The sequence below is a fragment of the Alloalcanivorax marinus genome, assembly GCF_016906305.1.
In the GTDB taxonomy this organism is placed as follows: Bacteria; Pseudomonadota; Gammaproteobacteria; order Pseudomonadales; family Alcanivoracaceae; genus Alloalcanivorax; species Alloalcanivorax marinus.
The window spans coordinates 1-56,091 of the sequence record NZ_JADDOL010000012.1; the positions used below are offsets into that span (position 1 = coordinate 1).

54 protein-coding genes and 3 tRNA genes (1 of these 57 only partly in view) are annotated in these 56,091 nt (G+C 66.5%); 47 read left to right on the plus strand and 10 right to left on the minus strand.

From position 1 onward, the window contains the following. Nucleotides 1–101: 101 nt before the first annotated feature. The gene (gene nadB, locus IM760_RS11290; protein ID WP_204429284.1) at nt 102–1,709 is read right to left on the minus strand and encodes an L-aspartate oxidase; all 1,608 of its coding nucleotides are present in this window, start codon (nt 1,707–1,709) and stop codon (nt 102–104) included. Between the two features lie 148 nt (nt 1,710–1,857). Here nadB and rpoE point away from each other — a divergent pair, with 148 nt between their 5' ends. The 10 genes from rpoE (at nt 1,858) to recO (ending at nt 11,025) form a co-directional block, all read left to right on the plus strand. Continuing rightward, a complete protein-coding gene (gene rpoE, locus IM760_RS11295) occupies nt 1,858–2,445 on the plus strand; it encodes an RNA polymerase sigma factor RpoE (RefSeq protein ID WP_204429285.1) in 588 nt (195 codons plus the stop codon). 4 nt (nt 2,446–2,449) lie between these two features. Continuing rightward, nucleotides 2,450–3,073, plus strand: a complete 624-nt coding sequence (locus IM760_RS11300; RefSeq protein WP_204429286.1) for a sigma-E factor negative regulatory protein — start codon at nt 2,450–2,452, stop codon at nt 3,071–3,073. Nucleotides 3,074–3,079: 6 nt separating this feature from the next. Then, nucleotides 3,080–4,039, plus strand: a complete 960-nt coding sequence (locus tag IM760_RS11305) for a MucB/RseB C-terminal domain-containing protein (protein ID WP_275579282.1) — start codon at nt 3,080–3,082, stop codon at nt 4,037–4,039. A 97-nt stretch (nt 4,040–4,136) separates the two neighbouring features. Next, nucleotides 4,137–5,648 carry a DegQ family serine endoprotease gene (locus IM760_RS11310; protein ID WP_204429295.1) on the plus strand — a complete coding sequence of 504 codons (1,512 nt, stop codon included), beginning with the start codon at nt 4,137–4,139 and terminating at the stop codon, nt 5,646–5,648. A gap of 157 nt (nt 5,649–5,805) precedes the next feature. Continuing rightward, complete coding sequence (gene lepA / locus IM760_RS11315) at nt 5,806–7,605, plus strand: translation elongation factor 4 (RefSeq protein WP_204429297.1); 1,800 nt, start codon at nt 5,806–5,808, stop codon at nt 7,603–7,605. After that, nucleotides 7,605–8,402: a signal peptidase I gene (lepB, locus tag IM760_RS11320; protein ID WP_204429299.1), complete on the plus strand. Its 798-nt coding sequence runs from the start codon at nt 7,605–7,607 to the stop codon at nt 8,400–8,402. Before lepA ends, lepB begins: the two co-directional genes overlap by 1 nt. Before the next feature lie 23 nt (nt 8,403–8,425). Further along, nucleotides 8,426–8,803: a DUF4845 domain-containing protein gene (locus tag IM760_RS11325; RefSeq protein WP_204429301.1), complete on the plus strand. Its 378-nt coding sequence runs from the start codon at nt 8,426–8,428 to the stop codon at nt 8,801–8,803. Then, entirely contained in the window at nt 8,800–9,483 is a 684-nt protein-coding gene (gene rnc, locus IM760_RS11330) for a ribonuclease III (RefSeq protein WP_204429526.1), read from the plus strand. The genes IM760_RS11325 and rnc overlap by 4 nt, the downstream gene beginning before the upstream one ends. Continuing rightward, nucleotides 9,480–10,379, plus strand: a complete 900-nt coding sequence (gene era / locus IM760_RS11335; protein WP_204429303.1) for a GTPase Era — start codon at nt 9,480–9,482, stop codon at nt 10,377–10,379. Before rnc ends, era begins: the two co-directional genes overlap by 4 nt. Continuing rightward, nucleotides 10,363–11,025: a DNA repair protein RecO gene (recO, locus tag IM760_RS11340; protein WP_204429310.1), complete on the plus strand. Its 663-nt coding sequence runs from the start codon at nt 10,363–10,365 to the stop codon at nt 11,023–11,025. The genes era and recO overlap by 17 nt, the downstream gene beginning before the upstream one ends. Before the next feature lie 4 nt (nt 11,026–11,029). On the opposite strand, the gene pdxJ is transcribed toward recO, so the two are convergent. Both pdxJ and IM760_RS11350 read right to left on the minus strand, forming a co-directional pair. Beyond that, complete coding sequence (pdxJ, locus tag IM760_RS11345; RefSeq protein WP_204429312.1) at nt 11,030–11,770, minus strand: pyridoxine 5'-phosphate synthase; 741 nt, start codon at nt 11,768–11,770, stop codon at nt 11,030–11,032. A gap of 77 nt (nt 11,771–11,847) precedes the next feature. Next, nucleotides 11,848–14,556, minus strand: coding sequence for a response regulator (locus IM760_RS11350; RefSeq protein WP_204429314.1), 2,709 nt, complete (start codon nt 14,554–14,556; stop codon nt 11,848–11,850). 95 nt (nt 14,557–14,651) lie between these two features. Between IM760_RS11350 and cysM the strand changes: the two genes are divergently transcribed. The 7 genes from cysM (at nt 14,652) to IM760_RS11385 (ending at nt 23,399) form a co-directional block, all read left to right on the plus strand. After that, nucleotides 14,652–15,560, plus strand: coding sequence for a cysteine synthase CysM (gene cysM / locus IM760_RS11355; RefSeq protein ID WP_204429315.1), 909 nt, complete (start codon nt 14,652–14,654; stop codon nt 15,558–15,560). After that, nucleotides 15,557–16,342, plus strand: a complete 786-nt coding sequence (locus IM760_RS11360) for a 3'-5' exonuclease (protein ID WP_204429317.1) — start codon at nt 15,557–15,559, stop codon at nt 16,340–16,342. The genes cysM and IM760_RS11360 overlap by 4 nt, the downstream gene beginning before the upstream one ends. 87 nt (nt 16,343–16,429) lie before the next feature. Next, complete coding sequence (rlmD, locus tag IM760_RS11365; protein WP_204429326.1) at nt 16,430–17,779, plus strand: 23S rRNA (uracil(1939)-C(5))-methyltransferase RlmD; 1,350 nt, start codon at nt 16,430–16,432, stop codon at nt 17,777–17,779. 24 nt (nt 17,780–17,803) lie between these two features. Continuing rightward, nucleotides 17,804–20,047 carry a GTP diphosphokinase gene (gene relA, locus IM760_RS11370; protein ID WP_204429328.1) on the plus strand — a complete coding sequence of 748 codons (2,244 nt, stop codon included), beginning with the start codon at nt 17,804–17,806 and terminating at the stop codon, nt 20,045–20,047. Between the two features lie 114 nt (nt 20,048–20,161). Next, a complete protein-coding gene (mazG, locus tag IM760_RS11375) occupies nt 20,162–20,962 on the plus strand; it encodes a nucleoside triphosphate pyrophosphohydrolase (protein WP_204429339.1) in 801 nt (266 codons plus the stop codon). A gap of 145 nt (nt 20,963–21,107) precedes the next feature. Continuing rightward, nucleotides 21,108–22,139, plus strand: a complete 1,032-nt coding sequence (locus IM760_RS11380; protein WP_204429341.1) for a porin — start codon at nt 21,108–21,110, stop codon at nt 22,137–22,139. 189 nt (nt 22,140–22,328) lie between these two features. Beyond that, nucleotides 22,329–23,399: a porin gene (locus tag IM760_RS11385; protein WP_204429342.1), complete on the plus strand. Its 1,071-nt coding sequence runs from the start codon at nt 22,329–22,331 to the stop codon at nt 23,397–23,399. Between the two features lie 94 nt (nt 23,400–23,493). On the opposite strand, the gene fabB is transcribed toward IM760_RS11385, so the two are convergent. Together fabB and fabA are read right to left on the minus strand one after the other, a co-directional pair. Further along, the gene (fabB, locus tag IM760_RS11390) at nt 23,494–24,705 is read right to left on the minus strand and encodes a beta-ketoacyl-ACP synthase I (protein WP_204429344.1); all 1,212 of its coding nucleotides are present in this window, start codon (nt 24,703–24,705) and stop codon (nt 23,494–23,496) included. Between the two features lie 47 nt (nt 24,706–24,752). After that, nucleotides 24,753–25,274 (minus strand): 3-hydroxyacyl-[acyl-carrier-protein] dehydratase FabA, encoded by a 522-nt coding sequence (gene fabA / locus IM760_RS11395; protein ID WP_204429527.1) that lies wholly within the window; start codon nt 25,272–25,274, stop codon nt 24,753–24,755. A 356-nt stretch (nt 25,275–25,630) separates the two neighbouring features. On the opposite strand from fabA, the gene IM760_RS11400 reads away from it, so the two are divergent. From IM760_RS11400 to IM760_RS11460, 13 genes are all read left to right on the plus strand, one after another. Next, nucleotides 25,631–27,592, plus strand: coding sequence for a heme lyase CcmF/NrfE family subunit (locus IM760_RS11400; protein ID WP_204429352.1), 1,962 nt, complete (start codon nt 25,631–25,633; stop codon nt 27,590–27,592). Then, on the plus strand, nt 27,585–28,139 hold the full coding sequence (locus IM760_RS11405) for a DsbE family thiol:disulfide interchange protein (protein WP_204429355.1): 555 nt from the start codon (nt 27,585–27,587) through the stop codon (nt 28,137–28,139). The genes IM760_RS11400 and IM760_RS11405 overlap by 8 nt, the downstream gene beginning before the upstream one ends. Then, entirely contained in the window at nt 28,136–28,567 is a 432-nt protein-coding gene (locus IM760_RS11410; protein ID WP_204429357.1) for a cytochrome c-type biogenesis protein, read from the plus strand. Before IM760_RS11405 ends, IM760_RS11410 begins: the two co-directional genes overlap by 4 nt. Continuing rightward, nucleotides 28,564–29,589 (plus strand): tetratricopeptide repeat protein, encoded by a 1,026-nt coding sequence (locus IM760_RS11415; RefSeq protein ID WP_228233283.1) that lies wholly within the window; start codon nt 28,564–28,566, stop codon nt 29,587–29,589. Before IM760_RS11410 ends, IM760_RS11415 begins: the two co-directional genes overlap by 4 nt. Before the next feature lie 98 nt (nt 29,590–29,687). After that, a complete protein-coding gene (adk, locus tag IM760_RS11420; protein ID WP_204429359.1) occupies nt 29,688–30,344 on the plus strand; it encodes an adenylate kinase in 657 nt (218 codons plus the stop codon). A gap of 195 nt (nt 30,345–30,539) precedes the next feature. Next, entirely contained in the window at nt 30,540–31,499 is a 960-nt protein-coding gene (gene hemH / locus IM760_RS11425; RefSeq protein ID WP_204429361.1) for a ferrochelatase, read from the plus strand. A 167-nt stretch (nt 31,500–31,666) separates the two neighbouring features. Next, nucleotides 31,667–32,569 carry a hypothetical protein gene (locus IM760_RS11430; protein WP_204429363.1) on the plus strand — a complete coding sequence of 301 codons (903 nt, stop codon included), beginning with the start codon at nt 31,667–31,669 and terminating at the stop codon, nt 32,567–32,569. 148 nt (nt 32,570–32,717) lie between these two features. Next, a complete protein-coding gene (locus tag IM760_RS11435) occupies nt 32,718–32,951 on the plus strand; it encodes a bacterioferritin-associated ferredoxin (RefSeq protein ID WP_204429365.1) in 234 nt (77 codons plus the stop codon). A 225-nt stretch (nt 32,952–33,176) separates the two neighbouring features. Then, a complete protein-coding gene (bfr, locus tag IM760_RS11440) occupies nt 33,177–33,656 on the plus strand; it encodes a bacterioferritin (protein WP_204429373.1) in 480 nt (159 codons plus the stop codon). A gap of 105 nt (nt 33,657–33,761) precedes the next feature. Then, nucleotides 33,762–33,838 (plus strand) — tRNA-Arg (locus IM760_RS11445). A gap of 496 nt (nt 33,839–34,334) precedes the next feature. Beyond that, the gene (locus tag IM760_RS11450; RefSeq protein WP_204429375.1) at nt 34,335–35,339 is read left to right on the plus strand and encodes a DUF5924 family protein; all 1,005 of its coding nucleotides are present in this window, start codon (nt 34,335–34,337) and stop codon (nt 35,337–35,339) included. A gap of 129 nt (nt 35,340–35,468) precedes the next feature. Then, nucleotides 35,469–36,284, plus strand: a complete 816-nt coding sequence (locus tag IM760_RS11455) for a cytochrome c oxidase assembly protein (protein WP_239549776.1) — start codon at nt 35,469–35,471, stop codon at nt 36,282–36,284. 1 nt (nt 36,285) lies between these two features. After that, nucleotides 36,286–36,879 carry an SCO family protein gene (locus IM760_RS11460; protein WP_204429378.1) on the plus strand — a complete coding sequence of 198 codons (594 nt, stop codon included), beginning with the start codon at nt 36,286–36,288 and terminating at the stop codon, nt 36,877–36,879. Between the two features lie 169 nt (nt 36,880–37,048). On the opposite strand, the gene metE is transcribed toward IM760_RS11460, so the two are convergent. Then, complete coding sequence (gene metE / locus IM760_RS11465; RefSeq protein ID WP_204429380.1) at nt 37,049–39,334, minus strand: 5-methyltetrahydropteroyltriglutamate--homocysteine S-methyltransferase; 2,286 nt, start codon at nt 39,332–39,334, stop codon at nt 37,049–37,051. A gap of 110 nt (nt 39,335–39,444) precedes the next feature. On the opposite strand from metE, the gene IM760_RS11470 reads away from it, so the two are divergent. Further along, nucleotides 39,445–40,362 carry a LysR family transcriptional regulator gene (locus IM760_RS11470; protein WP_204429531.1) on the plus strand — a complete coding sequence of 306 codons (918 nt, stop codon included), beginning with the start codon at nt 39,445–39,447 and terminating at the stop codon, nt 40,360–40,362. Nucleotides 40,363–40,371: 9 nt separating this feature from the next. On the opposite strand, the gene IM760_RS11475 is transcribed toward IM760_RS11470, so the two are convergent. The 3 genes from IM760_RS11475 to IM760_RS11485 are packed head-to-tail and all read right to left on the minus strand — an operon-like array spanning nt 40,372 to nt 41,677. After that, nucleotides 40,372–40,551 carry a hypothetical protein gene (locus tag IM760_RS11475; RefSeq protein ID WP_204429388.1) on the minus strand — a complete coding sequence of 60 codons (180 nt, stop codon included), beginning with the start codon at nt 40,549–40,551 and terminating at the stop codon, nt 40,372–40,374. 34 nt (nt 40,552–40,585) lie between these two features. Then, nucleotides 40,586–41,068: a CYTH domain-containing protein gene (locus IM760_RS11480; protein ID WP_204429390.1), complete on the minus strand. Its 483-nt coding sequence runs from the start codon at nt 41,066–41,068 to the stop codon at nt 40,586–40,588. Nucleotides 41,069–41,092: 24 nt separating this feature from the next. Next, nucleotides 41,093–41,677, minus strand: coding sequence for a lipocalin family protein (locus IM760_RS11485; protein ID WP_204429392.1), 585 nt, complete (start codon nt 41,675–41,677; stop codon nt 41,093–41,095). Between the two features lie 285 nt (nt 41,678–41,962). Between IM760_RS11485 and ccmA the strand changes: the two genes are divergently transcribed. The 8 genes from ccmA to IM760_RS11525 all read left to right on the plus strand — a co-directional run bounded on the left by ccmA (nt 41,963) and on the right by IM760_RS11525 (nt 48,183). Continuing rightward, entirely contained in the window at nt 41,963–42,565 is a 603-nt protein-coding gene (ccmA, locus tag IM760_RS11490) for a cytochrome c biogenesis heme-transporting ATPase CcmA (protein WP_338021395.1), read from the plus strand. Next, nucleotides 42,562–43,233, plus strand: coding sequence for a heme exporter protein CcmB (gene ccmB / locus IM760_RS11495; protein WP_204429394.1), 672 nt, complete (start codon nt 42,562–42,564; stop codon nt 43,231–43,233). The genes ccmA and ccmB overlap by 4 nt, the downstream gene beginning before the upstream one ends. Before the next feature lie 102 nt (nt 43,234–43,335). Beyond that, nucleotides 43,336–44,085: a heme ABC transporter permease CcmC gene (ccmC, locus tag IM760_RS11500; protein ID WP_204429396.1), complete on the plus strand. Its 750-nt coding sequence runs from the start codon at nt 43,336–43,338 to the stop codon at nt 44,083–44,085. A 13-nt stretch (nt 44,086–44,098) separates the two neighbouring features. Then, on the plus strand, nt 44,099–44,314 hold the full coding sequence (ccmD, locus tag IM760_RS11505) for a heme exporter protein CcmD (RefSeq protein ID WP_204429403.1): 216 nt from the start codon (nt 44,099–44,101) through the stop codon (nt 44,312–44,314). Further along, nucleotides 44,298–44,822, plus strand: coding sequence for a cytochrome c maturation protein CcmE (gene ccmE / locus IM760_RS11510; RefSeq protein WP_204429405.1), 525 nt, complete (start codon nt 44,298–44,300; stop codon nt 44,820–44,822). The genes ccmD and ccmE overlap by 17 nt, the downstream gene beginning before the upstream one ends. A 111-nt stretch (nt 44,823–44,933) precedes the next feature. Continuing rightward, complete coding sequence (locus IM760_RS11515; protein ID WP_204429407.1) at nt 44,934–46,427, plus strand: RimK family protein; 1,494 nt, start codon at nt 44,934–44,936, stop codon at nt 46,425–46,427. Between the two features lie 23 nt (nt 46,428–46,450). After that, entirely contained in the window at nt 46,451–47,677 is a 1,227-nt protein-coding gene (locus IM760_RS11520) for a DUF2157 domain-containing protein (RefSeq protein WP_204429409.1), read from the plus strand. Continuing rightward, a complete protein-coding gene (locus tag IM760_RS11525) occupies nt 47,674–48,183 on the plus strand; it encodes a GDYXXLXY domain-containing protein (protein WP_204429411.1) in 510 nt (169 codons plus the stop codon). Before IM760_RS11520 ends, IM760_RS11525 begins: the two co-directional genes overlap by 4 nt. A 6-nt stretch (nt 48,184–48,189) precedes the next feature. Here IM760_RS11525 and IM760_RS11530 read toward each other — a convergent pair whose 3' ends face one another. Continuing rightward, the gene (locus IM760_RS11530) at nt 48,190–48,843 is read right to left on the minus strand and encodes a glutathione S-transferase family protein (RefSeq protein ID WP_204429413.1); all 654 of its coding nucleotides are present in this window, start codon (nt 48,841–48,843) and stop codon (nt 48,190–48,192) included. Between the two features lie 190 nt (nt 48,844–49,033). Between IM760_RS11530 and IM760_RS11535 the strand changes: the two genes are divergently transcribed. From IM760_RS11535 to IM760_RS11570, 8 genes are all read left to right on the plus strand, one after another. Then, nucleotides 49,034–49,109: transfer RNA gene (locus IM760_RS11535), tRNA-Glu, on the plus strand. 23 nt (nt 49,110–49,132) lie between these two features. Next, nucleotides 49,133–49,208: transfer RNA gene (locus IM760_RS11540), tRNA-Gly, on the plus strand. A 400-nt stretch (nt 49,209–49,608) separates the two neighbouring features. After that, nucleotides 49,609–50,142: a TRAP transporter small permease subunit gene (locus IM760_RS11545; protein WP_204429421.1), complete on the plus strand. Its 534-nt coding sequence runs from the start codon at nt 49,609–49,611 to the stop codon at nt 50,140–50,142. Continuing rightward, nucleotides 50,135–51,508, plus strand: a complete 1,374-nt coding sequence (locus IM760_RS11550; RefSeq protein ID WP_204429423.1) for a TRAP transporter large permease — start codon at nt 50,135–50,137, stop codon at nt 51,506–51,508. The genes IM760_RS11545 and IM760_RS11550 overlap by 8 nt, the downstream gene beginning before the upstream one ends. Before the next feature lie 80 nt (nt 51,509–51,588). Then, nucleotides 51,589–52,671, plus strand: a complete 1,083-nt coding sequence (locus tag IM760_RS11555; protein WP_204429425.1) for a TRAP transporter substrate-binding protein — start codon at nt 51,589–51,591, stop codon at nt 52,669–52,671. Nucleotides 52,672–52,758: 87 nt separating this feature from the next. After that, entirely contained in the window at nt 52,759–55,107 is a 2,349-nt protein-coding gene (locus tag IM760_RS11560; RefSeq protein ID WP_204429426.1) for a xanthine dehydrogenase family protein molybdopterin-binding subunit, read from the plus strand. After that, a complete protein-coding gene (locus IM760_RS11565; RefSeq protein WP_204429427.1) occupies nt 55,104–55,934 on the plus strand; it encodes an FAD binding domain-containing protein in 831 nt (276 codons plus the stop codon). Before IM760_RS11560 ends, IM760_RS11565 begins: the two co-directional genes overlap by 4 nt. After that, nucleotides 55,931–56,091, plus strand: the 5' end (the start) of a protein-coding gene (locus IM760_RS11570; protein ID WP_204429428.1) for a xanthine dehydrogenase family Fe-S subunit. 1,003 nt of this gene lie beyond the right edge of the window; the window shows 161 of its 1,164 coding nt (coding positions 1–161); its start codon is at nt 55,931–55,933; its stop codon lies off the right edge, out of view. The genes IM760_RS11565 and IM760_RS11570 overlap by 4 nt, the downstream gene beginning before the upstream one ends.

The following is a 56,091-nucleotide window of genomic DNA, read 5'->3' on the forward strand; positions in this document are numbered from 1 at the left end:
TTGGAGGCAGGGATGCCGGAAACGAGCTACAGGGACGTACTTGCCGCGTGTCCGGCCCGGTGGCGCCCGACACGGAAGCGGCCTCGATGGAGAAATGGACCTCAAGGCTCCAGAATCGTATCCCGCCCCACCTCCGAAGCCCCCGGAAACTCCCGCATGAAATGCAGCCCCCGGCTCTCCCGCCGCTGCAACGCCGAACGGATGATCAAATCCGCGATCACCACCAGATTGCGCAACTCCAGCAGATCGTTGCTGATGTGGTAGTTGCTGTAATACTCGGCGATCTCGCTCTTCAGCAACTCAACCCGATGCTGGGCCCGCTCCAACCGTTTCACGGTGCGCACGATGCCCACGTAATCCCACATGAACCGCCGCAGCTCGTCCCAGTTGTGGCTGATCACCACGTCCTCGTCGGAATCGGTGACCTGGCTGTCGTCCCACTCCGCCGCCTCCCGGGGCAGCGGCCAGTCCGCTAGGTGCGCGCCGATGTCATCGGCCACCGCCTGGCCGTACACGAAGCACTCCAGCAGCGAATTGCTGGCCATGCGGTTGGCGCCGTGCAGACCGGTGAAGCTGGTTTCCCCCAACGCATAGAGCCCGGGCACGTCGGTGCGGCCGTGCCGGTCGATGACCACGCCGCCGCAGGTGTAATGCGCCGCCGGCACCACCGGAATCGGGTCGCGGGTGATGTCCAGACCCAGCTGCAGACACTTGGCGTAGACGGTGGGGAAGTGCTCGATGATGAAGTCCGCCGGCTTGTGGCTGATGTCCAGATAAAGACAGTCGGCGCCCAGACGCTTCATTTCGTGGTCGATGGCGCGGGCCACCACATCCCGGGGGGCCAGTTCGGCGCGCTCGTCGAAGCGCGGCATGAAGCGCTCGCCGTTGGGCAGCAGCAGCCGGCCGCCCTCGCCACGGATCGCCTCGGTGATCAGGAAGCTCTTGGCCTTGGGGTGGTACAGGCAGGTGGGGTGGAACTGCATGAATTCCATGTTGCCCACCCGGCAGCCGGCCCGCCAGGCCATGGCGATGCCGTCGCCGGTGGCCACGTCCGGATTGGAGGTGTACAGGTAGACCTTGGAGGCGCCGCCGGTGGCCAGCACCACCGAGCGGGCCAGGATCACGTCGGTCTCGCCGGTCTGGATATCGTGCACATAGGCGCCGCAGCAGCGTTTTTCGCGGCCGTTCGGGCCGTCGTGCTCCTGCAGGATCAGGTCCACCGCCACCCGGTGTTCGAACAGGTGCACGTTGTCCCGTTCGGTGACGCGCTGGATCAGGGTGCTGGAAATGGCCACGCCGGTGGCGTCGGCGGCATGGATGATGCGTCGGTGGCTGTGGCCGCCCTCGCGGGTCAGGTGGTAGGGCAGGGGGTTGTCCTCGCTGCGCTCCATGCCCGCCAGCCGGGTGAAGTCCACGCCCTGATCGATCAGCCAGCGGATCGCCGCCGGCCCGTTTTCCACGGTGTAGCGCACCGCGTCGTCGTGGCACAGCCCGCCGCCGGCGCGGTGCGTGTCCTGCACGTGACTTTCCAGGGAATCGTCGTCGTCGAGCACCGCCGCCACGCCGCCCTGGGCGTAGTAAGTACTCGCATGGGTCAGTTTGCCCTTGGACAGCAGGGCCGCCTGCACGCCGTCGGGCAGGCGCAGGGCGACGGTCAGGCCGGCGGCGCCGGAGCCGATGATCAGCACGTCATAACGATAAGTGGCCATGGGGTCTCGCAGCCGGGTAAATGTTGAACCAATGTGAAAACCGCCGGGGACGGGGGCGCTAGTATAGCGGCCCGCGGAACACCTGTTACAATACCGCGCTTTACCCGCCGCCACGGGATAATAACGTCCTCCAGGGAGCCAGCACCGGGTGTCTTCAGACGAACAATTGGTCAAAAAAGCCAAGACCGGCGATCAGCGAGCCTTCGAAGTGCTGGTGGTCAAGTACCAGCAGCGCATTTTCGCGCTGATCAGCCGCTATGTGCGCGACCATGACGAGGTGCAGGACGTGGCCCAGGAGGCCTTTATCAAGGCCTGGCGGGCGTTGCCCCGGTTCCGGGGCGACAGTGCCTTCTATACCTGGCTTTACCGTATCGCGGTGAACACCGCCAAGAACCACCTGGTGGCCCTGGGCCGCCGCCCGCCGGGCTCCGACCTGGATGCCGCCGAAGCCGAGCAGTACAGCGGCGCGGAAATGCTGCACGAAATTGGAACCCCGGAGTCCCACGTGTTGTCCGAGGAACTGGAGGCAGTGATCCACAAGGCGATCGAGGACCTGCCCCAGGAGCTGAAAACCGCGGTCACCCTGCGTGAATTCGAGGGGCTCAGCTACGAGGATATCGCGGCGGTCATGGAATGCCCGGTGGGAACGGTCCGCTCCCGTATTTTCCGGGCCCGCGAAGCCATCGACGAGGCGGTGCGCCCCCTGCTGGGATCGCAGCGCGGAGACAAAGGGTGAGGACATGAGCAGGAATTACGAAGCACTTTCCGCTTTCCTGGACGGTGAAACCACCGAATTCGAGACCCGTCGCGTATTGCGCGACCTGGACCGGGACGATCTGGCGACCCTGGGCCGCTGGCAGAGCGTCAGCGATGCGCTGCACGGCCACGCCGCCATGGGCGTCCCGGAGGGCTTCAACGCCCGCCTGTCCGAGGCGCTGGCCTCGGAATCGAAGCCCGGCCGCCGCGCCGGCATGGTGCACGGCTTCGCCCGCGTGGCCGTGGCCGCCTCGGTGGCCGCCGTGACCGTGATCGGCTGGCAGTACTGGAGCGTGCCCACCGACGCCGGCACCGTCGCGCCGGCGGTGGCCATGACCGGCGCCGCCAATGACGGCGCCGCGGCCACCGAGGCGTCGCTGAGCGCGCCGGCCGCCGCCCAACGTTTGACCCGTCCGTTCGGTGAGACCTCGCTGGTGGCGCAAAGCGCCCTGCGATCCGCCGAGCCGCGTACCGTGGCCAGCGACCAGCAACCGCGTGTCAACGCCATGCTGCTGCGCCACAGTGAATTCACCGCCCGCCATAGTGGCCAGGGCATGATGCCCTATGCCCGTCTGGTCAGCATGGACGCCCGCAACGGAGCGCGCTAACGCATGATGCGGATCCTCGCCTTGGGGCTTACCCTGACCGCCGCCCCCCTCGCGATCGCCGACAGCCTTCCCGCCCAGAGCCTCCTGGAACGCATGACCGAAGCGACCCAGGAGCTCGATTACCAGGGCCGCTTCCTCTACCAGCTCGGTGGGGAAGTGAGCACCATGGAAATTCGTCACGCCGTCATCGACGGCGAGCAGTACCAGCGCTTCACCCACCTGGACGGACGTCTGGTGGAGGTGCTGCGCCTCGGTGACGAGCTGGTGTGCCTGCACCCCAACGGCACCCTGACCCGCATCGACGATCAGGACCAGGGGCTGCTGTCGTTCCGGCAGCGGCTCTCCTCGCAGATTCCCGACCAGTACAACGTGCTGGTGGACGGCGACGGCCGGGTGGCCGGCCGCGCCACCACGCGCATGCGCGTGGCCCCGCTGGACAACCATCGTTACGGCTACCGTCTGTGGCTGGACAATGAAAGCCATCTGCTGCTCAAGTCGGAGATGGTGGACCCGGGCGGCCTGGCTCTGGAACGGGTGGAATTCGTCACTCTGGACCTGCAACCGGGCCTGGACCGGGGCGATTTCGAGCTGCCCAAGGTGATCGCCGAACGCGCCCTGGAGCCGGTGCCCGGCAACCACGCGGACCGCGTCCACGTGAACGCCGGCTGGCTGCCCGGTGGCTTCCGCGCCGCCGACAGCGACTGGCGGCGGGTCACCGCCGAGCGGCAGCCGGTGGCCGCGCAGAGCTACAGCGACGGCCTGGCCACCTTCACCGTGTTCGTGGAAAACCTGGACAACGGGGTGGTGGAAGAGGGCGTGAGCCGGATTGGCCCGACGGTGGCGATCAGCCGCTCGGTGGCCGCCGCCGACCGCCGTTATCTGCTCACCCTGGTGGGCGAGATTCCCCAGCCCACCGCCGAGCGCATCATGCAGGGGCTCGACCTGGACGTGGCCGCGCGGCCGTGATCGGGCTCCGGTAACGGAATAAGGTAGTCATCGCTTATCGCCGGCCCCGGCGGCGGGGCCGGTGTTCCTCGAACAACCGGCAGAAGGGAGCCTTTCCATGGGGACCGTACAAAAGTGCCTGTTGCCGCTGTTGCTGGCCGGCCTGATCGCCGGCTGCGGCCAGAATCAGGACGACCGGAACACCGAACAAAGCCAGGACCAGGGGGCCGCCAAGGCCACCGTCTCCGACGCCCGTGAAAACGGTGCCGGCGGCGAGAAACTGGTCACCGGACTGCCCGACTTCACCGCCCTGGTGGAGAAGGAAGCGCCGGCGGTGGTCAACATTTCCACCGTCACCCACCGCGAGGCCGGCCAGGGGCCGGACACCAGCCAGCTGCCGGAAATGCTACGCCGCTTCTTCGACGAGTTCGGCGGCCCCGGCGGGCCCGGTCCGCAGGGCCCCGGCGGGGGCGGCCGCGAGGACGTGGAGTCCCTGGGGTCCGGCTTCATCATTTCCAGCGACGGCTACGTGCTCACCAACTACCACGTGGTGGGCGAGGCCGACGAGATCGTGGTGCGCCTGCAGGACCGCCGCGAACTGGACGCCGAGCTGGTCGGCTCCGATCCGCAGAGCGACCTGGCGCTGATCAAGGTGGACGCCGCCGATCTGCCGGTGGTGGACATCGGTTCCTCCGACAATCTGAAAGTGGGCGAGTGGGTGCTGGCCATCGGTGCGCCGTTCGGCTTCGACAGCTCGGTGACCGCCGGCATCGTCAGCGCCAAGGGCCGCAGCCTGCCCACCGACAACTACGTGCCGTTCATTCAGACCGACGTGGCCATCAACCCGGGCAACAGCGGCGGGCCGCTGTTCAACCTGAAAGGCCAGGTGGTGGGCATCAATTCGCAAATCGTCAGCCGCTCCGGCGGCTACATGGGCCTGAGCTTCGCCATTCCCATCGACCTGGCCATGGACGTGGCCGACCAGCTCAAGGAGAACGGTCAGGTCAGTCGCGGCTGGCTGGGCGTGTTGATCCAGGAGGTGGACCGGGATCTGGCCGAGTCCTTCGGCCTGTCCAAGCCCATGGGCGCCCTGGTGGCCCAGGTGCAGCCGGGCTCCCCGGCGGCGGAAGCCGGCCTGCAGCCCGGCGATGTGATTACCCACTTCGACGGTCACGAAATCCAGCGTTCCGCCCAGCTGCCCAAGTGGGTCGGCGCCCTCAAGGCCGGCACCGAGGCGGAAATGACGGTGGTGCGCAACGGCGACGAGAAAACCCTGGACGTGACCGTGGGCGAACTGCCCAGCAATCCGCAGCAGGCCATGAATCAGGGCGGCGAGCCGTCCGGTCCGGGCGCCGACCGGCTCGGCCTGACCGTGCGCGAGGCCAGCCCGGCGGAGCTGTCGCGGGTGGAGGCGGAGACCGGCGTCATGGTCACCGCCGTGAAGAAAGGCCCGGCGGCCACCGCCGGCCTGCGCCAGGGGGATCTGCTGGTGAGCCTCAACGGTGAGGACGTGAAGAGCCCGGACGACTACCGTCGCCTGGTCGGCGAGCTCCCTGAGAAGGGCTCGGTGCCGGCGCTGATCAATCGCGGCGGCAACGCCCGCTTCCTGGCGCTGAAACTCGGCGACTGACCGCCGGTGCCGTGGGAGCGGCTTCAGCCGCACCCACGGCGTACCCCCGAGCCATCCGACCGGCTCCGCATCGGGGGATTATCCAGCGGAGCCCTAATCCGCTAGAATCGCCCACCATTGTGTCCTTCTTCATGTTTCCACCATTTGGCGGGTATCTGTGACCGACATTACGCACATTCGCAACTTCTCCATCATTGCTCATATCGATCACGGCAAATCCACCCTGGCGGACCGTTTCATCCAGGTCTGCGGCGGTCTGTCCGACCGTGAGCTCAAGGAGCAGGTGCTGGATTCCATGGACCTGGAGCGCGAGCGCGGCATCACCATCAAGGCGCAGAGCGTGACCCTGTATTACACCGCGCGCAACGGCGAGACCTACCAGCTCAACTTCATCGACACCCCGGGGCACGTGGACTTCTCCTATGAGGTGTCCCGCTCCCTGTCCGCCTGCGAGGGCGCGCTGCTGGTGGTGGACGCCGCCCAGGGCGTGGAAGCCCAGTCGGTGGCCAACTGCTACACCGCCATCGAGCAGGATCTGGAAGTGCTGCCGGTGCTCAACAAGGTGGACCTGCCCCAGGCGGAGCCGGACCGGGTGGCCGAGGAGATCGAGGAGATCATCGGTCTGGACGCGCTGGACGCCTGCCATGTGTCCGCCAAGACCGGGGTGGGCGTGCCGGACCTGCTGGAGCAGCTGATCGAACGCATCCCCGCGCCCCAGGGCGACCGGGAAGAGCGGCTGCAGGCGCTGATCATCGACTCCTGGTTCGACAACTACATGGGCGTGATCTCGCTGGTGCGAATCCGCTACGGCCGCCTCAAGAAAGGCGACAAGATCCACGTTAAATCCACCGGCCAGAACCATGTGGTGGACAGCCTCGGCATCTTCACCCCCAAGCGCAAGGAAACCAAGGTGCTGGAGGCCGGCGAGGTGGGCTGGGTGAGCGCCACCATCAAGGACATCAAGGGCGCCCCGGTGGGCGATACCCTGACCCACGCCAATACCCCGGACGTGGCCATGCTGCCCGGCTTCAAGAAGGTCAAACCGCAGGTGTACGCTGGCATGTTTCCGGTCAACGCGGACGACTACGAGGACTTCCGCGACGCCCTCGGCAAGCTGGCGCTCAACGACGCCTCCCTGTTCTACGAGCCGGAAAACTCCGACGCCCTGGGCTTCGGTTTCCGGGTCGGTTTCCTGGGCATGCTGCACATGGAAATCATCCATGAGCGGCTGGAGCGGGAATACGATCTGGACCTGATCACCACGGCGCCCACGGTGGTCTACGAGCTGCTGCTCAGCGACGGCGAAACGATCTACGTGGACAACCCCTCGGAGCTGCCGGAAGGCAACAAGATCGAGGAGTTCCGCGAGCCCATCGCCCGGGTCAATATCCTTACGCCCCAGGAATACGTGGGCAACGTGATCACCCTGTGCACCGAGCGGCGCGGCGAGCAGATCAACCTGCAGTATCTGGGCAAGCAGATCTCGCTGACCTACGACATTCCCATGGCCGAGGTGGTGCTGGACTTCTTCGACCGGCTGAAATCCGCCAGCCGTGGCTATGCCTCGCTGGAGTACGCCTTCGAGCGCTTCCAGCCCGCCAAGCTGGTGAAGGTGGACGTGCTGATCAACGGCGACAAGGTGGACGCCCTGGCGATGATCTGTCACCTGGACCACTCCGCCCACCGTGGCCGCGTGCTCACCGAGAAGATGAAGGAACTGGTGCCCCGGCAGATGTTCGATGTGGCCATTCAGGCCGCCATCGGCAGCAAGATCATCGCCCGGCAGACGGTCAAGGCGTTGCGCAAGAACGTGACCGCCAAGTGTTACGGCGGCGACGTGTCGCGTAAGAAGAAACTGCTGCAGAAGCAGAAAGAAGGCAAGAAACGCATGAAGCAGGTGGGTAACGTGGAAATTCCGCAGGCCGCCTTCCTGGCCGTGCTCAAGGTGGATGACTAATGGATATCGATGTGGGTTTCTGGCTGACGCTGGCGCTGCTGGTCACGGTACTGATCTGGCTGGCGGACCGCTTTCTCAAGCTGCGCCAGCGCAAGGGCATGATCGGCACCACCGTGGAAACGTCCAACTCGCTGATTTCGGTGCTGTTGATCGTGCTGGTGATCCGTTCCTTCATTGTGGAGCCGTTCACCATTCCCTCCGGTTCCATGTTGCCCACCCTGCAGGTTCATGATTTTATTCTGGTCAACAAGTTCTCCTACGGCCTGCGCCTGCCGGTGACCAATACCAAGATCATTCCGGTGGGCGAGCCCGAGCGCGGTGATGTCATGGTGTTCAAGTTCCCGGAGGACACCAGCCAGAACTTCATCAAGCGCGTGGTCGGCCTGCCCGGTGACCGGGTGGCGGTGCGCGACAACGTGGTCTACATCAACGGCGAGCCGGTGGACCGGGCGCTGGTGGAGCAGGGCCGCAACGCGCGCATGTGGCGCCGCGAGTACATCGAGCACCTGGGCGAGACGGAGCATTTGATCTGGCAGGAAGGCGTGCTCAGCCCGTTCAACGGCGAGCCGCGCATTCCCCAGGGCGGTACCCAGGGCGAATGGGAAGTGCCCGAAGGCAGTTATTTCGTGATGGGGGACAACCGGGACAACAGCAATGACAGCCGCTTCTGGGGCGTGGTGCCCGAGCGGCTGATCGTGGGGGAAGCCTTCCTGATCTGGATGCACTGGGACCCGATCTTCTCGCTGCCGAGCTTCTCCCGCAACGGGGCAATCGACAAAGTCGAAACCAGCGACTGAACCAAGATGGAGACGGACCCACAATGATAACCCGATCCCGTCAAAGGGGGCTTTCCCTGCTCGGCTGGGTGGTCGTGCTGATCGTGCTGGCGGTGTTCGGCACCGCCGCCTTCCGCATGGTGCCCGCCTACATGGAATACAACACCATCCGCAGCACCATCAACTCGGTGCTCGACGACAACAAGACCGCCATGATGTCGGAGCACGAAGTGCGCGGCGCCCTGTCCAAACGGTTCACCATCAATCAGGTGGACGTGATCGGCGTCAACGATCTGGCGATCAGCAAGAACGGCGGTGACGTGACCGTGGGTGTCGATTACGAAGTGCGCCGGCCGCTGTTCTACAACGTCTCCGTGGTGATGCATTTCGAGGACACCTTCAACAAGACCAGCGGGAACTGATGGACGATCTGGACCGCCTTGCCCGTCGTCTGGGCTACCGTTTTCAGGACCCGGCGCTGTTCGAGCTGGCGCTCAGCCACCGCAGTGTCAGCCGCCGGCGCAACAACGAACGGCTGGAGTTCCTCGGCGACGCCCTGCTCAGCCAGTTTATTTCCACGGAATTGTTCCATCGTTTCCCGGACGCCGCCGAAGGGCAGCTGACGCGCATGCGCGCCTTTCTGGTGCGCGGCCAGACCCTGGCGGAAGTGGCCCGGGAACTGGGCGTGGGGGAATACCTGATCCTCGGCGGCGGTGAGCTGAAAAGCGGCGGCAACCGCCGCGACTCGATCCTGGCCGACGCCCTGGAGGCGCTGATCGGCGCCATCGTCATCGACAGCGGCGAGGACACCTGCCGGCGGGTGGTGCTGGAGTGGTTCGCCGGGCGCCTGGAGCAGATCTCGCCGCAGTCCGTGCGCAAGGACGGCAAAACCCGCTTGCAGGAATGGCTGCAGGCGCGCAAGCATGAGCTTCCCGCCTATGAAGTGCTGTCGGTGACCGGCCAGGCGCCGCGCCAGACCTTCGAGGTGGAATGCACGCTGCCCGATCTCGATCGGCGCTTCGTGGCCGCCGGCGCCAGCCGCCGGCGCGCGGAGCAGCAGGCGGCGGAACAGGCACTGAGCTGGCTGGAGCAGTCCTCATGAGCAGTACCCGTTGCGGTCTGGTGGCCATCGTCGGACGGCCCAATGTGGGCAAGTCCACCCTGATGAACCACCTGATCGGCCAGAAGGTGAGCATTACCTCGCGCAAGCCGCAGACCACCCGGCATCGTATTCACGGCATTCTCAGCCGCGACGATTATCAGATGGTGTTCGCCGACACCCCGGGCATCCACACCGGCGAGGGCAAGGCGCTCAACCGGGCCATGAACGAAGCGGCGATCTCGGCGCTCAGCGGCGTCGACGTGATCTGCTTCATGGTCGACGGCATGAAGTGGACCGAGGGCGACGAGCACGTGCTCAAGCTGCTGCAGCGCGCCGGCGACACGCCGGTGCTTTTGCTGGTCAACAAGGTCGACAACCTGGACGACAAGAACAAGCTGCTGCCGCATTTGCAGGATCTGTCCGGGCGCTTTCCGTTCGCCGAGATCGTGCCGGTGTCGGCGCTGCGCGGCCATAACCTGGACGCCCTGGAACAGGCCCTGGCCACGCGCCTGCCGGAAGGCGACTTCTGGTTCGAGGACGACCAGCTCACCGACCGCAGCCTGCGCTTCATGGTGGCCGAGATCATTCGCGAGAAGGTGGTACGCCAGCTGGGCCAGGAAGTGCCGCACCAGATGGCCGTGGAAATCGATCTCTGGGAGGACGGCCCCAAGCTCACCGACATCGCCGCCACCATTCTGGTGGAGCGGCGCGGCCAGAAAAAAATCCTGATCGGCGACCAGGGCGCCCGCATCAAGCAGATCGGCACCCAGGCCCGCCAGGACATCGAGCGCCTGATCGAGCGCAAGGTGATGCTCAACCTGTGGGTCAAGATCAAGGCCGGCTGGTCCGATGATGAGCGCGCCCTGCGTTCCCTGGGCTATGACCGCGACCAATGAGCTGGCGCCGGCCTGGCTGCTGCATCGCCGCCCCTTCCGCAATACCAGCCTGATCATCGATCTGTTTCTGCCCGGGCGGGGCCGCGTGGGCGCGGTGGCCCGGGGCGGGCGGCGCAATCCGGCGCTGGCCCCCTTCCTGCCCCTGTGGGTCAACCTGAAAGCCGGCGGCGAGCTGTTCACCCTGCGTGACAGTGAACCGCGCGGCCCGGCGCTGTCGCTGGCCGGCCGCGCCCTGTTCTGCGGTTTCTATGTCAACGAACTGATGATGCGCCTGCTGCATCGGGACGATGCCCACCCGGACCTGTGGCCGGTCTACGAGGGCACGCTCACCGCCCTGGCCGGCGAGGTGCCCCTGGACGTGACCCTGCGCCGCTTCGAGCGAATGCTGCTGGAGGAGGTGGGCTACGGTCTGACCCTGGAATGGGATGCGGAGGGCCGGCCGCTGGAAGCGGGCGTGCGCTACCGGTGGGTGCCGGAGCAGGGGTTCGTCGCCGACGCCGGCGGTTACCCCGGTGAACTGCTCACCGCCCTGGGCGAGGACCGCTGGAACGACGATGTGCGGCGGCTGGCCAAGGCGCTGCTGCGCGAGGCCCTGGCGCCGCATCTTGGCGACCGGCCCCTGCGCAGCCGGGAGTTGTTCCGGTAACGTTTTATTGGCGGGCGTCGCGGGCGGCCTCGTCGATCAGCACGCGCATGGCGCGCACCGCTTCGTCCAACCCGGTGATCACCGCCCGCGCCACGATGCCGTGGCCGATGTTCAGTTCATTCATGCCGGGCAGGGCGGCGATCTCGCGGGTGTTGTGGTAATGCAGGCCGTGGCCGGCGTTGACGATCAGGCCGGCGTCGCGGGCCAGAGCCACCGCGTCGCGGATGCGCGCCAGCTCACGGCCGGCGGTGTCGGCATCGGTGGCGTCGGCGTAATGGCCGGTGTGGATCTCGATGGCCGGCGCCCGGCAGCGTACCGCCGCCTCGATCTGCGCCGGGTCCGCGTCGATGAACAGGGACACCTGGATGCCCGCGTCGCTCAGCTCGCCGGTGCAGCGTTTGATCCAGGCCTCGTTGCCGGCCACGTCCAGGCCGCCCTCGGTGGTCAGTTCCTCGCGCTTCTCCGGCACCAGGCAGCTGTGCGGCGGGCGGATGCGCCGGGCGATGCCGACCATCTCCTCGGTGGCCGCCATCTCCAGATTCATGCGCGTTTGCAGGGTTTGCGCCAGCAGCTCCACGTCCCGGTCCTGAATGTGCCGGCGGTCCTCGCGCAGGTGCACGGTGATGCCGTCGGCGCCGGCCTGTTCCGCCACCAGCGCCGCCTGCACCGGCTCAGGATAGCGGGTGCCGCGGGCCTGACGGAGGGTGGCGATGTGGTCGATATTGACGCCGAGCAGAACGGGCATGGGCGGGCTCCGGAAGTGGTTGGGTAACGAGGCGACATGTTAGCAGAGATTCGCGGCCGTCCGACCGCGATCATGCGTCAGCTCTTTCCTTCCTGCCGTACGTTCTCGATCTCCGCGAGCAGCACCGCCACCAGCGGCTCCAGGGCCTGGTCGGACAGCGCCTGTTTGAGCGCGTCCTCCAGCTCGCCGGCGGCCTGCTCCAGACGTGGCGTGCCGCAGTAACGGGTGGCGCCGTGCAGCTTGTGCACCCGTTCCAGCAGCGCTTCCCGGTCGCCGCTCTCCGCCACCGCGTTGATGCCCGGAGCCTCCTGCTCCAGGCTCGCCAGCAGCATGGTGAACATCTCCTCCGCCAGCGCCTCGCGGCCGCCCACCCGGCGCAGGGCCAGGGCCGGATCGATCACCGGCGGAGCGGCGGAGTCCGCCGGCGCGGGAGCGGACACCACGTCGCGGGTCGCGGCGACGTCGGGCTCTTGCTCGTCCAGCACCCACCGGTTGAGGGTGTGGCGCAGCTGGGTTTCGGTGATCGGCTTGCTCAGATAATCGTCCATGCCGGCGGCCAGCAGGGAGCGGCGTTCGCTTTCCAGGGCATGGGCGGTGAGGGCGATGATCGGCGTGCGCGGCCCTTCGCCTTCCTGTTCACGCAGCCGGCGGGTGGTTTCCAGGCCGTCCATGCCCGGCATCTGCACGTCCATGAACACCAGGTCGAAGGTTTCCCGGGCGAAGGCGGCCAGCGCCGCCTCGCCGCTGGCGCAGGCGCTCACCTGGACCCCCATTTCCTCCAGGAACACCCGCGCCAGTTTCAGGTTACCGGGGTGGTCGTCCACCACCATTACCCGCACGCTCTTGCCCAGCGGCCCCAGAGGGCTGCCCGGCGCCGCCGGCAACGCCAGCCCGCCCAGTTCCAGCAGCGCGTCGCGCAGGCGCCGCCGGGTGGCCGGTTTGCCGAGCACCCGGCAGGGCGTGGCCAGGCCGCTGAGTCGCCCGGCCAGGGCCTCGCCGTGGGCGGCCAGAATCAGCACCGGCTTGCCGGTGGCCGCCGCCAGCCGTTCCACCAGCGGCGCCAGGTCCGCCGGCTCCGGCATGGAGGCGGGCACCCCCAGCACGTAGAAGTCGGTGCGCGCCAGCTCGCCGGCCTCCAGCTGGCTCTCCAGGGTGTCCAGGGCCTGCAGTTCGGTGACCTTGAGTCGCCAGCCGCCGAGCATGTGGTAGAGGCCCAGGCGGGCGTGTTCGTTGGCCTCCACCAGGGTCACCGACAGGCCCTCCAGGGCGGAGGGGATCTCCGGCCCGGCGTCGGCGTCGCGCTCCACGCGCAGGGTGAACCAGAAGGTGGAGCCGCGTCCTGCGGTGCTGTCCAGGCCGATCTCGCCGCCCATGCCTTCCACCAGCCGCTTGCAGATCGCCAGGCCCAGGCCGGTGCCGCCTTCCTTGCGGCGCGCGCTCTGGTCCAGCTGGGTGAAGGCGTTGAACAGCTTCTTCTGCACTTCCCGCGGCAGGCCATTGCCGGTGTCGGTGATCGCCACCTTGATGATGGCCTCGGCGCCCCGTTCCTCTTCCAGCATGGCGCGCACCACCACCGAGCCGCGCTCGGTGAATTTGATGGCGTTGCTGACCAGATTGGTGAGCACCTGGCGGATGCGCAGCGGGTCGCCGAGCAGCCGGGTGGGCACGTCGCTGTAGATGATGGCGGCCTGCTCCAGGCCCTTGTCCTGGGCCAGGGGCGCCAGCATGGTCTGCACGTCCTCGATCAGGTCGTGCAAGTCCAGCGGCACATGCTCCAGGGACAGCTTGCCGGCCTCGATCTTGGAGAAGTCGAGAATGTCGTTGATGATCGACAGCAGCGATTCGGCGCTCTTGCGGATGGTGTCCAGGTAATCGCTTTGCCGCTCGCTCAGCGACGACCGTTCCAGCAGCCGGGTGAAACCGATGATGCCGTTCAGCGGGGTCCGGATTTCATGGCTCATGTTGGCCAGGAATTCGGATTTGATCTGGCTGGCCTTGAGGGCTTCCTTGCGGGCCATGTCCAGTTCGATGTTCTGGATCTCGATGGTTTCCAGGGTTTCGCGCAGGTCCTGGGTGGCCTGGTCCACGTTCTGCTGCAGCTCCGCCTGGGCCTCGTCCAGGGCGCCGACCATATCGCGCAGGGCCTGCTCCAGGTCGTGCAGTTCGCCCTGGGCGTCGGCCCGGGGCGGCGTGCCCAGGTCGCCGTCGCGCACCCGCCGCACGTTGTCGATCAGCACGCGGATCGGCCCGGTCAGCCGCCGCGCGAAATGAGCGGCCGGCAGCATCGCCAGAATCAACACCAGGGTGATCACGCCGATCAGGGTGAGCACCGCCTCCAGAATGCGCACGTACTGGCCCTGGCGGGAAAATTCCACGGTCAGCAGGCGGCTGTCCTCCCCGGGCAGGGTACGCACCAGTTGCCAGCCGGAATCGGTGACCAGCCGGGTGGCGCCGTTGTCCAGCTGTTCCGCCTGCTCCACCGGCCGCAGCCGCGGGCCGGTGTGCAGTTCCCAGCCGTCGTGATTGTCGAGCAGGGTGGCGGCGCGCACGTCCGGCTGCTCCAGCAGGTCCCGCAGCAGCGCCTCGTAGGGGGCGCTGGCGTCGGCGTCCAGGGCCGCCAGGCGGGCGGCGTAACTCTCGATGATCAGTTGCTGGCGGTGGGCGTTGTCGGCGCGCACGCTCATCACCCGGGTGGCCAAGGTGTAGCCGCCGATCAACAGCGCCGCCACAAGCGCCGGCAGCGCGGTCATCGCCATGATGCGGGTGCGCAGGCTGGTGTGGGCCATGGTCCCCCGGCTCCGTTGCTGTTCTTTTGATCCGGCATTATGACCGACTTGAGCGTCACTGCCAGGGGTCCGATTGTTGAGCTACAATGCCGCCCATGACCTACAAAACCATTGAGTCCACGGTCGGGCGCACGCCGCTGGTGCGGCTGCAGCGCCTGCCGGGGAACACGACCAATACCCTTCTGGTGAAGCTGGAAGGCAATAATCCCGCCGGTTCCGTCAAGGACCGGCCGGCGCTCAACATGATCCGCAAGGCGGAGGAGCGGGGCGAGATCCGGCCCGGGGACACCCTGATCGAGGCCACCAGCGGCAACACCGGCATCGCCCTGGCGATGGCGGCGGCCATGCGCGGTTACCGCATGAAGCTGATCATGCCCGCCAACCAGAGCCAGGAGCGCCGCGACGCCATGGCCGCCTACGGCGCCGAGCTGATCTCGGTGACCAAGGAGGAGGGCATGGAAGGCGCCCGGGACCTGGCCCAGGCCATGCAGGCCCGGGGCGAGGGTAAGGTGCTGGATCAGTTCGCCAACCCGGACAATCCCATGGCGCACTACGAAAGCACCGCCCCGGAAATCTGGGAGGCCACCGGCGGCGCCCTGACGCATTTCGTCAGCTCCATGGGCACCACCGGCACCATCATGGGCTGCAGCATGTTCTTCAAGGAGCAGAACCCGGACGTGCAGATCGTCGGCCTGCAGCCCACCGACGGCGCCTCGATCCCCGGCATCCGGCGCTGGCCCAAGGAATACCTGCCGAGCATCTATGACGAGTCCCGGGTGGACCGGGTCATCGACATGGACCAGGACGTGGCCGAGCACACCATGCGCCGCCTGGCTCGGGAAGAGGGCATTTTCTGCGGGGTCTCCTCCGGCGGCGCGGTGGCCGGTGCCCTGCGGCTGTCCGAGGAGCTGGAGAACGCGGTGATCGTGGCCATCGTCTGCGACCGGGGTGACCGCTACCTGTCCACCGGGGTGTTCCGGGCCGACGCGGAGTCGAACCCATGAACGTGCTGGTTTTCGATATCGAGACCATCCCGGACCTGGACGGCGGCCGCCGGCTCTACGACCTGGACGGCCTGGACGACAAGGACACCGCCAGCGCCCTGTTCAACCTGCGCCGCCAGGAAAACGGCTCCGAGTTCCTGCGCCTGCACTTGCACCGGGTGGTGGCGATCTCGGTGGTGCTGCGCTCCGCCCAGGGCGTGAAGGTGTGGTCCCTGGGGGACGAGAGCGCCGACGAAAAGGAGCTGATCGAGCGCTTCTACGACGGCATCGACCGCTTCACGCCGCAGATCGTCAGCTGGAACGGCGGCGGCTTCGACCTGCCGGTGCTCAATTATCGGGCCCTCAAGCACGGCGTGGTGGCGCGCCGGTTCTGGGAAACCGGCAACGAGGACACCAGCTTCCGTTTCAACAACTACATCAGCCGCTTTCACCAGCGCCACCTGGACCTGATGGAGCAGCTGGCCATGTTCAACAACCGCGCCAACGCGCCCCTGGACCAGATCGCCACCCTGCTGGGCTTCCCCGGCAAGATGGGGATGAGCGGCGGCAAGGTGTTCGACGCCTTCCAGGCCGGCGACCTGAAGGGCATCCGCGATTACTGCGAGACCGATGTGCTCAACACCTGGCTGGTGTTCCTGCGCTTCCAGCTGATGCGGGGCGAGATCGACGCCACCGGCTACCAGGCGGAGCTGGACCTGCTGCGCGATTATTTGCAGCAGGAGGGCCACCCCCACTTCCTGGCGTTTCTTGATGCCTGGCAAAAGGGCGCCGCCGACGTCTGACGTCGGGCCCGCGACTCTATACAATGCGCCGCATCGCGCCGCCGGGGGGCACCCCGGCGGCCCGCATTCAGCTATCCGAGAATCCCCATGGCCCGAAGAAGCCGCAAGAAAAGACTGCCGGAAACGCCGGTGGCCGCCACCATCGAGAGCCTCAGCCACGACGGTCGCGGCATCGCCCGCCTGGACGGCAAGACCACCTTCGTCGACAACGCCCTGCCCGGCGAGCAGGTGCTGTTTCAATACACCTATATGCGCCGCAAGTTCGACGAGGGCCGGGCGGTGGAGATCCTGTCGCCGTCCCCGGAGCGGGTCGAGCCGCCCTGCGCCCACGCCCTGATCTGCGGCGGCTGCAGCCTGCAGCACCTGGCCCCGGACAGCCAGATCGCCCGCAAGCAGGCGGTGCTGGCGGAGCAATTGGAGCATTTCGGCGGCCTGACTCCGGACACCTGGCTGGCGCCGCTCACCGGGCCGGTCATCGGCTACCGGGGCAAGGCCCGTCTCGGGGTCAAGTACGTGGAAGCCCGTGGCGAGGCGCTGGTGGGCTTCCGCGAGAAGCGCAACAGCTTTATCGCCGACCTGCGGCGGTGCGAGGTGCTGATTCCGGAAGTGGGGCGCCGGCTCAATGAGCTGCGCGCTCTGGTCAGTGACCTGGCCCTGCGCGCCCGCATTCCGCAGATTGAGGTGGCCCGGGGGGACGACGCGGTGGCGCTGGTGATTCGCCATATGGACCCGCTGCCCGCCGGCGACCTGGAAAAGCTGCTGGCGTTCTGCCGGGCGGCGGAGTTTCAGCTTTATCTGCAGCCGGGCAACGAGTCCACCGTGCACCGGGTGTGGCCGGAGCAGGGCGAGGAGCGGCTGTACTACCGGCACGCCCCCCACGGCGCGGACACCGAGGGCGCCGAACTGGCCTTCCACCCCACGGATTTCACCCAGGTAAACGCCGACATCAACCGCCGCATGGTGCCGTTGGCATTGGATTTGCTGGAGGTGGAGGCGCATCATCAGGTGCTCGATCTGTTTTGCGGCCTGGGCAACTTCACCATCCCGGCGGCGCGCCGCGCGGCGCGGGTGGTGGGCGTGGAGGGCAGCCAGGCCATGGTCGAGCGCGGTTACGAAAACGCGCGCCGCAACGGCCTGGACAATCTGGCCTTCCACGCCTGGGATCTGAGCCAGGCGCCGGACGGCCAGCCCTGGGCCCGCGAGGCCTATCACCGGGTGCTGCTGGACCCGCCCCGCAGCGGTGCGCTTGAAATGGTGCGGCTGATGCCCCATTTCGGTGCGGACCGTCTGGTGTACGTCTCCTGCAACCCGGCCACGCTGGCCCGGGATGCCGGGGAACTGGTGGAGCGGGGTTACCGTCTGAAGGCGGCGGGTGTCATGGACATGTTCCCGCACACCGCCCACGTGGAATCGATCGCCGTCTTCGACCGACGCTAGACGCAGTAAACAATAGGAATCGAAATGGTAACCGTACGCCGGCAACCGTCCGACGAGGTCCAGGCCAGGGACTGGCAGGGATGGCTGGAACAACTCACCGCCCGGGTCCCGGTGCGTGATCCCCACGCTCTGGAGCGCGCCTGTGCCCGCGCCGAACAGTGCGAACGGGCCGGCGAAGCGGCCGGCCGCCACTGGCCCTACGGCAAGGGCTGCCTGACCATCGGCCTGGAAATGGCGGACGTGCTCGCCGACCTGGGCGCCGACGCGGAAGCGCTGCCGGCGGCGGTGCTGTACCGGGCGGTGCGCGAAGGCCAGCTGTCGTTGCTGGACGTGCAGCGCGAATTCGGCTCCTCGGTGGCCACCCTGATCGAAGGGGTGCTGCGCATGGCCGCCATCAGTACCTCCCTCAACCCCACCCGCAAGGCGGTGCTCGGCCAGCAGGACGGCCAGCTCGACAATGTCCGCAAGATGCTGCTGGCCATGGTCGACGACGTGCGCGTGGCGCTGGTCAAGCTGGCGGAACGGACGGTGATCATCCGCGCCGTGAAGGAATCCGACCCGGAGCGCCAGCAGAAGGTGGCCCGGGAAATCTTCGACATCTACGCGCCGCTGGCCCACCGCCTGGGCGTCGGCCAGCTCAAGTGGGAGCTGGAGGACCTGTCGTTCCGTTACCTGCAGCCCGGTGCCTACAAGAAAGTGGCGCGGCTGCTGGACGAGAAACGCCTGGACCGCGAGCACTATATCGACGAGGTGATCCAGAGCCTGCGCGGGCATCTGGAACGCAACGGCATCAAGGGCGCCCAGGTGTACGGCCGCGCCAAGCACATCTACAGCATCTGGCGGAAGATGCAGAAGAAGCATCTGGACTTCGGCGAGGTGTACGACGTGCGCGCCGTCCGGGTGCTGGTCAACGAGGTGCGCGACTGCTACGCCGCCCTGGGCATCGTGCACTCGCTGTGGAAGCACGTGCCCAAGGAGTTCGACGACTACATCGCCAGCCCCAAGGAAAACGGCTACCAGAGCCTGCACACCGCGGTGGTGGGCCCGGAACGCAAAATGCTGGAGGTGCAGATCCGTACCTTCGATATGCACGAAGAGGCGGAGCTGGGCGTGTGCGCCCACTGGCGTTACAAGGAAGGCAGCAAGGCCGGCCGGCGCAGCCAGTCCTACGAGCAGCGCATCGCCTGGCTGCGCCAGGTGCTGGAGTGGCACGAGGAGCTGGGCGACAACGACAACTCCAACACCATGATGGAGGAGCTGCAGCATGGCCTGGTCAGCGACCGGGTCTATGTGTTCACCCCGGACGGCCACGTGGTGGATCTGGAAGCCGGCGCCACGCCGGTGGATTTCGCCTACCACATCCACACCGAGGTGGGGCACCGCTGCCGGGGCGCCAAGGTCAACGGCCACATCGTGCCGCTCAGCTACAACCTGCAGACCGGCGAGCAGGTGGAGATTCTCACCGCCAAGGAGGGTGGGCCGAGCCGCGACTGGCTGACCCCGTCGCTGGGCTACGTGGCCACCTCCTCGGCGCGGGCGCGCATTCAGCAATGGTTCAAGCGCCAGGACCGGGACGTGCACGTGGCCCAGGGCCGCGCCATCCTGGAGCGCGAGATGTCGCGGCTGGCCCTGGACCGCATCGACCTGGACCAGCTGGCGCCGCAGCTCAATCTGAAGACCGGCAACGACGTGCTGGCGGCCCTGGGCGCCGGTGACCTGCGCCCCGGCCACGTGGTCAACCAGGCCCAGGCGCTGCTGCCCGACGACCCGCAGCAACAGCTGGAATTCGTGCCGGCCCGCTCCAAGGCATCGGAAAGCGGCGACGTCACCATCCAGGGGGTGGGCAACCTGCTCACCCATATGGCGGCCTGCTGCAAGCCGGTGCCCGGCGACCCGGTGATGGGCTTCATCACCCAGGGACGTGGCGTCACCGTGCACCGCGCCGACTGCCATAACCTGCTGGCGATGCAGGGCGAGGACCCGAACCGGGTGATCGAGGTGAGCTGGGGCGAGGCGGACCGCATCCTCTACCCGGTGGACATCTTCCTGCGCGCCTGGGACCGCCAGGGCCTGCTGCGCGACGTGATCGCCGTGCTCGCCAACGAGAAGGTCAATGTCACCGCCGTGCACACCCAGTCGCACACCGAGGACAACACCGCCACCATGCTGCTGACCCTGGAAATCGCTTCCCTGGGCGGCCTCGGCAAGGTGCTGGCGAAGATGGATCAGATCAAGGGTGTCCTCGAAGTACGGCGCTACAAGAAATAGCGGCCTTTCGGCCGCGATACAGGTTGCAGGATACAGGATGAAGGGAAGGCGTCATGCCAGCCCCTGTATCCTTCATCCTGTATCCTGAATCGTCTTTTCACCCGGAGCGTGCCCATGCCCGATAACCCCCAACCGTCCCCCGAAGCCGCCATCGCCGAACTGCTGTCGATCATGGCCCGCCTGCGGGATCCGGACGGCGGCTGCCCCTGGGACCTGAAGCAGACTTTCGACACCGTGGTGCCCTATACCATCGAGGAGGCCTTCGAAGTGGCCGAGGCGGTGGCGCGCCGGGATTATCCGGAGCTGCGCGAGGAACTGGGCGACCTGCTGCTGCAGGTGGTGTTCCACTCGCAGATGGCCCGCGAACAGGGACTGTTCGACTTCGCCGAGGTGGTGGCGGTGCTCAATGAAAAGATGGTGCGCCGCCATCCCCATGTGTTCGGGGAGGTGGAGGCCGCCGACGAGAGCGCGGTGAAGGTCAACTGGGAGGCCATCAAGGCCGACGAGCGTGCCCGCAAGGGCCGCGAGCACCACAGCGCGGTGGACGGCGTGCCGGACGGCCTGCCGGCCTTGCAGCGCGCCTGCAAGCTGCAGAAGAAAGCGTCCAAGGTGGGTTTCGACTGGCGCCAGGCCGGCCCGGTCCGCGAGCAGGTGGGTCTGGAGCTGGCGGAACTGGATCAGGCCCTCTTGGAGGGTGACCGGGACGCCATCGAGGACGAACTGGGGGACGTGTTCTTCACCCTGGTGAATCTGGCCCGGCACCTGAAGCTGGACCCGGACCTGGCCCTGCGGCGCGCCTCCGACAAGTTCGAACAACGCTTCCGTCAGGTGGAGGCCCTGGCCGACGCGCCGCTCTCCGATTACGACGAAGCGGCCCTGGACGGGCTCTGGCGGGAGGCCAAGAAACGCCTCTGATCCGCTGCCACAAAATCTTCACATTACAGAAACTTTTCGGTCATCCCCCCTCCCCATACTCCGCTCCCAAGCACTCAGGATGCTTCGGGAGTCACCCGGCGCATCCCCTGCTTTTCAATATTGCCTGATTGAAGGAGATGCTCCGATGAAAAAGAACCTGCTCGCGATCGCTGTGGGGGCGGCACTCGCTACGCCGATGATGATGCCGGCCATGGCTCAGGCCGACGGCCCCACGGTGTACGGTAAGGTAAACATTTCCCTGGAAAACCAGAACTACGACCCGGCGCCGTCGGCTCCGAACAATGACGACGAGTGGGAACTGAACAGCAACGCTTCCCGCCTGGGCGTGAAAGGCGACTTCGATCTGGACGTGGCCGGCCTCAAGGCAATCTACCAGGCCGAGTTCGAAATCAGCGTGGACGATGGCGACAAGGATGGCCAGACGTTCTCCCAGCGCAACATCTTCGGTGGTCTGGCCGGCGGCTTCGGTACCCTGAAAGCCGGTAAATTCGACACCCCTACCAAGCTGGCGCAAATGGACGTGGATCAGTTCAACGACCTGAGCGGTGACATCAAGAACATCGCCGCCGGCGAGAACCGCGTTTCCAACATCATCCAGTACAGCACCCCGAAACTGGCCGACATGGTCACCCTGAACCTGGCCTTCATCCCCAACGAAGACAGCGACGACTTCGACGGTGACGGCGAAAACGAAAACGGCCTGGCCGACAGCACCTCCATCTCCCTGGTGCTGGAAAAAGACGCCTTCTACGCCGCTCTGTCCCACGACACCGACATCGAAGACGAGCTGATCGTCGACGAGACCGGCACCTCTCCGGTGATCGACATCACCCGCGTGGCCGCCGGCCTGGCCATGGACCAGTTCGAGCTGGGCGCTCTGTACCAGCTCGCCGAAGAGTCCGAAGGCGACGGTGAAGAAACCAGCTACGTGCTGAGCGGCGCCTTCAAGATCGACCGCGTCAAGCTGAAAGCCCAGTACGGCATGGTGGAAGGCGATCAAAGCGACGACGAGGGTACTCAGTACGCCCTGGGCGCCGACTACAAACTGGCCAAGAACAGCAAGGTCTACGCGTACTACAACAACCTGAAGTACGAACTGGCCGGTGGCGACGACGAGACCCGCACCCTGGGCGTGGGCATGGAACACAAATTCTAAGCTTCATCAGAGCAACCTTGCCGGGCGGTCACCGCCCGGCGTTTCCTCGACGCAAGTGACAGCGTAGCCCGCCTTCCCGGCGGGCTTTTTTTTGCCTGTTATTTTCTTATGTCGGTTCCGTCTTTGGCTTTGTCACCAAACGGTCATATAGTGCCCCGCTTGAAATCCAGCAAAAAAAGGGAGGGGCGCATGCGTTCCATGATCTGGCTGGGGGCTTCCACCCTGGCATTGAGTTTGCCGTTGTCCGCCGTCGCCGCCGCGCCGGAGTTCTACGGCCGCATCAACATCAGCCTGGACCGGCTGTCCGACTATCAGGACGGCGGCCTGCCCGGCGCCCTGAATGGGGTGGGCGCCGGCAATTCACCGCTGGAAGACGGCTGGTTCGTGGAAAGCAACGCCTCGCGGCTGGGCGTGCGTGGCCGCGCGCCGCTGGACGTCACGCCGCTGAGCGTGATCTATCAGCTGGAAGTGGGCTACGACGTGGACGGTGACAGCGACACCTTCTCCACCCGTAACAGCTTCCTGGGCCTGGGCACGCCGTTCGGCGACGTGTTCGCCGGCCGCTACGACAGCCCGGTGAAACTGGCCGAGGGCCGGGTGGACCAGTTCAACAACACCGCCGCCGACATCGGCCATTATTTTTACGGCCAGCGCCGCAACGACGACACCCTGAACTGGGAAAGCCCCCAGTGGGGCGACCTGGTGCTGCGCGCCCAGATCGGTCCCGGCGAAGCCGAGGACGTGGCCGGCGAGGAGAAAGACGGACTGGCGGATACCTGGGGCCTGTCGGCCACCTGGAACCCGGACAAGCTGTACGCCGCCGTGGCCTACGAAAGCAGCTACCTGGAGCTGAACAATCCGGCGCTGACGCCGGTGGCGGTGGCCGCCGATCTGGAGCTGCTGCGGGGCGTGCTGGGCATTACCGTGGGGCCGCTGGATCTGGGCGCCCTGGTGGAACGCACCCGCATCGACCCGGATCAGCCCGGGCAGGACCGAGCCGATTCCACCTCCTACCTGCTCAGCGCCGGCTGGCGGCTGCCGCCGCGCCTGACGCTCAAGGCCCAGGCGGGCCGGGTGGACGGCGACGACTTCGGCTACGAGAACGACATCCTGGTGGCCGGCGCCGACTACCAGCTGGCCAAGGGCACCAAGGTCTACGGCCTGGTGGCCGCCTCCGACGCCACCCTGGACTACCCGGGCGGCCTGCGTCAGGACGACAGCGGCAACCTGTTCTCGGTGGGCATGGAGCACAAGTTCTAGGCGTAACAGCGGCTTCAGTCGCGATCAGCCCATGCCGAACACGAAAAAGGCCGCCATATTGGCGGGCTTTTTCGTGTGCAGGTGATGCTGGAGATCAATCCCAGCGCTGCAGCACCAGGGAGGCGTTGGTGCCGCCGAAGCCGAAGCTGTTGCTGAGCACCCGCTCCGGACGCCGCGCCACGGTCTCGCGCAGAATCGGCAGGCCCTCGGCGTTCTCGTCCAGCTCGCTGATGTTGGCGGAGCCGGCCTGGAAGCCGTCGCGCATCATCAGCAGGCAGTAGATCGCCTCCTGCACGCCGGCGGCGCCCAGGCTGTGGCCGGTAAGGCTCTTGGTGGAGCTGATCGACGGTACCTGGTCGCCGAACACTTCCCGAATCGCTTTCAGTTCGGCCACATCCCCCACCGGCGTGCTGGTGCCGTGGGCGTTGATGTAATCGATGTCGCCGTCCACGGTGGCCAGGGCCTGGCGCATGCAGCGGGCCGCGCCTTCACCGTTGGGGGCCACCATGTCGTGGCCGTCGCTGGTGGCGCCGTAGCCGACGATCTCGGCGAGGATATTGGCGCCGCGGGCCTGGGCGTGCTCCAGGGCCTCGACCACCACCATGCCGCCGCCGCCGGCGATCACGAAGCCGTCGCGGTGGGCGTCATAGGCCCGGGACGCGGTTTCCGGGGTGTCGTTGTACTTGGTGGAGAGGGCGCCCATGCCGTCGAACAGGCAGCTCAGGGTCCAGTGCTCCTCCTCGCCGCCACCGGCGAAGATCATGTCCTGCTTGCCCAGCTGAATCTGTTCCACGGCGTTGCCGATGCAGTGGGCGCTGGTGGCGCAGGCGCTGGCGATGGAGTAGTTGACGCCCTTGATCTTGAACGGGGTGGCCAGGCAGGCGGACACCGTGCTGGCCATTACCCGCGGCACCATATAAGGGCCGACGCGTTTGACGCCACGGCTGCGGGCGATGTCGGCGGCTTCCACCTGGTTCTGGGAGGAATGGCCGCCGGAGCCGGCGATCAGACCCACCCGTTCATGGCTGATCTGGTCCGCGTCCAGGCCGGCGTCGGCGATGGCTTTCTGCATCGCCACGTAGGCGTAGGCGGCCGCGTCGCCCATGAAGCGGCGGGCTTTGCGGTCGATGTGCTCTTCCAGGTCGATCTCCGGCGTGCCGGCCACCTGGCTGCGCATGCCGATTTCCTTGTAGGCTTCCTTGAAGCGGATGCCCGGGCGGCTTTCCCGCAGGGCCCGGGATACGGTATCGGCATCGTTGCCCAGGCAGGAAACAATGCCCATGCCGGTAATCACAACGCGTCGCATACTAGTGCTCCATCAAGATAATAGGGTCGTCTTCAACGCCGGGGCGCTCAGAAACCTTCCGTCGAAGTGAACAGGCCCACCCGCAGGTCGTCCGCCTGGTAAATGTCGTTACCGTCCACGGACACGGTGGCGTCGGCGATGCCCATGGTCAGCTTGCGGGCGATCACTCGTTTGATATCGATCCGGTAGGTGAGCTTCTTGGCGGTGGGCAGCACCTGGCCGGAAAACTTCACCTGGCCCACGCCCAGGGCGCGGCCGCGACCGGGGTTGCCCAGCCAGCCCAGGAAAAAGCCCAGCAACTGCCAGGTGGCGTCCAGGCCCAGGCAGCCCGGCATCACCGGGTCGCTTTCAAAGTGACATTGGAAGAACCAAAGGTCCGGGTTGATGTCCAACTCGGCCACGATCTCACCCTTACCGTAGCGGCCGCCGGTGTCGGCGATGTGGACGATGCGGTCCATCATCAGCATGTTGGGCAGGGGCAGGCGGGCATTGCCGGGGCCGAACAGCTCCCCGTGGGCGCAGGCGAGCAGATCCTCGTAGGAATAAGAGGGCTTTCTCTCGGCCTTGATGGCGTTTGTGTTGCTGTCGTTAGCGTTCGGGCTCAAACCGTTGACTCCAGATAGATCGGGTCGGCAGCGGATGGCCCCCGGCGGGACCCTCGCGAACCGGGTGATAAGTATAGATAAGCCGGATGACTCTTAGTTTACACCGTGTCGACCTTTCACGAATTTGACATGGTAGCAGAGCGCTTTCTCCCCGTACGAACGGCAAGCGTCTCAAAATATGTCCATATCCCCGGTCTGGATCAAAGGTCTGTCCGTTTCGGACAAAGGCCGGTCATTGGCGGACTTTCCGGGGGTGTCTGAACACTTGCAAAGCGGTCATCATCTGCGATGATGCGCGCGCACATGAGCCGGAGGTACAAGTGGCGGCGGAAATCGGACATCTCTCCCTGTGGGTGGCCATGGCGACGGCCCTGGTGCTGGCGGTGTTTCCCCTGATCGGCGTTTATCGCCGGGTGGAAGCCTGGCAGCGCTACGCGCGTCCCCTGGCCTGGCTGCAATGGCTGGCGCTGACGGTGTCCATCGTCGCCCTGGGCTATTGTTTCTATATCGATGACTTCTCGATCACCTATGTGGCCAACCACAGCAATTCCGAATTGCCGCTGGGCTACCGGCTGTCGGCGATCTGGGGCGGCCACGAGGGCTCGTTGCTGCTGTGGGCCTGGATGCTGGGGGGCTGGAGCGCCCTGGTCGGCCTGTTCAGCCGCCGGGTGCCGCTGGATATGGTGGTGCGGGTGCTGTCGGTGATGGGCATGATCGCGGTGGGCTTTCTGGCCTTCATGCTGTTCACCTCCAACCCCTTCGACCGCACGCTGCCCTGGTTCCCCATCGACGGCGTGGACCTCAATCCGCTGCTGCAGGACCCGGGCCTGATCGTGCACCCGCCCATGCTGTATATGGGCTACGTGGGCTTCTCGGTGGCCTTCGCCTTCGCCGTGGCCGGCCTGCTGGCCGGCAATCTGGACCCGGCCTGGGCGCGCTGGGCGCGGCCCTGGACCACGGTGGCCTGGTGCTTCCTCACGGTCGGTATCGCGCTGGGTTCCTGGTGGGCCTATTACGAGCTGGGCTGGGGCGGCTGGTGGTTCTGGGACCCGGTGGAGAACGCCTCCCTGATGCCGTGGCTGGCGGGCACCGCCCTGATCCATTCCCTGGCGGTGAGTGAAAAGCGCAACCTGTTCCGTGCCTGGACCGTGCTGCTTGCCATCGTCGCCTTCTCGCTGAGTCTGCTGGGCACTTTCCTGGTGCGCTCCGGGGTGCTCACCTCGGTGCACGCCTTCGCCAACGATCCCAGCCGGGGCGCCTTTATCCTCGGCTTCCTGGTGGTGGTGGCCGGCGGCGCGCTGACCCTGTTCGCCCTGCGCGCCGGGCAACTGGAAGGGAAGGGCGGCTTCAAGGGCCTGTCCCGGGAAACCTTCCTGCTGGGCAATAATTTGCTGCTGCTGATCGCCGCCTCGGCGGTGCTGATGGGCACCCTCTATCCGCTGCTGGGCGAGGCTCTGGATATGAAGGTGTCGATCCGCAGCCCCTACTTCAACAGCTTCTTCGTGCCCCTGGCCATGCTGCTGATGGTGCTGCTGGTGCCCGGGGTGATGAGCAACTGGAAACGCCAGGACGGCGCGCCGCTGTTGCGCCGCCTGGTGTGGCTGGCGCCGGCGGCCCTGGTGGCCGGCTGGCTGGCCGCGCGGCTGCCCGGCCCGACCCCCTGGGTGGGCGTGCTGGCAATTATGTTGTGTCTGTTCGTGGTGTTCTCCCATGTGGAGGACCTGGTGCGCCGGGCGCGGGCCTACGACCGTGGTCTGGCGGCCGGCCTGGGCAAGCTGGGCCGGGGCTATTACGGCATGGTGCTGGCCCACTGCGGCCTGGCGGTGCTGGTGGCCGGGGTCACCGTGGTCAGCTATCACGAAGTGGAACGGGACGTGCGCATGGCGCCCGGTGACGTGGCCGAGGTGGGCGGCTATCGGTTCGAGTTCGACCAGATGAGCGCCTACCGGGGCCCCAACTTCGATTCCCGGAAGGGGCACTTCGTGGTCAGCCGGGACGGCCGCACCGTCACCGAAATGAACCCGGAGAAGCGCACCTACCGGGCCAGCGGCCAGGTGATGACCGAGGCGGCCATCGACGGCCGTGTGATGCGCGACCTCTACGTGGCGCTGGGCGAGCCCCTGGAGGGCGACGCCTGGGCGGTGCGCATCTACTACAAGCCGATGGTGCGCTGGATCTGGCTGGGGGCGCTGATCATGGCCCTGGGCGGCGCCCTGGCGCTCACCGATGCGCGCTATCGCAAGAAGATCGGCCGCCGCGACGAGGAGCCGGCCTATGAGTAACAAGAACACGGGCCTGTGGGTGTTCGTGCCGCTGGTCGGCTTCGTGGCGCTGGCGATCCTGCTGGCCAGCGGCCTGGGGCGCAATCCGGAGGAGCTGCCGTCGGCGCTGGCCGGCAAACCGGTGCCGGCGTTCTCCAAACCGTCGCTGATTTCCGGCGAGACCCTCACCGAGGAGCGGCTCACCGGGCAATGGCAATTGCTCAACGTCTGGGGCACCTGGTGCCCGACCTGCTACGTGGAGCACCCCTATCTGCTGGAGCTGGCGCAGCGGGGCGTGCCCATCGTCGGCATGGACTACAAGGACGAGGACGACAAGGCCCGGGACTATCTGGCCCGTTACGGTAATCCGTTCACCGAGGTGATCGTCGACGCCGACGGGCAGCTGGGCCTGGATCTGGGCGTGTACGGCGCCCCGGAAACCTTCCTGATCAATCCCCGTGGCGAGATCGTGCTGCGCCACGTGGGCGAGATGAACCCGCGCGCCTGGGACGAGAAATTCGCCCCGGTGCTGCACCAGGCGGGCAACCCCCTGGGAGGCCCGCGATGATCCGCGTATTCCCCGCCCTGTCGCTGGTGCTGTGCGCGCTGCTGCTGGCCTCGCCGCTGCGGGCCGCCATCGATCTCTATCAGTTCGACAACACCGAGCAGCAGGACCGCTTCCACCGGCTCACCGAGGAACTGCGCTGCCCCAAGTGTCAGAACCAGAGCATCGCCGACTCCGACGCGGAGATCGCCCGGGACATGCGCGAGCGCACCGCCCGCATGATTCGCGAAGGGCGCAGCGACCAGGAAGTGGTGAATTTCTTCGTCGACCGTTACGGCGATTTCGTCAGTTATCGGCCGCCGGTCAATGAACGCACCGTCATTCTCTGGATGGGACCGCTGGGGCTGCTGCTGCTCGGGGTCCTGGCCATTGTTCTGCTGGTACGTCGCGCCAGCCGCCGTGCCGAGCTGGAGGAGGACGACCAGCCATGACCGTTTTCGTGATTCTGCCGTTGGTACTGGTGCTGGCGGTCCTGGTGGTGTTCTTGCTGTGGCGGCGGGAAAGCCGCCGGGCCGGCGCGCCCACGCCCTGGAGCGGGCTGGCCCTGCCGTTGCTGGTGGTGGCCCTGGCCGGGCTCGGTTATCTGACCCTGGGCCTGCACCCGGAGACCCTGGGCTGGCTGTCGGAACAGCGCCGTTACGACGCGGTGGCCGAGCGGGTGATTCGCGGCGAGGCCCCCGGCGTGGAGGACCGCGACATTTCCGCCCAGGCCCTGACCCGGGTACTGCAGGCCAAGGTGGTGCGCGACCCGACGCTGCCGGGCTGGTACACCCTGGGCCTGCTCTACGATCAGCTGGGCGCCCCGGCCCAGGCCCAGGAGGCGGCCCGCCGCGCCCTGGCGCTGGATCCGGACGACGACGGTGCCCGGCTGCTGCTGGCGCGGGGATTGATCGCCCAGAATCAGGGCCGCCTCAACGACGAGGCCGACGCCCAGATCCGCCGCGTGCTGGAGGCCAACCCGCGCCACGACGGGGCACTGATGTTGCGCGCCATGGCCGCCACCGAGGCGCGCCGGTTTGATCTGGCCGCCGAAGCCTGGCGGGCGCTGCTGGTGCGTCACGGCGACGGCGAGGCCGGTAACCTGATCCGCCAGGGGCTGGCCCGGGCGGAAGCCCAGCAACAGCGCGGCGCGCGGCTGGATAATCTGACCTTCACCGTGCGCGCGCCGGATCTGCCCGACGGCGGCACCCTGTTCGTGTTCCTGCGCCCGGAAGGGGGCAGTGGTCAGCCGTTGGCGGCCCGGCGCGTGCTGGTGGAATCCTTCCCGGTCACGGTGACCCTGCGCGCCGGTGACTGGCTGCAGAACTACCCGGAAAAACCGGACACGCTGAGGGTGGCCGCCCGCTACACGCCGGCCCCGGGTTCCAGCGTGGAACAGGCCCGCCTGGGCAGTGAACCGCAGCCCCTGGACCTGGACGCGCGGCCGGCCGCGATCATCGACCTGGGTCCCTGAGTGGTCGTCCGAGCTTGTACCGTGGTGACCCGCACGGTACAGTTGCCCCCCTTTGGAAGGCTCTCTTCCTTCCTCGTCTTGGCAAATCGGAGATTCCTATGCGTGTCATCCTGCTTGGCGCGCCCGGTGCGGGTAAGGGCACCCAGGCGCAGTTCATCAAGGACGAGTTTTCCATTCCCCAGATTTCCACCGGGGACATGCTGCGCGCCGCGGTGAAAGCGGGCACGCCCCTGGGCCTGGAAGCGAAAAAAGTCATGGACGCCGGCGGCCTGGTCTCCGATGACATCATTCTCGGCCTGGTGAAGGAACGCATCGCCCAGGACGACTGCAAGAACGGCTTTCTGTTCGACGGTTTTCCGCGCACCATTCCCCAGGCCCAGGCGCTGGTGGATCAGAACATCAATATCGACTTCGTGGTCGAAATCGACGTGGACGATGAAGAGATCATCGAACGTCTGAGCGGCCGCCGGGTGCATCCGGCTTCCGGCCGCGTTTATCACATCAAGCACAACCCGCCCAAGGTCGAGGGCAAGGACGACGAGACCGGCGACGAGCTGGTGCAGCGCGACGACGACAAGGAAGCCACCGTGCGCAAGCGTCTGGAGGTCTACCAGGAGCAGACCCGCCCGCTGGTGGATTTCTACAAGAAGATCGCCGACAGCGGCGAGCCCAACGCGCCTACCTATGTGCGCGTGGCCGGCGTCGGCGGCGTCGACGACATTCGCCAGCGCATCATGGCCAAGCTCAAAGGGTGACGCCGCGCCCCGCACGGGGTGACGAGGCTACCGCGAAAAGGGGAAGCGCAAGCTTCCCCTTTTTTTATCGGGGTACGGGCCCGGCGCGGCTCGGATCCACCGCGCTCTTGGGACAATATTTTTTAGCCGCTAAAATGCCGCTCACTCTCCGTTGACCCGGGCTCGGGTTTGATCCCCGCGCCGAGGAGGAAAGCTATGACCGCACCGAAGACCGCCATCGTTCTGATCAACCTGGGCACGCCGGATGCCCCGACGCCGCGTGCCGTGCGCGCCTATCTCAAGGAGTTCCTGTCCGATCCGAGGGTGGTGGAGGCGCCGCGCTGGCTGTGGTTCTGGGTCCTGCGCCTGTTCGTGCTGCCGTTCCGGCCGCGCCGGGTGGCCCGGCTGTACGCCTCGGTATGGAACCAGGACTCGCCGATCCGGGAGATCACCGAACAGCAGACCCGGGCACTGGGGGAACGGCTGGGCGTGCCGGTGCATTACGCCATGCGCTACGGTCGCCCGGCGATGCGCCCGCTGCTCGATAAGCTGGCCGACGAGGGCCACGACCAGCTGGTGATCCTGCCGCTGTACCCGCAGTACTCCGGCAGCACCACCGGTGCCGTGGCCGACGTGATCGCGGAGTGGATGCACGGCCGACGGGAGCTGCCCGGCCTGACCCTGATCCGCGATTACTGGGAACACCCGGCCTGGGTGGACGCCATGGCCACCAGCATCCGTACCTTCCGGGAACAGCACGGCGACGCCGACAAGCTGGTGTTTTCCTTCCATGGCATTCCCAAGGAATACGAAGACAAGGGCGACCGTTACGGGGAACGCTGCCGCCGCTCCGCGCAGCTGATCGCGCAACACCTGTCGCTGGCCGATGACGAGTGGGCGATTACCTTCCAGTCACGATTCGGGCCCAAGGAATGGCTGCAGCCCTACACCGACAAAAGTCTGGAAGCCTGGGCGGGGCAGGGTGTCCGTTCGGTGCAGCTGGTTTGCCCGGGCTTCTCCGCCGACTGCCTGGAAACCCTGGAAGAAATCGACGCGGAAAATCGCGAAGTGTTTCTGTCCGCCGGCGGAGAACGTTTTCAATACATTCCCGCGCTGAACGCCGATCCGGTACACATCGACGCGCTGGCGCGCATCGTTCGGGAGGTCCTGCCGTAATCGTTCCGGTGTCGGAAAAACACAAAGGAAAACCGGAAAGCCCGCGGACTTTTTTATTTTTTACTTTGCTGGCCCGTCTCCTGGTCAAATAATGTACCAACGTAATTTTTTTTGTGCTACTTTCCGACTGTCGCAGAAAAACGACGTCATAGATTAGGAGATCGATCATGGCCCGAGCAGCAAAAAAAGCCGCGAGCAAACGCGCCACGCGCAAGACCACAAGTAAAAAGACTACCGCTCGCAAAACCCCCGCCGCCAAGACCGCGGCCAAGAAAACCACCGCCAAGGCACCGGCCGTTCCCAAGTCGGTCAGCAACGCCGAATCCAAGTTCAAGCTTCAGGAGAAGGCGGTAACCCAGGCGGAGAAAAAAGTTGCCCAGGCGGAAGCCCGTCTGGAACGCCAGAAGAAAAAGGTCGACACCGAAGACGGCAAGCTCGGCAAGCTGCGTACCGACCTGGCTGCTCGCCGTGACAAAGCCAAGAAGAACGCCACCGCCGCCGCCAAGCGCGCCGTGGACACCGCCCGTGGAAAAATGAACACCCAGCGGCTCAAGCTGCAGGATCTGCGTGGCGAAACCAAAGTGATCCGCGCCGAGATCCAGGCCGCCAAGAAAGTGGTCACCCGGGAGAAGAAAAAGCTGCGCACCGCCCAGCGGAATCTCTCCACCAAGATGCGTGACTACGAGCGCAAGCTGGCCAAGAAAGCCAAGGTAGCGCAGAAGAAAGCCGAACAGAAAGCCAAGACCGCCGCCCGCAAGGCCGCCGCCAAGAAGAAGAGCGCGGCGAAGAAGGGCAGCGCCAGAAAGAGCACGGCCAGGAAAAGCACCGCCTCCAAGGGCGCGGCGAAGAAAAGCGCGGCCAAGAGCACCGCCAGAAAGAGCACCGCCAAGAAGAGCACGGCGAGAAAGACCGCCGCTCGCAAGACCACGGCGCGTAAGAGCACCGCCCGCAAGACGCCGGCCCGCAAGACGCCGGCCCGCAAGACCGCCGCCCGTAAGCGTCCGGCGGCCAAGAAGAGCACCGCCAGCAACGCCGGTGGCACCAACGGCAACACCGGCACGCAAAGCTGAACGGTCCCCGTGACCGGTCCCGCCGCCACCGCCCCCGCAGCCCGGGGGCGGTGGCGTTTCCGGGGTCCGGAACCCGCCCATAAAAGGTGTTGATAATAATTCGCATTAGGGTTAGCCTGTTTCCCGAGATTGAGGAGTAGGCGTAGCCATGTACGTATGTCTCTGCAACGGCATCACTGACAGCCAAATACGGGAAGCAGCCGAAAGCGGTTGCGACAGCCTGCGTGATCTTCGTCGGGAACTTGGGGTTGGCAGTCAGTGTGCTAAATGTGCGCGGCACGCCCGTCAGGTATTGCGTGAGACCCGTAGCGCTCTGCCGGCGGCCTCTTCTCTCTCCGCCAGCCTGGGTGAAGTCGTACAGTTCTGGCCAAGGACCGCCTGACCGTACCGCACTTCGGAACCTCCCGGGCCCCCGGCCGCCCAGCCAGGCAAAGTCCCTTCAGGGGCCGCGCCAAGCCAGGGACGGGACCGCGGCGGATCGTTCAAAGACTGATTCTCATTTCCATAACTACTTGTATTCCCTGAACTTTTTTGTCGCCGACCCTTGTCGGGGGTGGTCTATTGCACAACAATAGGCGCCATCGCACCCCGGCACCGGAGACACGGCATGAAAGGCGACAAGAAAGTCATCGAACACCTCAACCGGGCCTTGGGCAACGAGCTCATCGCCATCAACCAGTATTTCCTTCACGCCAAGATGTACAAGGACTGGGGCCTCCACGCCCTGTACGAGAAGGAATACCACGAGTCCATCGACGAGATGAAACACGCTGACTGGCTGGTGGAGCGCATCCTGTTCCTGGAAGGCATCCCGAATCTTCAGGACCTGGGCAAGCTGATGATCGGCGAAAACGCCCGTGAAATGATCGAATGCGACCTCAAGCTCGAGCACATGGCGCTGCCCGACCTGCGCGACGGCATGGAATACTGCGAATCCGTCCGCGACTACGTCTCCCGGGACCTGCTGCGCCGCATCCTCGAATCCGAGGAAGAGCACATCGACTGGCTGGAAACCCAGATCGAGCTGATTGACAAGGTGGGCATCGAGAATTACCTGCAAAAACAAATGGAAACCGCCGACGACTGAACGGAAATTCCGACTGTTTGCGCAAGAATTCACCGCCCCCGGCTTGACTCCCCCCGGCCCATTGGGAATAATGCGCGCCTCTTGACGGCCAACGCCGACAAGCCCGCACCGGTAGCTCAGTTGGATAGAGCATCTGGCTACGAACCAGGAGGTCGGGGGTTCGAATCCTCCCCGGTGCGCCATCTGAAATGAAAAGGGCCCCGCTTCAAAGAAGCGGGGCCCTTTTCATTTCAGATGCCATACCGGGGCGGTATTTAGAGAACCCCCCAGGGTTCGACCAGCCGGCCCCCCGGGCCGGCGCAGGACGCCGCCGCCACGCGGCGGCGCCCCGAAGGGGTGAGCCCGGGCCCAAAGGCCCGGGCGAATCAATCCTCCCCGGTGCCCCTCTACCCCGAACCACTCCCATCTCAGCCCAAGACTCCCCATCTAGCCAAGCCAGGCGAGCGAAGCAAAGCCTGGCGCCCCGACTCTCAGCTCTCTTACCCCAACGCCCAGTCCCACCCCCGTCCCAACGCCCATCGCGGCTAAAGCCGCTCCTACAAAGACAAACAACAACGCCCCCCAAGCCAGGCGAGCGAAGCAAAGCCTGGCGCCCCCGAATTTTACAAGCCGCCAAAGAAACCATCCGCTACCCTGTCCCCTCCAAGAACCACCGCCAGATCACAGGACCGGACCCCCATGCACCCCCAATGGCTCCCCCGCCTCAACGCGCTCCTCTACCGCCTGCGCCACCTCTGGGCGGTGGGCAGTTTCTCCCTGGGCCTGGCGAGCTATTTTCTGGTCGAACGCAAACCCTGGCTGGCGGCGGTCCTCACCGCCATCCTGGTGGGGACCTGGCTGGTGCTGCTCACCGAAAACTTCTGGCTGCGCCGGTTTCGCGGCACCGGCATGGAACCGCTGGCCCAGGGCGCCCTCAAGCTGATGCTGCAGGGCGTGCATCAGGAGGCGTTCTTCTTCAGCCTGCCGTTCGTGATCCTGCAGTGGTCCGGCGGCGCCGAATATTTTCTGTTCACCGGTCTGGTGGCGGCCGCCGCCCTGGTCAGTATCGTCGACCCGCTGTACTTCCGGCTGGCGTCGCACCGGGCGGTGTACTTCGGCTTTCACGCCTGGGCGCTGTTCGTGGCGCTGCTGGTGCTGTTGCCGCTGATCTTCAAATGGCCCACCAACTTCGCCCTGGACGGCGCCGCCTTGCTTACCGCCCTGTTCGCGCTGCCCAGTTTCTGGCGGGTGGGCGGCCCACGGCCGGCCTACCGCTGGGCGATTCTGGTGGGGGTGTCCGTGGCGATCGCCACGGTGCCGGTGTGGGGCGCCCGGCTGGTGCCGCCGCTGACCCTGTCCCTGGAAGAGCGGGCCATGGCGGTGAGCATCAATCGCAGCAGCCGCGAACCGCTGGTCACCGGCCGCACCTTCCGGGCCTCGGAGCTGGGCGACGGGTTGTACGCCTACACCGCCATCCGCGCGCCCCTGGGGCTGGGGCAGGAGGTCAGCCATTACTGGTTCCACGACGGCAAGCTGGTGGACCGCATCGGCCTGCACCTCACCGGCGGTCGCCGGGAGGGGTACCGCACCTGGTCTCACAAGGCCCATCTGCCGGCACCGGCGGTGGGCGATTGGCGGGTGGAGGTGCGCACCGACAAGAACCAGATCGTCGGCGTGCTGCGCTTCACGGTGATCCCGGACTAACCCCGCTTCCGGGGTATGACAAATCGCCCCACCCCCCGGGTTGCGCCTTGACGGCGGCGGGGTGGCGGCGCAACCTTGGCGCCGCGATCCGGGCCGGCGCGGGCCGGCCGCTCCCGGAAAGGCCCCTTGATGCTGCACACCCTGTCCGGCGCGTTGACGCCCTACATTTTTTCGCCGATCACCGTGCTGTTGTTCCTGGTGGCGGTGACTGCCTACCTGGTCGGCTGGCGCCGGCTGGCGGCCCATGGCCGGGCGCCGTCCGGCTGGCGCACCCTGTCGTTTTTCCTCGGCGTGCTGCTGTGCTACACGGTGATGCACACCCAGTTCGACTACTACTCGCGCTACATGTTTTTCGTGCATCGGGCGCAGCATCTGGTGCTGCATCACCTGGGCGCCTTTCTGATCGCCCTGGCCAACCCGCTGCCGGTGCTGGCCGCCTGCGCCGGTGAACGACGCTTCCCGCGTCTGGCGGCGGCGTTCCGGCCGGTGCGCCGGGTGCTGTTCGATCCACTGGTGGCCACGGTGCTGTTCGTGGGGCTGATCTTTTTCTGGCTGACCCCTTCGATTCACTTCGACGCCATGCTCAGCCTGCGACTTTACGAACTGATGAACTGGTCGATGCTGGTGGACGGGGTGATCTTCTGGCTGGTGATCCTGGATCCCCGCGACCCGGACCGGGCCGGCACCTCGCGCTTCGGCGTGCGCTTTCTGATGCTGGTGGCGGCCCTGTTTCCGCAGATTCTGCTGGGGGCCTACATCACCTTCGCGGACGCCGGTCTCTACGACGTGTACGCCATCTGCGGCCGGGCCTTCGCGATCGACCCGGCCACCGATCAGGTGTTGGGCGGCATTCTCACCTGGATCCCCGCCGCCATGATGACCATCATCGGCGCCCTGGTGGTGCTGCGTTTGTATCTGCGTGACGACAGTAAAAAAGGAGGCTGACATGGTCCGGAAACTGAGTGCGGCGCTGTTGGCCGCCAGCCTGTTTTGGCTGGCCGGTTGCGGTTCCTCGGACGTGAGTTTCAACGGCAAGGACATCACCGGGCTGATGCCCGATCTGGCGTTTTCGCTGACCGGCGCCGAGGGCGAGAAGGTGACCGAGGCGCGTTATCAGGGCGAGGCGGTGGTGCTGTTTTTCGGCTATACCCATTGCCCGGATTTCTGCCCGACCACGCTGACGGCGCTGGCCCAGGCGCTCAACAAGCTGTCCGATCAGGAGCGCGAGCAGCTGCGGGTGCTGTTCGTGAGCGTGGACCCGGAGCGGGACACGCCGGAGTTGCTGGCGAAGTACACCGCCTACTTCAGTCCCCGGGTGGACGGGCTGACCGGCGATCAGGAGGCGTTGCGGGCGCTGACCAAGCGATACCGCACCACCTACAGCTATGAGGAGCCGGACAAGAACGGCAATTATCTGGTGAACCACGGGCTGGCCATGTACGGATTTGATCGGCACGGGAAGGTGCGGCTGTTCATGCGTAATGATCAGCCGGTGGATCAGATTGCCGAGGATTTGCGGGCGCTGGTCTCGATTCAATGACGGGCAGGCTCTCCAGCCGGGGCGCGACTCCGCCTGGAGGCCCTTCCGGGAACGCTGTGAACCCGTCGCTGGGTGCTCCCTTTCGAACGTCCTGTTCTCAAGGGTCCCGGAAGGGCCTCCAGGCGGAGCCACTCGGAGCGGGGCTCCGCGCGTTGGGGGGTTAGGAAAGTCAGCCGGCGCGGAGGCGTTTGGCGGCTTGCACCATGTTGGCCAGGGCGCCTTCGGTTTCCTCCCATTTGCGGGTCTTGAGGCCGCAGTCCGGGTTCACCCAGAGCCGTTCCCTGGGCAGGCGGTGGGCGGCTTTTTCCATCAGTCGTACCATCCAGTCCACGTCCGGTTGGTTGGGGGAGTGGATGTCGTAGACCCCGGGGCCGATGTCATTGGGGTACTGGAAGGTTTCGAAGGCTTCCAGCAGTTCCATGTTGGAGCGTGAGGTCTCGATGGTGATCACGTCCGCGTCCATGGCGGCGATCGCCTCGATGATGTCGTTGAACTCCGAATAGCACATGTGGGTGTGGATCTGGGTTTCGTCGGCGACGCCCACGGTGGCCAGGCGGAAGCAGTCCACCGCCCAGTCCAGATAGGCGCGCCAGTCGCTTTGTCGCAGGGGCAGGCCTTCGCGGAACGCCGGTTCGTCGATCTGGATGACGCCGATGCCGGCGGCTTCCAGGTCCTGGACCTCGTCACGCAGGGCCAGGGCGATTTGCCGGCAGGTGGTTTCACGGGGCTGGTCGTCGCGCACGAAGGACCACTGCAGAATCGTCACCGGGCCGGTGAGCATGCCCTTCACCGGCTTGTCGGTGAGCGATTGGGCGAAGCGGGCCCAGTCCACGGTCATGGCGTGGGGGCGGCTCACGTCACCGAAGATCACCGGCGGCTTCACGCAGCGTGAGCCGTAGCTTTGCACCCAGCCGAAGCGGGTAAAGGCAAAGCCCTCCAGCAGTTCACCGAAGTATTCCACCATGTCGTTGCGTTCCGCTTCGCCGTGCACCAGCACGTCCAGGTCGACCTGTTCCTGGTAGCGGATGGCGCGGGTGATTTCCTGCTTCATCTGGTCCAGGTAGCCGGCCTCGTCCAGTTTGCCGGCTTTCCAGTCGCGGCGGGCGGCGCGGATCTCCGGGGTCTGCGGGAAGGAGCCGATGGTGGTGGTGGGGAAGGCGGGCAGCTTGAGCGCCGCCTGCTGTTTGCCGATGCGCTCGGCGAACGGGCTCAGACGGTCGCGGGACACCTCGCCGGCGGCGGCCAGGCGCTCGCCCACGGCGGTGTTATGGATGCGCGGGGAGGCGGCGCGGGCGGCCAGTGCCTGACGCTGGGCGGCCAGGGCGGCGTCGTCGGCGTGGCCGTCCAGGGCGTCGCCGAGCAGCTTCAGCTCGCCGAGTTTCTGTTTGGCGAAGCTCAGCCAGCTTTTCAATTCGGCGTCGAGCTTGTCTTCCTGGTCCAGGTCCACCGGTGTGTGCAGCAGCGAGCAGGACGGCGCCAGCCACAGTGAGTCGCCGAGCTGTTCCTTGAGCGGCTTGAGGGTGTCCAGCAGGGCATCCAGGTCGGCGCGCCAGATATTGCGGCCGTCGATCACCCCCAGGGAAAGGATCTTGTCGCCCAGGCGCGGCAGGATCCGGGCCAGGTCGTCCTGGCCACGCACCCGGTCCAGGTGCAGGCCGGCCACCGGCAGGGCCAGGGCGGTGAACAGGTTGTCGCCCAGGCTTTCGAAGTAGGTGGCGAGCAGCAGCTTCACGGCGGCGGCGCCGGTGAGCTGGTCGTAGACGCGCAGGTAGGCGCGCTGCCAGGCGTCCGGCAGATCCAGGCAGAGAATCGGTTCGTCGATCTGCACCCAGGTGACGCCCTGGTCCGCGAAGCGTTGCAGAATCCGCTTGTAGACCGGAATCAGGCGGTCCAGCAGGTCCAGCTTGCCGGTGTCGCCGTTGGCCTCGAACGCCTCGCCCTTGGACAGCCACAGGTAGGTGAGCGGGCCGGGGATCACCGGTTTGGCGTCGTGGCCCAGGGCGCGGGCCTCGTCGATCTGCTCGAACAGGGTGTCCCGGGCGATGCGGAAGCGCTGGTCCGCGCTCAGTTCCGGCACGATGTAGTGGTAGTTGGTATCGAACCACTTGGTCATTTCGCAGGCCGCCGCCGGTTGGCCGGTGGGCGCCCGGCCCCGGGCCATGCGGAACAGGGTGTCCAGGTCCACCGGCCGGTCATCGGCCTGGCCGAAGCGGCCCGGTACCACGCCCAGCAGGCAGGAGAACTCCAGAATCTGGTCGTACCAGGCGAAGTCGCCCACCGGCACCAGCGACACGCCGGCCTCCGCCTGCAGGGCCCAGTGCCGTTCTCGCAGGCTGCGGCCCACGTGTTCCAGTTCGCTTTGCTGCAGGGTGCCGGCCCAGTAGGCCTCCTGCGCCTGTTTCAATTCCCGGCGGGCGCCGATGCGGGGGAAGCCGAGAGTGTGCAAGGTGGTCATGGTGTGTCCTTTCCGTCGCCGTGGCGTTCAATGCAAAGAGGGCTATTGTGGCGAGGGGGTGACTTGAGACAAAATCAAATATCTAATCATGACTATGAGGACGTCTCATGTTGCTGGAGCTGCGCCATCTCAACACCCTGCTCGCCATCGACGAGGCGGGCAGTCTGGTGGAGGCGGCGGAGCGGCTGCACGTGACCCAGTCGGCCCTGTCCCACCAGCTCAAGGATCTGGAGCACCGGCTGGCGGTGTCGTTGATCGTGCGCCGCACCCGGCCGATCCGCTTCACCCCCGCCGGCGCCCGCCTGCTGGCGCTGGCCCGGGACATCCTGCCGCGGGTGAAGCGCACGGAAACCGAGCTGCGCCGTCTGGCGGCCGGGCGCAGCGGCCGGCTGCACATCGCCATCGAGTGCCATTCCTGCTTTCAGTGGTTGATGCCGGCGCTGGACCGGTTCCGGGAGGCCTGGCCGGAGGTGGAGCTGGATCTGTCCGCGGCGTTCAGTTTCACGCCGCAGAGCGCGCTGGTGCGCGGGGATCTGGATATGGTGATCACCTCCGACCCGGTGGACAACGAGGCGGTGCGCTACCTGCCGCTGTTCCGTTACGAGCTGGTGCTGGCGGTGGCGCGGGGTTCGGCGCTGGCCCGGCAGCGCTTCGTGGCGGCGTCGGCGCTGAGCGACCAGAGGCTGATCACCTATCCGGTGGAGCATGAACGGCTGGACGTGTTCACCGCCTTTCTCGATCCCGCCGGCGTGGCGCCGGCCTCGGTGCGCACCGCCGAGCTGACGCCGATGATGGTGCAGCTGGTGGCCGCCGGCCGCGGGGTGGCCGCCTTGCCCAACTGGGCGCTGACCGAGTATCTGGATCTGAAGCTGGTGGAGGCGGTGCGGCTGGGCGAGGCGGGGGTCTGGCGGACGCTTTACGCGGCGGTGCGCGACGGTGACGAATCGGTACCGTACGTCCAGGAGTTCATGGACACCGCCCGGGACCTCTGCTTCCAGAACCTGTCCGGGATCCGCCGGGCGGACTGACGCCGCCGCTCAGGACGGCGGCTGGCGGGGTTGCAGCGGCGCCACCCAGTAATGCTGCTTGTGGCCGCGCCGCTGGTAACGCTGACACTCCCGGTCGGCCTGCTGCCGGGAGTGAAAACGGCTCACCACGAACACATTGCCGTGGTCGTCCTGTCGCCACAGCACGTACTGGGTATTAGCCGCGGCCATGCTTACCCATGCCCACCCTGACCAACGCCCGGTATCACCACCGGCAAAAGGGCGTGCGGCTGAGCGCGCTGTTGTAGAAGCGCGGATCGTCGGTGACCTCCTCGCCCAGCCAGTCCGGGCGCGGCACGCTCTGGTCCTCGTGGCGCAGCTCGATCTCCGCCACGACCAGGCCCTGGTTGTCACCGTGAAAGACGTCCACCTCCCATTCCAGGCCCGCGCCGTCCATCGCCGACCCGGCCGGCAGCCGGTAGCGGGTCTTGTCGATCACGCCCTCGGCGCACATCTCCGCCAGAATGGCCCGGGCGTCGTCCACCGGAATCGGGTACTCGAACTCACAGCGGCGGGCGCCCCGGGTCTCCCCCTTGAGGGTGAGCCAGGCCCGCTGATCCTCGATGCGTACCCGCACGGTGGCCCGCCGGTCGTGGCTCAGATAGCCCTGGATCAGCCGCTCACCCTGCCGGCCTTCGAGAAAGCCAGTGTCGGTGACGCGGAATTTGCGCTCGATTTCCACGCCCATCAGGTTCCCTCCCGGTGCCTTCGATCAGCCTTGCGCGGGTGCCGGGGCATCGGGCACCAGATCGCGGTTGCGTTTCAGCTCGTCCACCGGGAAGCCTTTTTCGCGGGCCACGTCCACCAGGGCCTGATACTGGTCTTCCGGCAGCCTCGGCTGGCGGGCCAGAATCCACAGGTAGTCGCGGCTGGGGCCGCCCACCACCACGGTCTGGTAATCGTCGTCCAGGGCCAGCACCCAGTAGTTGCCCTCGGCCAGCCACGGCAGCAGGTTGGAGAACCAGTTGTCGAAGCGCACTTTCAATTTGGCGTCGCCGCTGCCCTCGATGGCGCGGGCGCTGCCGGTGGCTTCGCTGGGGCCGTCCTCGCGCTGGCAGCGGTTGATCACGCCGATGCGGTGCGGCGATTCCACCGTGTAGGTGGCGGTGGAGTTGTAGCAGCCGCGCTGGAACCATTGTGGCAGACGGGCGATCTCGTACCAGGTGCCGCTGTAGCGCTCCAGATCGACCCGTTCCACGGTGGTCAGGGGCGGTTCGCCCACGCCGCTGGCGCAGCCGGTCAGGGCGGTGACGGCCAGCAGGGGCAGGGCGGCGAGCTTGAGAGTCCGAAAGGGCATGTCGTTTCCTTGCGACGTTGAGAAAAAGGGGGCCCACAGTCTAGGGCCTGTTCACACTACTTGCATCGCGCCTGTTGCGTCTATGAATCCACCGATGCAAGGAGTGTGAACAGGCCCCGGCCCCATTGCACCGCCGCCGTCCGGTCCCGGCCCGCCGGGCCGGTGTTCGGTACGGTCGTCCCCCACCGTTTTCGCCGTGCTACAATGCCGCGCGAATTGAAGGGCCGCGCGAATTGAGAGCTCCGGGTGAATCCGGTGCCGCGCCGATTGCCGGAGGTTGGGATTATCACTGGGCCACGTCTCACAGTGCGCCGTTTGAGCTGCGAGCGCGACGACCGGATGCTGTTCCGGGAGCTGGCGTTTTCCGCCGGCGACGGCGAGATCTGGCAGATCACCGGGGCCAACGGCGCCGGCAAGACCACGCTGCTGCGCATTCTGGTGGGCCTGCACGGCTTCTTCGAGGGGGAGGTGCGCTGGCGTGAGCCGCTGGCGCCCTCCCTGCTTTATCTGGGCCACCAGCCGGGCGTTCGCGAGGAACTCTCCGCCCGGGAAAACCTCCGATACAGCCAGGCGCTGAGCGGCCAGGCCGGCGATCCGGACGCGGCCCTGGACGCGGTGGGCCTGTACGGCTTCGAGGACGTGCCCGCCGGCCGTCTGTCCGCCGGGCAGAAGCGGCGCATCGCCCTGGCCCGGCTGTGGCTGGCGCCCAAGCCGGTGTGGGTGCTGGACGAACCCTTCACCGCCATCGACCAGGACGGCGTGGCGCGCCTGGACGCGCGCCTGCGGCAGGCCGCCGCCGCCGGCACCCTGGTGCTGTACACCTCCCACCACCGGGTGGGCGACGACGTGCGCCGGCTGCATCTGGGTGATGCCGGAGGGACGCCGTGAGCGGCGTCTGGTGGGCGGCGCTGCGCCGCGAGCTGACCCTGATCTGGCGGGCGCCGGCGGACATGGCGCAGCCGCTGTTCTTCTTCGTGGTGGTGGTCAGTCTGTTCCCGCTGGGGCTGTCGCCGAAACCGGAATTGCTGGCTCTGGTGGCCCCCGGCGCGGTCTGGGTGGCGGCGCTGCTGGCGGTGATGCTGTCCCTGGACGGCCTGTTCCGCCGCGACCAGGAAAGCGGCGCCCTGGACCAGATGCTCACGGCCCCCGTGCTATCGGTGGTGCCGGTGTCCGCCAAACTGCTGGCCCACTGGCTGCTCACCGGCCTGCCGCTGGCTCTGATGGCGCCGCTGCTGGGCTACATGATGCAGCTGCCGGTGGCGGTGCTGGGCACGCTGATGGTGAGCGTGCTGCTGGGCACCCCCACGCTCACGGTGGTGGGCGCCATTGGCGCCGCGCTCACGGTGGGGCTCAATCGCGGCGGTATTCTGCTGGCGGTGCTGGTGCTGCCGCTGTACATCCCGGTGCTGGTGTTCGGCGCCGGCGTGGTGCGCACCGCCCAGGACGGCCTGCCCACGGACGGTCTGCTGGCGGTGCTGGGCGCGATTCTGGCGCTGGCGCTGAGTCTCGGGCCGCTGGCGGTGGCCCTGGGCCTGCGCATCAGCGCCGGGGATTAGCGCCCTGCGGGCGCGATACAGGATGCAGGTGACAGGATGAAAGAACACGCGCCCCTGTATCCTGCATCCTGAATCCTGTATCGAACGAAGTGATGGTCGGTTATGTGGAAAACAATTAAACGCTGGTACCACCAACTGGGCTCGCCGGTCTATTTCTACCGCTTCAGCAGCGCGGTGCTGCCGTGGCTGTTGCCGATTTCGCTGGTGGTGCTGGCGGTGGGCCTGGCCTGGGGCCTGGCCTGGGCGCCGGTGGAGCGTTACCAGGGCGACAGCTACCGCATCATCTATATCCACGTACCGGCCTCCAGCGGCGCCCTGATGGGCTACATCGCCATGGGCGTGGCCGGGTTGGTGGCGCTGGTCTGGCGCATGAAAATGGCCGAGGTGATGCTCAAGGCCCTGGCGCCGTTCGGCGCGGTGCTGGCGGCGGTGTCCCTGGTCACCGGCGCGCTGTGGGGCAAGCCCACCTGGGGCACCTACTGGCAGTGGGACGCGCGCATGACCTCCATGCTGATCCTGCTGTTTCTGTATCTGGGCATCATCGCCCTGCAAAGCGCCATCCGCGACCCCCGCCAGGCGGCCCGGGCGGCTTCCCTGCTGGCCATGGTGGGGGTGATCAACGTGGTGATCGTCAAGTATTCGGTGGAGTGGCTGCAGACCCTGCACCAGGGCTCCACCCTCAAGGTGATCGGTGAGTCGTCCATCGACGACGCCATGAAGTGGCCGCTGCTGATCAGCATGCTGGGGCTGTGGCTGCTGTACGCTGCCAACGTGCTGATGCGTGCGCGCACCGAGGTGCTCAATCGCGAACGGCGCGCCGGCTGGGTGCGCAAACTCGTGAACCGGCCCTGAGGAGTTCGACCGCATGTACTTCGACAGCTTCGCCGACTTTCTGGCCATGGGCGACCACGGCTTCTTCGTCTGGAGCGCCTACGGCATCAGCGCGCTTCTGATCATCGGCAATATGTTGCTGGCCTGGCGCCAACAGGGACGGGTGCGCGCCGAACTGGCCCGGCGCGCGCGGCGCGAGGCCCGCGATGGGACCACCGTTTCTGGGAGCTCTGATGAATCCGGTTCGTAAACAACGTCTGATCCTGGTGCTGGCGATTCTGGCCGGCCTGGCCGTGGCCGTGGGCCTGGCGGTGTACGCCCTGCGCCAGAACATCAACCTGTTCTATACGCCCCAGCAGGTGGTCTCCGGGGAAGCACCGGTGGACACCAAGATGCGCGTGGGCGGCCTGGTGGTGGACGGCTCGGTACGCCGCAATCCGGAGACCCTGGACGTGACCTTCGCGGTCACCGACGGCAAGGGCACCTTCGACATCCATTACCGGGGCATCCTGCCGGACCTGTTCCGGGAAGGGCAGGGCATCGTCGCCAACGGCACCCTGATCAGCCGCGACCGCTTCGAAGCCGAGGAAGTGCTGGCCAAGCACGATGAAACCTACATGCCGCCGGAGGTGCAGGATGCCCTGGAGAAGGCCGGTCACCCCGGCGGCGCCGGCAAGGCCGGGTCCGGCTCCGATGATTCCGAAGGTTATTCCCGGGGTTACTCCGAGAGCTATTCCAGCGACCGCCCGGCGGACTGACGGCGGCTGGCCGCCGGGCCCCGGCGGCCCGGCGCGAAAAAGATTGTCCGCCGTGGCGGGGCTGACATACAGTGCGCCGATAACCATCCACTCTTGACCGTTCGGGGCCCCATGAGTCAGGTCATCATTCTCGTCGACGATCCGGCCGACTGGGCCGCTTACTACCCCACCCGCCATTTGCTGTCCGCCCGCGACTATCTGCAGGCGGCCTCGCCGGTGTGCACCGACAAAAAGGTGCAGGTGATCAACCTTTGCCGGGCCTACAAGTATCTGTCGCCGGGCTACTACTGCTCGCTGCTGGCGGAAGCCCGCGGTCAGCGGGTGATGCCGTCGGTGCGCACGGTCAACGATCTCAGCCGCAAGGCCCTGTACGGCCTGCATTTCGGCAGCTTCGAGCAGGCCCTGGACCGGGCCATGAAGAAGCAGGGCGACGACGCCACCCGCCTGACCCTGACCCTGTACTTCGGGCACACCGAGCAGGAAGGGCTGGCGGAGCTGGGCCGGCAGATCTTCGATCAGCTGCCGTGCCCGATCCTGCGCGTGGCGTTCCGGCGCCGCGACGACGAATGGACCCTGGAGTCGATCCGCACCGTCAGCCTCAAGCAGCTCAAGAACAGCGAAGAAGACCTGTTCGCCCGCGCCCTGGAGCAGTTCAACGCCCGGGTCTGGCGCAATCCGCGCCGCCGCCGTGGCGACCGCTATGAGCTGGCCATGCTGGTGGATGAGCAGGAGGCCCTGCCGCCCAGCAACCGCACCGCGCTGAAGCGCTTTATCAAGGCCGGCCGTGAACTGGGCATCAAGGTGGACCCCATTGGCCGCGACGACTACGCCCGGCTGGGCGAATACGACGGCCTGTTTATCCGCGAGACCACCGGCATCGACCATCACACCTATCAGTTCGCCCGCAAGGCGGAACAGGAAGGCATGGTGGTGATCGACGACCCCGGCTCGATCCTGCGCTGCACCAACAAGATCTATCTGGCCGAACTGATGCAGGCCAACAAGGTGCCGGTGCCGCCCACCGCCTTCGTGTTCGACGATTCGGACGCCCAGGTGGACCGGCTGATCGAGGAGCTGGGCCTGCCCATGGTGCTGAAAATTCCGGACGGCAGTTTCTCCCGGGGCATCAGCAAGGTGGCCGACCGGGACGGTCTGCGGCAGGCGCTGGGCGAGCATCTCAAGCAATCGTCGGTGGTGCTGGCCCAGGCGTTCATGTACACCGACTACGACTGGCGCATCGGCGTGCTCAATCACCGCCCGCTGTTCGCCTGCCAGTATTTCATGAGCAAGGGCCACTGGCAGATCTATCACCACAAGGCCGGCGGCAAGACCACCTCCGGCGGCTTCCGCAGCCTGGCGGTCCGTGACGTGCCGCCCAAGGTGCTGCGCACCGCCCTGAAGGCGGCGCGCATGATGGGCAACGGCCTGTACGGCGTGGACCTGAAGCAGTCCGGCGACGAGGTGGTGGTGATCGAGGTCAACGACAACCCGAACGTGGACGCCGGCGTCGAGGACCTGTGGCTGGGCGAGGATCTGTACCGGCAGATCATGCTCGAGTTTCTGCGCCGGCTGGAAGCCAAACGGCTGGGCCTGCCGCTGTTCTGATCCGGCCGTCATCGAGGGATGTGATGCGACGCTTTCTGCTCCGTCGGGCGATCCGCGCCTGGTTCGCCGACGGTGACATCGACCGGGCCACCGCCGAACGGTTGCTGGCCCGTTACGGGGCCGGCCTGGATGACCCGGCGCCCTCCGCCCGGGGGCTGGTGGTGGCCCTGGCCGGGCTGTTTCTGGGTCTGGCCCTGTTGCTGGTGGTGTCGGCCAATTGGCAGAGCCTGCCCCGGGAGCTGCGTCTCGCCGGTCTGATGTTGCTTACCGCCACGCTCAATGGCGTGGGCGTGGCGCGCTACCTGCGCCAGGGGGCCGGCGCCTTCTGGCTGTTGCTGGGCGGCTTCGCCTACGGGGCCTCGATCATGCTGATCGGCCAGATGTACCACCTGGGCGAGCACTACGCCGGTGGCCTCCTACTGTGGGCATTGGGTCTGCTGGCGCCGGCGCTGCTCACCCGGGGCCGGCTGTTGGCGCTGCTGATGCTGGTGGTGGCCGGCTTCTGGATGGTCGCCCACCACCGTTACGGCTGGCCGCTGTGGATGCCCCTGTTCCTGCCCGCCGCCTTCCTGGTGGCCCGCTACCGCGACAGCGCGGTGCTGACCCTGGCCAGCCTGGCCACCACCGCCCTGTGGCTCAACCTGATGCTCACCTGGGTGTATGCCACCGACTTTGGCCCGGAGGCCGCCGAAGGGCTGCTCAGCTTCAATCTGGCGCTGCTGGTGCTGGCCCTGGCGCTGGCGGGTCGGCCGGGCTGGTTCGGCGCCGCCGGGCACGGGCTGTCGGTGTGGGTGCCCCGGCTGACGCTGGCCATGCTGATGCCGTTCACCTTCGTGGACGTGTGGCGCCGTTATCTGGCGCTGGCCTGGACCTGGATGGACCCGGGCCTGTGGGCGGGCCTGGCGGTGCTGGTGGTGGCCGCCTTGATGGGGCGGCCGCTGCTGGCCACGGTCACCGCCGTGGCGCTGGTGGGGGTGCACACCGGCGGCCTGCCGGACCAGGCCTGGCTGTGGGCGGTGGCGGTGAATCTGCTGGTGCTGGTGCTGGCCCTGTGGTGGCTGCGCCGTGGCCTGCGGGACGGTGAGGCCGGGCTGTTCTTTACCGGTCTGGGCGCGATTCTGCTGGTGGCCCTGCTGCGTTATCTGGACCTGATCGGCGGTTACCTGGGTGCCGCCGCCCTGTTCGCCGGCATGGCCTGCCTGTTGTTGCTGGCGGCGTTTTACTGGCGCCGGCGGGAGGCACGACCATGAAGCGCGGGTTGAATCGGTCGTTGGTGAAAGGCGGTCTGATTCTGGCGGTGCTGGCGCAGCTGGCGGTGCTCGGCGGCCTGTTCGTCTACAGCCAGTACCCGCTGTGGGTGGGGCGCGAGGTGCGCGTGGCCACCCTGCCGGTGGACCCCCGGGACCTGTTCCGCGGGCAGTATGTGCGGCTCGACTACGGCTTCAGCCGGTTGCCGATTCCGGATATGGAGCTGCCACGGGGCGGCGACGACGTCTATGTGCCGCTGGAGCGGGACGGGGACCTGTGGCGGGCGGGCCGGGCGCAACTGCGGCCGCCGGCGCGGCCACCGTTTCTGCACGGCACCATCCTGCGGGTGGCCGGCGGTGAAATGGTGGTGCGCTATGGCATCGAGGCCTGGTTCGCGCCGCGGGACGAGGCCCTGCGGCTGGAAACCCGGCTGCGCGACGGCGGCGTGGCGCGCCTCAAGGTGGCGGCGGACGGCCGCGCCGCGCTGGTGGCGGTGGAAGCGCCCTGAGGGCGCTCAGCCCAGCACTTTCTTCAGAAAGCCACTTTCCTTCTCGATGGTTTGCTTGAACGGTTCCAGGTCGTGGATGCGGTCGGTGTGCGCGGCCAGATTCGGGTGCCGGGCGGCGTCCGGGCGCTCGCCGCCATGGGCGAAGTTGACCAGCTGGCTGGCCACCGCGATGTCGGCGATGGTCAGCCGGTCACCGACCAGGTATTCCTTGCCGTCCAGTTCCTTTTCCAGGTAGTCGAGCAGGGGCGGGATGGTGGTGTCCAGGGCCTTCTGGCATTCCTGCTCGTTGCAGGCCTGGCCGATCAGCCGCTTGACCACCCGGTTGCGGAACACCATGAAGGTGCACTGGGGGCCCATTTCGTAATCGGCGAATTTTTCGAACCAGAGGGCGCGGGCGTACTCGTAGGCATCGTCCGGGTACAGGGCCGGCTCCGGCTGGATGCGCTCCAGATAGGCGCAGATCACGGCGGAGTCCGCCAGAAAGCGGCCGTCCACTTCCAGGGCGGGAATGCGGCCCAGCGGGCTGATCTTTTCGTAGCCTTCCGGTTTGTTGTTCGGGTCCACCATCACCGATTCGTAGTCCAGGCCCTTCAGGGCCAGCACCATGCGGGTTTTGCGGACATAGGGCGACAGAATGGCGCCGTAGAGTTTCATGGTCATGGGCTGCTCTCTCTGCAAAGGGTGCAACAGGGAGCCTCAGGGATATAGCACCGGCCCGGGTGGGTCAATGACCGGATCGGATGGGGTACGGCGGGATTGGCGAAAGATTGCGCGGACGCGCGCCGGGGACGAATTTCCTCTTGACGATGGGGGCCCCGATTCCTATTCTACGCGCCGCTTGAGAGCACGGGTCCCCTTCGTCTAGTGGCCCAGGACACCGCCCTTTCACGGCGGTAACAGGGGTTCGACTCCCCTAGGGGACGCCACTCAGCCCGTTCACAAGCGCCAAGCGGGAATAGCTCAGCTGGTAGAGCACAACCTTGCCAAGGTTGGGGTCGCGAGTTCGAATCTCGTTTCCCGCTCCAATTCGAAAAGGGAGTCCATCCGGACTCCCTTTTTTTGTGCTTTTTTCCTTCCGTTTCACCCTCTGAACCCCCCGCGGGGAAAGTCTGTTGCAAAGCCCTGGCGATTCGTTTAGCGTTGATTATAGTCAGTGTACTGATAAAAAAATCGTGGTACGGAATCTGGCGAATAAAAAGAAAACGTTTACAAAACAATGGTTTGAAAATTATGCAGCAGGATCGACCGCACCGGGCGAGAAGAAAAACAGGTGCTACCCATCCTAATTTGGCGCTCCAGCGAGCCAGTCCTATCGACGCCATCGAGTCACGATGGACCAGGGAAACCGATCAACGTGTTCCGCCTTTCGGCGACGGGATCCGTAACGGGTCCGGCCGGCCGGGCGTCGGGTAGGAGACAGGCAGTATGGAAAGGTTGGCGGATCTGATTGATCGCCTCAACGACGGTATCGGTGAAGTGCTCAAGTGGGCGATGCCGGTGATCGCGCTGATCTGCGCGGTGGTGGCGGTGCTTCGCTATGGCTTCGGGGTCGGCTTCCCGTGGTTGTCGGAGAGCTACATCTGGCTCAACGGTGCCCTGTTCACCCTGGGCGCCGCCTATGTGCTGCGCCACGAGGGCCATGTGCGGGTGGATGTGTTCTACAACCTGCTGTCCGCGCGCGGCCGGGCCTGGATCAATCTGCTCGGTACCCTGGTGTTCCTCTATCCGATGCTTTACTTCCTGGCGGTCAAGGGCTGGCCGGGTATCCAGCGTTCCTGGGCCCGTCTGGAAACCTCGCCCACCATCGGCGGCCTGCCGTTCATGTACCTGCTCAAGAGCTGCCTGCTGGGGTTCTGTCTGCTGTTGGCGCTGCAGGGGTTGAGTCTGATGATTCGCTCCGTGCAGGCGATCCGCGATCCCTCCAAGGCGCCGTCCGTTGAGGAGAACGACCGTGGCTGAGTGGTTCCTGCTGATTCTTCTCGTGGTTCTGATTCTGGCCCTGCTCAGCGGCTTTCCGGTGGCCTTCGCCATCGGTGGCGCGTCCATCCTGGTGGGGGTGGTGGCGTCCTGGTTCGGCGCCTTCGACATGCTGATGCTGGGCGCCTTGCCGGGGCGCGTGTTTTCCATCATGACCAACGAAACGCTGCTGGCGGTGCCGTTGTTCGTGTTCATGGGCGCCATCCTGGAGCGCTCGCGCATTGCCGAGAACCTGCTCACCACCATGGGGCAGCTTTTCGGCCGGGTGCCCGGCGGCCTGGGCGTGGCGGTGATCATCGTCGGCGCCCTGCTGGCCGCGTCCACCGGCGTGGTCGGCGCCACCGTGGTGGCGATGGGGCTGATCAGCCTGCCGGCCATGCGCCGGGCCGGCTATGACGAGCCCCTGGCCAGCGGTCTGATCTGCGCCGCCGGCTCCACCGCCCAGATCATTCCGCCGTCCACGGTGCTGATTCTGCTCGGCGTCATGCTGCAGGACGCCAACACCCAGGCGATGCTCAGCCAGGGTGGGTTCAACAGCCATCAGATCGGTGTCACCGATCTGTTCACCGCCGCTCTGGTGCCGGGGCTGCTGCTGGTGGTGTTCTACCTGCTGACCATGGCGGCGCGGGCGCTGTTCAACAGCCGGTCCTGCCCGCCGCTGGTGATGAACGAGGAGGAGCGCCGCACCCTGGCCAAACGGGTGCTGTGTACCATGCTGCCGCCGCTGGTGCTGATCATCCTGGTGCTGGGTTCGATCCTGTCCGGCATCGCCACCGCCACCGAGTCGGCGGCGCTGGGCGGCGTGGGCGCCTGCATCCTGGCGATCCTGGGGCGTCAGATGTCGTTCAAGGTGCTCAGGGACGCCAGCCGCTCGGCCATGTCCATGAGCCTGATGATCTACGCCATCCTGATCGGCGCCGCCATTCTGTCCCTGGTGTTCCGCGCGCTGGGCGGCGAGGAAGTGATCGCCGAGCTGCTCGATTCGGTGCCCGGCGGGCTCACCGGCGCGATCCTGTTCGTGCTGCTGATGATGTTCGTGCTCGGTTTCATTCTCGATACCTTCGAAATCATCTTTATCGTCATGCCGATCTTCGCGCCCCCCTTGATCATGATGGGCGCGGACCCGCTTTGGCTCGGCGTGGCGTCCGCCATCGTGCTGCAAACCAGCTATCTGACACCGCCGTTCGGCTACGCCATTTTCTTCCTGAAAGGGGCGGTGGCGGACCTGAAACTGATCACCGTGTACCGCGGGGTCATTCCCTTCGTGGTGCTGCAATTGCTGGGCGTGGCGGCGATCTGGGAGTGGCCGCAACTGGTGCTCTGGCTGCCCGGCGTGTTGGCCAACTGATTCCCGGAGGCGCCCGGCGGGGTCCGCGCCGCCGGTGTCGGCATTACCCCTTTCACCGCGGAGATCGAGGAGTAATTTTCATGAAAAGACGTGACTTTCTACTCAAAGCGGGTGTCGCCGGCACGGTCGGCGCCGCCGCCGCCGGTGTGGGCTTCCCGGCCATCGCCAAGGGCGCCGTGGAATGGCGCATGCAAAGTACCTGGCGCCGTAACTCACCGCTGCTGTCCACCGGCCCGGATCTGGTGGCGGATTACGTCAACAAGGCCTCCGGCGGCCGCATGAAGCTCAAGGTCTACACCGCCGGCGAAGTGGTGGGCCCGCTGGAAGTGTTCGACGCGGTGGCCGACGGCACCCTGCACATGGGCCACGGCTACCCGGCGTTCTGGTCCGGCAAGCATCCAGGCTTCCAGTTTCTGGCGCCGCTGCCGTTCGGCATGACCTCCCAGGAACAGAACGCCTGGTTCGCCTACGGCGGCGGGCAGAAGCTGATCGACGAGCTGTACGGCGAGTTCGGCCTCAAGTTCTTCCCCAGCGGCAACACCTCGGTGCAGGGCATCTGGCTGAACAAGGACATCAACGCCGCCGCCGACTTCAAGGGCATGAAGATCCGCACCGGTGCCCTGGCCGGCAGCGTGCTGCAGGAGTTCGGCGCGGTGCCGGTGCAGCTGCCCCTGGGCGAAGTCACCCAGGCACTGCAGAACGGCACCATCGACGGCGCCGACTACGTCGGCCCGTTCAACGACATGGCCTTCGGCCTGCCGCAGGTGGCGCGCAACTACTACTGGCCCGGCTGGATGGAGCCCAACGGCGTGCTCGACTGCTTCGTCAACCAATCCGCCTGGGACAAGCTGGACGCGGATCTCAAGCAGGTGCTGGTGGGCGCCAACGCCCTGGCCAATCAAATGGTGCTCAGCGAATTCGTGGCCAAGAACGCCCAGGCCCTGCAGCAGATCAAGAAGGATTATCCCAAGGTCAATGTGACCACCTTCAACGCGGCCACCCTCAAGGATCTGAAGAAAGTGTCCAATGACGTGGTCGCCGGTGTGGCCAAGGAAGATGCCCTGGCCGGCAGGATCTACCAGTCCATGACCGATTTCATGGCGGTGGTGCGGCCCTATTCCGAAATCACGGAAATGGAATACATGAACGCGCGGGCCAACTGATCCGACGCGAAGGGAAGGCGGGTGCTCCGCTGGGGCATCCGCCTTCGCCGTTTGTTCTTTGGAGATTGAAAGGGTGCGAGGTAGAGGATGAATAAGACCGGTATTGGTGCCCGTGTACGTCGGTTGGAAGACGACCGGCTTGTTCATGGTCGCAGCCGTTACGTGGGCGACATCAAGATGCCGGGGATGAGCGACGTGGCGTTTCTGCGCAGTCCCCTGGCCCATGCCCGGATCAAGGCGGTCAATAAACCGGAGGGCCTGGAGAGTCGGATTCTTTGCGCCGCCGATCTGGACGGCGTGCGGCCCATCGTCGCCGAGTCCACCCTGCCCAGCTACCGCACCTCCGAGCATTGGCCGCTGGCCCGCGACAAGGTGCGCTTCGTCGGTGAACCGGTGGCCATGGCCATCGGCCGCAACCGTGCCGAGGCCGAGGATCTGCTGGAGGAGATCGACCTGCAACTGGAAGCGCTGCCGCCGGTGGTCAACGGCGCGGTGTCGATGGCCGACGACGCGCCCCGCCTGCACGAGGAATGGGACGACAACATGTTCCTCAAGCTGTCGGTGGGGCAGGCCCCGGCGACCGCCCGGGACAAGGCGGAGGTGGTGGTCACCCGCCAGTTCCGCACCGCCCGCCAGGTGATGAACCCCATGGAAGGCAAGGGCGTGGTGGCCTGGTGGGATTACCGCGACGGCCAGCTGGTGGTGACCACCTCCACCCAGGTGCCCCATGTGATTCGCAACGGTCTGTCCCGTTGCCTGGGCATCGACGAATCGCTGATCCGCGTGATCGCTCCGGAAGTGGGCGGCGGCTTCGGCTACAAGTGCATTCTGCAACCGGAAGAGATCGCCGTGGCCTGGCTGGCCTGGACCCGTCGCAAACCGTTCCGCTGGCTGGAGGATCGCCGCGAACATCTGACCGCCGGCGCCAACACCCGCGAACACCAGTATTCGATCACCGCCTACGCCGACCGGCGCGGGCGGCTGCTGGGCATGGACGCGGAGGTCACCGTGGACGTGGGCGCCTATTCGGTGTGGCCGTTCACCGCCGGGCTGGAAGCGGCCCAGGCCGGCGGCAACCTGCCCGGCCCCTACGATTTCCGGGAGTACCGCTGCCAGGTCAACGCGCCGGCCACCAACAAGCCGCCGTTCACCCCCTACCGGGGCGTGGCCCGGCCCGGCGTGTGCTTCGCCATGGAGCTGACCATCGACGCCATTGCCCGGGAAGTGGGTCGCGAGCCCTGGGAAGTGCGCGCCGAGAACCTGGTGCCGGCGGACGCCATGCCCTATGTGAACGTGACCAACAAGCATTACGACACCGGCGATTACCCGGGCTCGCTGATGCGCGCCAAGGAAGCGATCCGCTTCGACCAGGTGCGGGAACGGCAGAAGACGCCGGAGGCGGACGGCCGGCTGATCGGCGTCGGCTTCGCCACCTACACCGAGCAATCCGCCCACGGAAGTAAAGTCTTTGCCCAGTGGGGCCTGGCGCTGGTGCCCGGCTACGACGAAGCGCGCATGAAGCTGACCCCGGACGGCGGCGTGGAAGTGCGGGTGGGCATCCAGAGCATCGGCCAGGGCCTGCAGACCACCCTGGCCCAGGTGGCGTCCGAGATCCTGTCCATTCCGGTGGACCGCATCCGCGTGCTGATGGGCGACACCGGCACCACGCCCTATTCCTATGGCGCCTTCGCTTCACGGGGCATCGTCATGGCCGGTGGCGCCGTGTCACGGGCCGCGGAGGCCCTGGCGGAACGCATCCGGGTGATGGCCGCCCGGGCGCTGGAGTGCACGCCGGAACAGGTGCGCCTGGAGGACGACCGGGTGCACGGTCCCAACGGCAGCTTGAGCTTCGCCGAGGTGGGCCGCATCTGGTATCTGCGCCCGGACGAACTGCCCGAGGGCGACCGCCACGGCGGGCTGGAAGTCACCGAAGCCTATCGGCCGAAAACCGACCACGGGGTGTTTTCCTACGCGTCCCACGCGGTGGTGGTGGCGGTGGACCCGCAGACCGGCAAGGTGGAACTGCTGGATTACGTGATCGTGGAAGACGCCGGCAAGGTGGTGAACCCGATGATCGTGGAAGGCCAGACCATCGGCGGCGCGGTGCAGGGCATCGGCACCGCCCTGTTCGAGGAAGTGACCTACGACGACCAGGGCCAGCCGCTCAGCTCCACCCTGGCGGACTACCACCTGCCCGGCGCGGCGGAAGCGCCGCACATCCGCATTCAGCACACCGAGAGCCCGTCGCCGCACACCGCCCATGGCATCAAGGGCGTGGGAGAGGGCGGCGCCATCGCCCCCGGCGGCGCCATCGTCAACGCCATCAACGATGCGCTGGCCGGCCTGGGCGTGGAGATCAACCAGATCCCCGCCACGCCGGAACGCATTCTGGGCGCGCTGCTGAACGCCGGTGCCGGCAAGGAGAACGCATCATGAAACCCGTGAAGTTTGATTACCTGCCGGCCCGGGACGGGGCCGAAGCGGTGCGCCTGCTCACCGAGCACGGCGACGAGGCCAAGTGCATCGCCGGCGGCCAGTCCCTGGGGCCCATGCTCAACCTGCGTCTGGCGCGGCCGGCGGTGCTGGTGGACCTGCACCGTGCCGAGGACCTGACCGGCGTGGAGGAAAGCCGCGACGCCATCGTTTACGGCGGGGCCGTGCGCCATGCGGATTTCGAGGACGGCCGGGTGCCCGACGCCGCCCGGGGCATGTTGCCCTTGGTGGCCTCGCGCATCGCCTACCGGGCGGTGCGCAACCGGGGCACCCTGGGCGGCAGCCTGTCCCATGCCGATCCGGCCGCCGACTGGGTGTGCGTGATGACCGGTCTGGGGGCCACCTATCTGCTGCGCGGCAAGAAGGGCGTGCGCGAGGTGGCGGCGGAGAACTTTATCCAGGCCGCGTTCATGACCGAACTGGCGCCCAACGAGATTCTGGCCGGCGTGCGCGTGCCCAGGCTCAGCGACAGCGCGCGCTGGGGTTACTACAAATTCTGCAAGAAGGTGGGTGAATTCTCCCAGGCCACCGGCGTGGTGGTGGTGGACCCGGAACGGGGCTACTGCCGGGTGCTGGTGGGTGCTCTGGACAGCCCGCCAGTGCCGTTGGAACCGGTGGCCGAGGCGCTCGCCGCCGAAGGCCCGGACGGCGCCGTGGCGGTGCTGGACGCGGCGGTGGACACCGCCCTCGGCGATTACCCGCAGGTCAACCGCCAGCTGTACAAGGTCGCGGTGCGACGCGCGCTGGCACAGATTGGAGCGACTCGATGACCACCAAAGTGTCTCTGTCCGAAGTGACGATGAAGGTCAATGGCGAGGCCGTCAGCGGGCACGTGGAAGCGCGCACCAGCCTGGCGGATTTCCTGCGCGACGACCTGGATCTCACCGGCACCCACCTGGGCTGCGAGCACGGCGTGTGCGGCGCCTG

What these genes read in the sequence shown, in the direction of transcription:
- nadB (WP_204429284.1), bottom strand. Translation starts at nt 1,709, where the DNA reads ATGGCCACTTATCGTTATGACGTGCTGATCATCGGCTCCGGCGCCGCC.
- IM760_RS11300 (WP_204429286.1), top strand. Translation starts at nt 2,450, where the DNA reads ATGAGCAGGAATTACGAAGCACTTTCCGCTTTCCTGGACGGTGAAACC.
- IM760_RS11305 (WP_275579282.1), top strand. Translation starts at nt 3,080, where the DNA reads ATGCGGATCCTCGCCTTGGGGCTTACCCTGACCGCCGCCCCCCTCGCG.
- IM760_RS11310 (WP_204429295.1), top strand. Translation starts at nt 4,137, where the DNA reads ATGGGGACCGTACAAAAGTGCCTGTTGCCGCTGTTGCTGGCCGGCCTG.
- lepB (WP_204429299.1), top strand. Translation starts at nt 7,605, where the DNA reads ATGGATATCGATGTGGGTTTCTGGCTGACGCTGGCGCTGCTGGTCACG.
- IM760_RS11325 (WP_204429301.1), top strand. Translation starts at nt 8,426, where the DNA reads ATGATAACCCGATCCCGTCAAAGGGGGCTTTCCCTGCTCGGCTGGGTG.
- era (WP_204429303.1), top strand. Translation starts at nt 9,480, where the DNA reads ATGAGCAGTACCCGTTGCGGTCTGGTGGCCATCGTCGGACGGCCCAAT.
- recO (WP_204429310.1), top strand. Translation starts at nt 10,363, where the DNA reads ATGACCGCGACCAATGAGCTGGCGCCGGCCTGGCTGCTGCATCGCCGC.
- pdxJ (WP_204429312.1), bottom strand. Translation starts at nt 11,770, where the DNA reads ATGCCCGTTCTGCTCGGCGTCAATATCGACCACATCGCCACCCTCCGT.
- IM760_RS11350 (WP_204429314.1), bottom strand. Translation starts at nt 14,556, where the DNA reads ATGGCCCACACCAGCCTGCGCACCCGCATCATGGCGATGACCGCGCTG.
- cysM (WP_204429315.1), top strand. Translation starts at nt 14,652, where the DNA reads ATGACCTACAAAACCATTGAGTCCACGGTCGGGCGCACGCCGCTGGTG.
- IM760_RS11360 (WP_204429317.1), top strand. Translation starts at nt 15,557, where the DNA reads ATGAACGTGCTGGTTTTCGATATCGAGACCATCCCGGACCTGGACGGC.
- rlmD (WP_204429326.1), top strand. Translation starts at nt 16,430, where the DNA reads ATGGCCCGAAGAAGCCGCAAGAAAAGACTGCCGGAAACGCCGGTGGCC.
- relA (WP_204429328.1), top strand. Translation starts at nt 17,804, where the DNA reads ATGGTAACCGTACGCCGGCAACCGTCCGACGAGGTCCAGGCCAGGGAC.
- mazG (WP_204429339.1), top strand. Translation starts at nt 20,162, where the DNA reads ATGCCCGATAACCCCCAACCGTCCCCCGAAGCCGCCATCGCCGAACTG.
- IM760_RS11380 (WP_204429341.1), top strand. Translation starts at nt 21,108, where the DNA reads ATGAAAAAGAACCTGCTCGCGATCGCTGTGGGGGCGGCACTCGCTACG.
- IM760_RS11385 (WP_204429342.1), top strand. Translation starts at nt 22,329, where the DNA reads ATGCGTTCCATGATCTGGCTGGGGGCTTCCACCCTGGCATTGAGTTTG.
- fabB (WP_204429344.1), bottom strand. Translation starts at nt 24,705, where the DNA reads ATGCGACGCGTTGTGATTACCGGCATGGGCATTGTTTCCTGCCTGGGC.
- IM760_RS11405 (WP_204429355.1), top strand. Translation starts at nt 27,585, where the DNA reads ATGAGTAACAAGAACACGGGCCTGTGGGTGTTCGTGCCGCTGGTCGGC.
- IM760_RS11410 (WP_204429357.1), top strand. Translation starts at nt 28,136, where the DNA reads ATGATCCGCGTATTCCCCGCCCTGTCGCTGGTGCTGTGCGCGCTGCTG.
- IM760_RS11415 (WP_228233283.1), top strand. Translation starts at nt 28,564, where the DNA reads ATGACCGTTTTCGTGATTCTGCCGTTGGTACTGGTGCTGGCGGTCCTG.
- adk (WP_204429359.1), top strand. Translation starts at nt 29,688, where the DNA reads ATGCGTGTCATCCTGCTTGGCGCGCCCGGTGCGGGTAAGGGCACCCAG.
- hemH (WP_204429361.1), top strand. Translation starts at nt 30,540, where the DNA reads ATGACCGCACCGAAGACCGCCATCGTTCTGATCAACCTGGGCACGCCG.
- IM760_RS11430 (WP_204429363.1), top strand. Translation starts at nt 31,667, where the DNA reads ATGGCCCGAGCAGCAAAAAAAGCCGCGAGCAAACGCGCCACGCGCAAG.
- IM760_RS11435 (WP_204429365.1), top strand. Translation starts at nt 32,718, where the DNA reads ATGTACGTATGTCTCTGCAACGGCATCACTGACAGCCAAATACGGGAA.
- bfr (WP_204429373.1), top strand. Translation starts at nt 33,177, where the DNA reads ATGAAAGGCGACAAGAAAGTCATCGAACACCTCAACCGGGCCTTGGGC.
- IM760_RS11450 (WP_204429375.1), top strand. Translation starts at nt 34,335, where the DNA reads ATGCACCCCCAATGGCTCCCCCGCCTCAACGCGCTCCTCTACCGCCTG.
- IM760_RS11455 (WP_239549776.1), top strand. Translation starts at nt 35,469, where the DNA reads ATGCTGCACACCCTGTCCGGCGCGTTGACGCCCTACATTTTTTCGCCG.
- IM760_RS11460 (WP_204429378.1), top strand. Translation starts at nt 36,286, where the DNA reads ATGGTCCGGAAACTGAGTGCGGCGCTGTTGGCCGCCAGCCTGTTTTGG.
- metE (WP_204429380.1), bottom strand. Translation starts at nt 39,334, where the DNA reads ATGACCACCTTGCACACTCTCGGCTTCCCCCGCATCGGCGCCCGCCGG.
- IM760_RS11475 (WP_204429388.1), bottom strand. Translation starts at nt 40,551, where the DNA reads ATGGCCGCGGCTAATACCCAGTACGTGCTGTGGCGACAGGACGACCAC.
- IM760_RS11480 (WP_204429390.1), bottom strand. Translation starts at nt 41,068, where the DNA reads ATGGGCGTGGAAATCGAGCGCAAATTCCGCGTCACCGACACTGGCTTT.
- IM760_RS11485 (WP_204429392.1), bottom strand. Translation starts at nt 41,677, where the DNA reads ATGCCCTTTCGGACTCTCAAGCTCGCCGCCCTGCCCCTGCTGGCCGTC.
- ccmC (WP_204429396.1), top strand. Translation starts at nt 43,336, where the DNA reads ATGTGGAAAACAATTAAACGCTGGTACCACCAACTGGGCTCGCCGGTC.
- ccmD (WP_204429403.1), top strand. Translation starts at nt 44,099, where the DNA reads ATGTACTTCGACAGCTTCGCCGACTTTCTGGCCATGGGCGACCACGGC.
- ccmE (WP_204429405.1), top strand. Translation starts at nt 44,298, where the DNA reads ATGAATCCGGTTCGTAAACAACGTCTGATCCTGGTGCTGGCGATTCTG.
- IM760_RS11515 (WP_204429407.1), top strand. Translation starts at nt 44,934, where the DNA reads ATGAGTCAGGTCATCATTCTCGTCGACGATCCGGCCGACTGGGCCGCT.
- IM760_RS11520 (WP_204429409.1), top strand. Translation starts at nt 46,451, where the DNA reads ATGCGACGCTTTCTGCTCCGTCGGGCGATCCGCGCCTGGTTCGCCGAC.
- IM760_RS11525 (WP_204429411.1), top strand. Translation starts at nt 47,674, where the DNA reads ATGAAGCGCGGGTTGAATCGGTCGTTGGTGAAAGGCGGTCTGATTCTG.
- IM760_RS11530 (WP_204429413.1), bottom strand. Translation starts at nt 48,843, where the DNA reads ATGACCATGAAACTCTACGGCGCCATTCTGTCGCCCTATGTCCGCAAA.
- IM760_RS11545 (WP_204429421.1), top strand. Translation starts at nt 49,609, where the DNA reads ATGGAAAGGTTGGCGGATCTGATTGATCGCCTCAACGACGGTATCGGT.
- IM760_RS11555 (WP_204429425.1), top strand. Translation starts at nt 51,589, where the DNA reads ATGAAAAGACGTGACTTTCTACTCAAAGCGGGTGTCGCCGGCACGGTC.
- IM760_RS11560 (WP_204429426.1), top strand. Translation starts at nt 52,759, where the DNA reads ATGAATAAGACCGGTATTGGTGCCCGTGTACGTCGGTTGGAAGACGAC.
- IM760_RS11565 (WP_204429427.1), top strand. Translation starts at nt 55,104, where the DNA reads ATGAAACCCGTGAAGTTTGATTACCTGCCGGCCCGGGACGGGGCCGAA.